The following is a 57,671-nucleotide window of genomic DNA, read 5'->3' on the forward strand; positions in this document are numbered from 1 at the left end:
CCGGTCTCGATAATGATGACGCAGAATACTATGCCGACATGATCGGTGAAGATTATCAGATAGGGATTAGCAGCGGTACAGATGAAATGTCCACCACCGGCTTTAAGACGCAGATAAAAGAGGAAAAACGGTATCGAATTCTTCCAAGCGAAATTACTCGCTTGAAGGGTTACAATCCCGAGACAAGTGAGGCGGGGGAATGTTTGTTTAGAGGTGTACAGAATAACGTCAGAATGGATCCGGTCATCGGGCTAGTCTACCCGCTGCCACGTAAACTATTTGAACCTCTCACAACGACCGTGGAAACGAAGGCGACCATCTCGGTGGAAGGTACTGAACTAAAACACATTTCTTCGGAAAAACAGCAACCTGGCCTAGATGAGGAGCGAGGTGAAGAACTTCAACAACCAAAGCCCAAAAGAGAAGAACCGCAGAAAGAGAGCAAACTTGATCGCATAAAGAAAAAAGCACGAGAGGCAAGAGAGATGGATAAGGGAGAGGGGGAAGAAATAGAAAAATCAAACACCGGATCGGTTCGTAATTCCGCATGGGATAACGGGGGACAAGCAGAAAAAGAGGTTGCTGCAGCAACTGAACCACCGGTTCAAGAAAAAGAAGGGACGGAGAAGAAGAGAGAAGCCCAAAATCCAGAAGGACCACAGGTAGCAGCAAAAACTAACCCGAAGCTAAACGAACTTGAAGAAAACTTAATCCGGAATGCACAATCAAGCCGAGCTGAAAGAAATAATCAAGGTACGGAAGCTGGGTAATGCAACAAGCAAAAGGCCGACGAGCGATCGCCGGCCTTTTTTTGTGTGCTTATTAGTCTTCCTCATTTTTTATATCATGGAAGCTTTCATTAAACATTTCATAAGCTCTACGACCGAGAGGGGAGAGGGTGTATAACTTTTGTCTTCCGGACTTGTCGTAACCCGCAAATCCCAAGCCTTCCAAGTAACAGACAGCAAAATTCAATTCGCCGCGGCGAACACCACTTTTAAGAGACAAATCTTCCTTATTCCAATCACGTTTAGCGAGAGCCTGCATAACGAGTTTCGGGCCGTTCGGTAAATTTTTAACCGCCATTTCCAGATAAGGTTTCAATGAACCCTCAATTTTAAAATCAAACATGGCCAATACGCCCCTTTATGGAAGTGATTCATTAACTAATATACTAACATATATATTGAGTAAATTACATACAGCTATCAGTCCGCAAACTAGAGAGTATACATTAAGACGGGAGAGGAAAACAACACCAATAGACAAAATATTATTTTTTCGACAGGAACGGGTAATAAAACGTTAGAAAAAGTCGATATATGTAAGAAAGAGCATTGATTCATTAACCCGTTTCAAATGGATTGAATCATCATCATGAGAAAGTCGTGAGAGAGGTAAAATATATAAATGGAACCATTATTTTGGCATCATTTTATCATTAATTTTTTGTGCTGGCCTGTATTATTAATACTTGGATTCGCGTTATATGGCTACAAAAACAAACTCGTCAACTTGATCATCGTCTCGGTGAGCATGCAAATTGTCACAAGTTTAGCAATCCAATTCGAGAACCTGGATGGATTCGGCACGTTTGCTCAATGTATCACCATGTTATTGTTAATTTGGCGGTTGAGATTCAAGAAGCAGTGGGCGGAAGCCGTACTCATAACAGCGACAATTCTTGGAATCGGGATTTTGGTGCGAAACACAGTGTACTTCTTCTGTGACCCCTCATCCCGAATTGAGGAAGATATAATCCTGGCATTAACCTTCGCTGGTTTAGCACAGCTGGTCGTTACCCTCAAGCTTCAGTTTACTTTCATTAGAAGTCCGAGGGTAAAGGCCAAGCACGGCTGGAAAACAAAACGTATCAGCGTAGGTTTTTTTACGCTGCTTTCGTTATCGGGTTACATGATGTCGTACCTTCCGGATCATGTCGCCTTCTTTCTTGTTACGGCTGCCATCATTTTCGATCTTATCTACTTGATGGCCCATTCGATAAGACTGGAATTAGAATAATAAGCTTAGTGGACAATGTTACGTATGACCATGGAGAGTTTGGAATTGCACTCTATTTTTATTTCCATATTAAGGTTGTTGTTGTTAGCGATCGCTCGTTTAATGGAACTGCGGAATTTTTGTGCGCGGATCCACGAAATCTCAACGAACTTGCCAGCCATGTTTTCATCAAAAAAGATACGGCCATTTTTTTCGTCAAAAGTGCGGGCTTGATTGAGGTTTGCATAGATGCCGCTTTGGACGCGAGAAAAACCGGCATTCTCCAACTTTTCTTCAAGGATCATGTACTCATGCAGTGATTTTCCCTCGGTAAAGACACTGTCTTGCATGTGGTAATTTACACGATTGTCTTCATCTACCTGTATATATAAAACACGATTAAGGTCGATTTCAATCAGTTCATAAGGTCTTTCGTTATTCAATGTCGTTTCAAAGTGGCCGGCAATACGCATCAGGTCGTTATAATTTGCCCGGTAAGCGTCAGCAAACTTGCGAAGTGTTTGAGGCATGGGAATCATTTGGGCACCGGATTTACGGTTTACACCAAGTTCCACATCACGGATATAGCCATGACTTAACCCACTCCTCTTGGCTGCTTCCCTCAAACTATAACCGCATGACATACGCAGAGCTTCCAGATGTTGCCCGATGTTTTGATTCATTGAGAAAAATCCCTTCTGCATTAGGTTTAGGCAGAGAATTGGCGACCCGGCTATCATAGCTCTCGCATTAGACCCGTAGTTTTGCGTCCTGCATTTTCACGCAGTTTGCCCCTGCATACAACCTCTGATTAAAATATACCATGTTTAACCTATATTGTGGGTAGAATTAGTCGAATATTACTTAACTTTAGTAAGTATAGTACATTGAGCATAGTGTGTCGAAATCATCAAATTCCCATTATGTCGAACAGTGTCTAATAGAGTCCAAAAATGGAAGAAAGATGTTGACCGAAGAGTCGGGTATATAGTACAATTTGCCTGTACTTATTATAGTACAAAAGACACACTCCACTCAAACGCAAGCTCTGATCGACCCGAATTGGAATATCAACACCGTTGAAGGGAAGAACTATTATGCAAGCATTGCCAAAAACGAATGTTACGATTACCATCCTCATTGAAGGAAACCAGGGCGACAATAATTTCTCGGCGTATATTCCTGAGCTGCGTTTGGGCGCAATGGGTGACACGGTGGAAGAAGCCAAAGCAAACGTGATTGATCTTGCCAAAATGGAGCGGGATCGGTTGCTCAAATCCGCTAAGGTAAATGTTCCGATCATTGAAAAAATCGATCTGGCTGTATAACTAAAAATCCCGTTAATGGACAGGGGAGAGGGAACAGAAATGTTGAACCTTCTCCCTTTTTTGCACGCTATCTCGCATTGAATAAATCTACTTATATAATACTTTAAAATATTCAATAGCAAAAAATTATGAGAAAATCAGGAAAGGGGATATAATCGAGTTTAGATACAGGGAGGAGGTAACAATATGCGCCATTTTTTCGACCCATCACTGCTGCCGGTAACTACTACCGATTTGGACGGGAATTTCCTTTACGCCAGAACGCATGGCCTGCATTACTATGGATATCCTGACATTATCGTAGAGCAGGGGGGAGAAGAGGCGGAATTGTTGCTTCTCGATATTCTGGATCGAATCTTCAGTCTCGAATTCAACATTAACGCTACGTGGAACTACAATGGGAGACTTTTCAGACTGGAGACAGGTGATGATGGACTTGCTCACGTAGTTTATCCGGAAGCGGATGAGGCTCGGATCGTTACTATCTTGAATCCTGATACCGGTCTGCCTGCGAAACACTTTTCAAAGGGGCTGATGGAGCTCTTCAACCATCCGGAAGCAGAGGTAAACGGTGAGATCCCTCACAGCAAAGAGATCCTGCTGTATGTCCTCGACCAAGTAAAAGCGGGAGAGTTATATGACGAGGAAGTAGTCATCACGTATGAGGGAAATGCGTACGGAATTAACTGTATGTCTGACCGTCTAGGGAAACCACTTATTGAAATATATCTGCAGCAACCGGCATGCGATCAGCCGCGAACCGAGAGACCGAAAAAGAGCCGGGCAAGTCATTTGTCTCGAGTAAAATAGTCCTTCTCTTTCCAATTGTCGTATAGTAGTATATATGTATATATATTAGTTAATTATTCTATATATAGCTATCATTCTTATTGAAGGGAGTAAGCAATGGGAGCTAAGCCGCCAAACTTCATTGAGGAGCTTGATTTCGTCCTGACGCATCCAAAGTGTAATGTCAAAGTGCTGGAAAGGTACTATAACAGTTGGCTTTACATGTTTGAGTCCGTTCCGCTCTTTGCCATTGTTGATCACATGAGGAAGGCAACGCCCAAACTATTGAACGAATGGGCAAAGGAAAACAAAACGGTTCGTTCGCTGTTAATCGAGATAGATCCGACCCGTGATGATAAAGGCGGAGCTGCCAAAAGAACCATCACCGTGCACGTAGACCTATCGAACATTACCCCGGAGATGAACGAGATCTATCGAGTCTCTTGGGAAACCGAGCTCGATGAACCGATCGTCAATGCACATTTCAAGACAAAATCGCTGCTTGTGATTGACAGGAATGATGGGAATGTGAATCTCGTTGGTATCAGCAACCTGGGTGCCAACCGCTATCATCTGTATGTGAAAAAAAGGAGGAAAACAGGATGAATGAAGCGTTAGCTGCAAACCCGATTCAAGAGTATAAAACGTCCCTGCGGCGCAGGCAGATTCATCAAGGTCTCGTAATCGGTGTGGAAAACCACTCGCCACTTGGCAAGAACATGCAATGTGCACTTATCCACTTAAACAATGGCCTAAAGGGATTGATTTATGAGGATCAATTCGATCGCCATAAATATCGGTCCCTTGTCGGCTTCATCGACCATACGATTGATTTCATGGTGCTGGATGTAACGAAACTCGGAAAAGACGCTGAGCAGGTTAAGGTCTTTGATGAAGAAAAAGGGATCGTCCTTCTATCCCGCGTCCAAGCCATCGAAGAACTGCAGGAAGAATTTTGGGAGACAGCCGACCTACAACACATCGTAACCGGCCAAGTTTCGGGTTTTGAGGACGAGCGCATATATATCCGCATCAAGGGAGTAATCTGCGTAATGCCGATTCAAGACTACGAATACGACTGGACGATGTCCGGCCGGAACCTGCTGCCGCTTGGAACAGAACTTACCGTCAAAATTACACATATCGACCGCGAAAAAAAGCAGGTCAGGGTTTCAAGAAAAGAACTACTTGAAGATCCGTGGGCACGCGTCAATGAAAAATATGGCGTAGAAAACTTTTATGCCGGCCACATTACAAGCGTCGTTCAAGATGTGGGAGTTTTTGTGAAACTGGAGCCGGGGGTTGAAACGCTTTGCTGGTTCCCGCAAAAAATGCCTCGTGATGGAATCCTTGAGGGAAAAACTTGCACCGTTCGCGTCAAACATATACACGCAAAAGCTCGTAGAATGGCTAGCAGAATAGTCGCGTTCCCGCATGAACTCTACTAAGGGAAGGACGTCGACTGATGGAGAACATGGTTTCCCCACTCATCAAGCCACAGCCAAATAACGCTGTACCGGAAAAGCCGCAATGGGATGATCCGTTTGCGTTCGTTACCCATATAAGCCCGCTTCCGAATAATGATTTTGATTTCATCGACCGGAAGATACAGAGTAACTGGATCACCGAAAGAGAAATAGAGCTGGTTAAGTTCCTCTTTGTTCATCGATGGCTTGTTCTAGCTCAAATAAAGAAACTGTTCTTTCCGGACGTACGGGAAGATACCATTCGAAGAAGAATCGATCGTATGATGAAATTCGGTCTTATCCGGCGCGTCCAGTGGACAAGTTATTCCTCACCAGGTCGGAGCAGACCGAGCATGTACGAACTGGGTGATAGTGGTGCGGATATCCTAAAGTTCCGGTTCGGCATAAACCCAGGACCAAGGGATCCTCGAAGTAAGAAAGCTGCAAGCATGCTGTATCGGATGAGGTATGTCGTCACGAATGAGCTGTACATCAAACTGCGAGAAGCATTTAACATGGTGCATTTCGAATTTCATCCCTCCCTGGTATGGAAAGAAGCACAGGTAATTCCAACAGCAAAATATGCCCTCCGAACACCAGGAGGACGGGAAATGCCGTTCTATCTTCTATGTCATCGAGAGGACGAAAAATGGGTCAAAACGATACGTTTCCAGGCTCGCTTCTTCAAAGAGTATCTCGCTAACGTAGAAAAAGAAACAACCTTAGTCGTATTCGTCTCAACAGACGAAAAAGCGCTGCTGGCTAGCAAGATCATGGAGCAAGAAGGCGTGGGCGCCGCTACCTGGTTCATTACCGATAAAGACATACTGTTCGATAACGTGCACTTGTCAAAAGGATTTTTCTTTTATAACAAAGGCGAGAAGACCTATTACGATTTAGGATAACAAAGAAGGGAGGGGTCGAAGTGTGCTGTATACGATGAAAATCGAATTGCTTACGGACGAACGGCAGCATGGGCAACTCAAACAAGTCATGATGCGTTTCAATGAAGTATGTAATCACATCAGCGAGATTGGCTTTCGGACTCGGACGCATCGCAATAAGATCAAATTATCAAAGGAATGCTACAGCCTCGTGAGGGAAACGTATAACTTGCCTTCGCAAATGGTAGTCCGAGCCATAGGCAAAGTCGTGGAAGGTTACAAATCGGGATCCAAAACTGAACTCAAATTCGGGGAAAATACATCAGTCGTCTACGACACACGGCTTCTTGCATTCAAATGGATGAACAGAGTATCGATATCGACGTTCGAGGGTCGGATAGAAGTACCGTTCCGGGTGACCGGGTATCGACAGGGAACATACGACAGACGGGTAACCGGGCAAGCTGATTTGATTTTGCAGGATAAGAAATTTTACTTGCTGCTGCTGGTTGATCTGCCCGAAGCCTCAAACATTACGTCAATGGAATTTGCAGAAGTAGCGACATAACTAATACTCGTATATTAGTAAGTATATATACGAGTATTCCTGAAAGGCAGGTGAACTCATGAAACGACTGTTCCTGGCGTACGACGATAAAGATTTTGCGGAATGGATTGAGGAAGAATTAACCGAGTATGGACGATTTGTACGCAGCATAGATGGTCTGGATTTCTTTTTCCCGCAATGGAATGCCGTTGTTTCGGCTGATGTGATCATCCTACCGGAGACAGTTATTAAGTCGCAAGAATCGTTTTTGAACCTCTACCACACAGTCAAAACGGAGTCACCGGAAACGGTGTTTCTCCTGATTTATCACCGTGAAAAGGATTCGTTCATTGAACAGTTAACTGCCGAGGGCAATGTGTGTGTCCACTACGATGAACTGGACACCGGTCTGCTAGAAGAACGGTTACGCGGGAAGAAGCCGCTAATCACTGCTTCTACTCCGGTTGTGGCAGAAACACCAGACGATGAAGTGTCTGAAGTGCCGGCAAGGAGGGTTTTGGAAGAAGTACAGGACTCCCTATCTTCTGAACCGCCAGGAATGACTACAGTAGAACGAGAAGCGCCAAGAGCGCTTGCGGAAGTTGAGCTTGCCAAATCGGAGAACATTCAGACATCGAATGAAGTAACGGGCAGCAGCAACCTGGATGAAGCGGCCGAGAAAATTGCCAAAATTGAAGTGATACCCGACTTAGCCAGTCAAGCAACCCAAACAAGACAAGTGGATCTAGCAAACCAAGTTCGAGTTGAAACCGACCCAATCGAGAAACAAAGCGAGAAGGTAATGCACGAAGATTCTTTGGTCGAGACGGGAAGCTCCTTGGCAGTTGAAATTCGGGAGAAACCAAAAATTGATGCTCCAAAATTAAAGAAACGGCGATCTCCAGAAGAGCAGAAAGCGAAACTCCAGAAAATAAAAGAAAGAATCGTTATAGAAGAAAAGATTATCACGGTTCATGTACCTATCCATGTAAGTTCAAAGCTTATCTCTGTTGTTAGTTTGTATCCCCGAGCTGGCGCTACATTTGTTACATCAAACTTCGCTCGGATGCTAGGGGAGAATAAGATACCCGTAGGTGTACTAGAGCCGGTATCCCCCAGCATGGGATCCACCTATTACGAGCTCATGCACGGAGAAAAACGTGCACCGAAAGAGTGGCGGGCTTGGGCTCAACAAATCAAACAGAACGGACATGTTTCTCCCATGTATGACTGGGTCGATCATGGTGTGACTTGGATGCCATCGACTATTGAACCGATGTCACGATGGTCAGAGAAAGATTTAATGGCGTTGCTTATGGCAGCTCGCAAACTCCCCATCGTGCTATGTGACATTTCATCCAACTATCAAGATGATCTGAACCAAATGATCCTCAGTGTGTCGGACGAGATCTGGATTGTTGCCGATGGAGACCCAATACAACTCAATCACTATTTCAAACAAGTGGATTCTTTCATGACAAAATATCCTGAGAAGCCGCTTCGTATTATCGCAAACAAATGGAACTCCTTCATTAAGGATAACGAGTGGAAAGAAGCGATGGCCCATTCGCCGACGGCTCATATTCCAGAACTAGGGCCGGAAGTAATCAAGCAACTTTGGGCAGGTAAGATGGCATGGGACGATTCGAAGCTAAAAAATGTTTTGTCCAAAAGCTTTAAGCCTTTGGCCAAAAACATCTTGCCCAAACAATTCTATGGGCTCTTAAAACAGCAGTATGGGATCGGTGCTAGACTCAGTCACATTTTCAAGCAGATGCAATCGCTGGAGGACGAAAAGAATCCGGCCAAGATGTTATAGAAAGAAAGGAGTGGAAATCATTTATGCGAAAGTGGATATCGTATCTGATAGGCGCTTTATTGATCGCCGGAAGCATATTCGGATTTTCTAAATACATGAAAAGCTATGAATTGAACATCACCATGATGACTACCATTAAGCCGATTCAAATGATTCAAGCAGGCCAATTGATTACCACGAATATGATTAAAACAGTGTCCATACCAACCGTTCAACACATGGAAAATGCTCTTACGAATCCTGAAGACATCATAGGAAAAAGAGCCATTGTTCCGATCGGTGAAGCAGAGGAAATCCTATCGTGGAAAATCGGGGAAGACAACTTATATCCAGGTCCAAAAGAGCAGTACATAGGATTCAAGGTAGATTTTGAACACGCCGTCAACAATATGGTGCGCAGGGGGGACAAAGTAAGCGCATTGGTCGAATATACGCAGCCCAAAGTATATGATGCGTACTCTGGTATGGAGCTCGATGAAACAGAGCAGGCAAGGAGAATAGCCGCCGATCCATCTGCTGATCGTTCGTTCAAAAAAGTCTTTAGTAAGGTCCTCTTAGAAAATCTGACGGTCGCATACATCAAGGACCAGGATGGAAATGAGATTATTGATGCAGGGAATGCTGCAGCAGTTAACCTCGCCATAAACCCTTTTGACCGTGACGAAAATAATCGGGAACGCTATCGCCAAAACGCTACTGGCCAACCGGCTTATATAACCTTTATCATGTCTCAAGCACAATATGAGGACTTTGCAACGGGTGCAAAAGAAGGCACCATAAGGCTCGGACTTCCTGGACAAGAAATGCTAGGAACCATTGTGAGTGAAAATTCCAGCACTGGGCCCCAAAACTCTTCCTCTCCAAGCCCAAGCCCAAGCCCGAGCCAGGCCCCCGCAGCTTCCTCGAGCCCATCTCCAACTACTGATAAAATCCAAACGGAATCCAATGGAGGCTAACATGAAAATCGTATATGCCACCACGAAGCCGCAAATCGCGGATTCTATCTCGACCGTTGTATCTCCAAAAGATGAAATCGTTTTTGCCTATACAGAAGCGGAATTGAAAAAGACGCTAAACAATACGTCCGATCTTGACCATCTCTTCGTCCATGAGGATTTCTTTGGCAGTCAGTATCCATGGGATTGGGCTCATGGCCTTCGAACTTCTACTTCAGCAAAAACAAAAATTACTGTTCTGATGTCGGACGGTTCGGACTCAATTTATCGAGAAATTCTGTACCGTTTAAGCTTGGATTTTCAGCTGTCACTGGTCCCTGGAGCGCTGACGGTAGAAGAGTTGTCTGATGAGATCAAACGAATTCTCTACCCTTCAAAATCCTCGAACCATTCGGAGGATGGTCGTGTGATCAGTTTCATGTCTGCAGCACCAAAAGATGGTTCGACGACCTTGGCCATCTCAACTGCTTTTTGTCTTGCACAAAGGGTACCCGACAAAAAGGTAATCCTGATTGACCTTAACCTCAAGAGTCCTGAAATTCGCGATCACCTGCACATTACATCAGATAAAGGCTACCCGTTAATTCAGGCCGATTGTGATTCTGGCACTCTCGAAGCTCCATCTCTGATGAAAGCTTGTCATAATGTACGAGAAGTACCTAATTTGTATGTCTTAACCGGCATTCAACGTAGGGAGTGGGCGGAGAAAATATCGCTTGAAGAGGTGACCCATCTCATTCGGGTTGCAAAGCAGGAATTTGATGTCATTTTAATAGACGTACATTCCTACCCAGACCAGGCCGCAACCCTTAAAGTCGTAAAAAATGCTGATGAACGAATCGTTGTGGTCCAGCCCCTCATAACCAGTTATCAATCGAGCTGGAACGACTGGTTTAACAGCGTATGGCAGCATTATGGTCTGGCGGAATCCGATTTCCACCTTGTCCTAAATCGCGGCTCCAAGAAATTGCTTGAAAGTTTACAGATTCAAAAGAGCATGGGCTCCAAGGTAGTGTCTCATATATCAAATGCCGAAAAAGGCGCTGGAGTCAGGGCAGTGAACTTCGGGAAGCCGATCTATATGGATCCTGAAAATGATCAATTGGAATTTAAACAAGACGTCCTTCAATTTACAGCTTGGCTTGCCCGAAGAGCAAACATTGAACTTTCCCCATTACCGGCCGACCACAAAGGAGCGCTCAAAGGGAAAACGAGAGGAATGGGTGTACTTGGGTTTTTAAGGTCAGGAGGCAAATAAATGAGTAGCAATATGATGACTCGAAAAATCCGGAAAAAGTTCAGTGTTGTGGAGCACCTTCAAAGCCATAGACAAGAGATCAAAAATGAGCAACTGAAACAGGGGTATTTGCATCGATCCTTGGATGAAGTCGTGAAGATCGTCCAGGAAGCCCTCAAAGCGCCTGACGGATCAGCTGCAGCTCAAGATGAACAAAAAGAAATTATCCATCAGGCCGGCTTGGGTAATCCACTTGCTCAAGAAAGAGTAAAAGCCCTGATTAAGCAAATCATTAACGATAAAATGCTGTATGCAAGTATTGGTCAACTGCAGGATCGGATGAGTCTATCCGACGCAGTCTTTGCGCTTACGGTAGGTGCCGGTTATATCGAAGATTTGTATAAAGGAAAAGACATTGAAGAAGTTCAAGTAAATGATACAGAAATTTATGTGATGAAAGATGGCGTGTCAGTCAAATACCCGAGAAGCTTTGATTCGACGGAACAGGTCATTCGTTTGCAGGAAAGACTTGCTCTTTATGGGAGAGCACGCATCAATGAGCAGCATCCCATCTGTCACACGCACATGTACAACAAGGCCCGGCTAACGATGACTCAAGCGCCTTATTCTGCTTTTCCGACCATAGCCATCCGGAACTTTATCTTGAAGGACCCGAGTCTTCAAAGTCTGGTCGAGAAAGGCACTCTTTCTTTGGAAATGTCCAAACTGCTGAGCTTGTTGGTGAAATACCACGCCTCCATTATTGTAGCCGGTGGGACAAAAACGGGAAAAACCACGACCCTGTATGCTTTGGCCAAGGAGATCCCTCACCTGGAGCGTATTCTTACGCTTGAAACAGAGCACGAAATGATGCTGCATGAACGGCTACCGGGAAGAAATATTGTTGCGTTTCAATCCTTACCTGAGCTCGGGATTACAATGGAAGAGGCATTTAAGCCTCTACTTCGCGAAAGCCCGGATCGGATTGTCGTGGGTGAAATACGGGGAGCCGAAGCATCGCAAGCTGTACAAGCAGCCTTGCGCGGTCACGATACGTTGTCATCGCTCCACTCCAAATACCGGAGCATGATTATTACGGACATCATGGATATGGTCAAGCAGGATGGGCGATCCCATGATGACATTATGCTTAAAAGCCGCATTGCGAGGGCATTTAACATCGTCATTTTTCAACGTTTTTTCAAAGTCAATGAATATAAGAGCAGGAGGGTGATGACCGAGATCACGGAAGTTGTCCCTCGAGAAAATGGAGAAGTTGAAATGAATCCGCTATTTGAATGGGATTGGCGGACTGAATCCTGGACTCGGACGGGGAATAAAATCAGCCCTGAACTCATGGAACATATGATGAACTGCGGAGCTGAAACAAAAGAATTTATCGAATTGGGGCTGCTATAACATGCTCCTGATTAAAGCAGCATTCATGCTAGTTTTTATCGTAGGCACCTATTTCATCATAAGTCCTGTTCTGGAGAGCTTGGCGGTCGGAGTTGTTCTCTTACGGCGAAACCGCTTCTATCAAAAACGGCGAAAAAACGGACGCGGTGTAGAGGACGAAAAGAAGGGATATAAGCATCCCCCTCTCTTTAAAAAGATGGACGAATATCTGAGCATTGCTGAAGTTCGGATATCGACAAACCATCTTTTGGGAATTTGTTTGGTCATCTTTGTCGCATTTTTCCTGCTTTGTTACCAAATCATGCCGAACGTTCCTTATGACCTTATCATTGCATTGTTATTCTCTACTGTCCCACTGCTCTGGTGCTGGTCAAAATATCAAAAAAAGACGCTTGCAATGGCTTCCGTCATGATTCCCACGGTTCAAAACTTTATTGGGTACTTTACGGAATCAGACAACCTGGAAGGGGCTATCTACAAATCAGCCCGGACGGTACCATTTGAAATTGCAAGTGAATGGAATCGGTTAATCATGGATCTCCAAACTGGCGATCGACCGGAAGCTGCTTTAATCCAATTTGCCGATCGAGTAGGGAATGACTGGGCGCAGTATTTCGTTGATATTTTGATTACACATGTCGATACCGGCGTCGATATTACCTCATCGCTATTTAAATTAATCAATGAAATGCAAAACACGATGTATAACGAGGAGAAGCGGATCACGTTGCTTACAGCATACAAGTGGGGAACCGTTATTATGGTCGCTTTATCCGCTTTTGCTGTTTACTTTAACATCAGGATGGATCCGGAAAATTATAAGTATTATTTTCACGATCCAACCGGTGTCAGAGTGGTAACGTTGTCGATTTTCGTGTTGTTTATATCGTTCGTTGCCGCAATAAATATGGGCAAAAAACGCGTATAGAAAGGGGGGATAAAGTTGGTAGTATGGTTAATACAGATCCTTTTTGCACTTGGTGTAGCGCTGGTAGTGATTCCAGTTCTCGCTTCCATCAAAATCAAAAAGCGTCTAAGGCTGCCTGCAGCACGATTCCGAAGGAAGCAAAATTTTCATGATCTCTACCAGTCTTTGATTCAAAAAGAGAACACGAAAAAAGGGAACTACAAAATAGCCCGTCAATTAAAAACGGCAGGGCATCCATATGGAATGCAGGTCTTCCATTTCAGGCTGCTGCAGATGCTGTTGCCGATTGGCATAGCGATTGTTTTGATCGGTATGTATTGCCTGAAAAGTGCAATGAATGATGGTTATACCACGAGCTTTCCGTTAATTGGTTTCATTCTTTTCGTTATTCTTTTTTATGCAGCACCCTCCCTTCTTCTTATGTTCTTTGCTCATAAAAGGAGGGAAATTCTCGCCTATGAAATTGTTCAATTTTCACACCGCTTAGTTGTTTGTATAACGGATAAGATTCCGTTGTATTACGCGATAAGGAGGGCAGGACGGACTAGCAAGGTGCTCAAGCCGTATGTGGATGAAATGCTGATCGATTGGATGGATAACCCTCGAGAAGCCATTAATCGGTTTGGGGATCATGTTGGCATCAATGAGGTTTTACCAGTAACAAACACGCTCTTAGCCAGCTGGAACGCACCTCAAGATAAGATCATTGAGCTATTCCACCAACAGATTAGGAATATTGATACGATGCGAGACTTTCATGTGAAAAAGAAGATTGAAGCTTCACCGCTTCGTGTTACCTTCGTCATTATGATCCCCTTCATCGTGGCCTGTATTTTAACCATGCTTCCGTGGTACAGAAGTTTTATCGCCATCATGCAGCAGACCTTCTAGGACTGGGGGACAAAATGGACAAGTTGATTATTACCATCGTCGTTTCCATAATTGCAATCGGAATCACGTTCTTTATATTCAACAACCCGAATGGCATTGGGGCAGGTCTGGACCATGGAGCCAATAACACTAAAGAGAAGATTATCAATGCTACATCAAACCAATAACCAAATTGAGAAAAGGGAGATAAGGACATGGACAAATTAATCGTACCGTTGATCGTTTGCATATTGTTGGTGGGGGCCTGCTTCTATATGTTTAATAGCGGGAACGGCATTAACACCGGCGTAAACAACGGATCTCTACGCGTTCATAATAAGGTGACTGATTTTGACTACAGCGGCAGCGTAGCTCCAGGTTCCGGACAAACATTGCCGACTGGAGATTAATAGAGAGGAGGAAAAGGAATGGACAAATTAATCATACCGCTCATTGTCTGCATTCTCTTGGTGGGAGGCTGCTTCTACATGTTTAACAGCGGAAGTGGCATCAACACTGGCGTAAACAACGGATCTCTGCGCGTTCACAACAAGGTGACTGATTTTGACTACAGCGGCAGCGTAGCTCCAGGTTCCGGACAAACATTGCCGACTGGAAATTAATAAATGGATAAGCTGCCCATTATCATCATTACGGCAATCATCTGCGTTGGCGTATCCGTGTGGATATTTGGGGGAGATAGTGGCCTTAGCAAAAGCCTTGGCGATGGTTATAACCATCTAAAAGATGAAGTGCGCACTTACGGGTATGCACCTGGGCCATGAGATCGAAAGGGGGAGGGGAGACCCTCCCTTATCTTCTAAGGAGGTGAAGGAGCTTGAAGCGGCTGAAGACTTGCTTTTCTAAATACTTGGGAAACGAAAAAGGAGTCATGGACCTGATCGTACTCTTAATCATTCTGCCCATATTCCTATGCATCACGCTGAGTTTAGTCGCTTATTTCAGTTTCATGATGCGTCAAGCTAAAATCGACGATGTAAAAGACCGCGCTTTACAAATGGTCCAAACACAGGGCTATTTTACTTCGGAAATCGAAGAAGATTTGAAAGATAAGCTTGCCACTCTGGGGTATCCCGAAGTGACCAAGAACGGCATAACCTATCCCTCTTTTACGGGAAGCACAAGAACCAAGGTCTTTCGTGACGATCCGGATCCGACGGTCAAGCTAGTCATTCAATACCCAGCCACTGAGCTAAACCGGATTTTCATACTGCTTGGGGGAGGGATGTCGAGTGAAGATCCAGGCTATTTCCGGTTGGAAGGGTATGGACGAAGTGAAAAATATAATTAAGCCAGGCAGGTTAGGGAATCAAGAAGGTGGTATTTCCATCATGCTCATAAGTCTGTTTGCCATGATTTTTTGTGTCGCCATTTTAGTCGTCTGTATGGATTATGTATCGCTCTACAATAAAACCAACAAATTAAAAAATGATCTCAATGCGGCCGTTCATGCTGCTACGCTATCTTATGATAAAGATCAGCTGACGGCTGGTTTCTTTAAACTTGACACGACAACCCTCGGCTATAGGGCTCAAGATATGTTCTACAAATACCTTCAATTAAACATGAATCTTGATAGTCAGAATAGGGCACTCCCTGGAAGCCGCCTACCCAATCAAGCCATTGTAAATGTGGATGAGCTTTTATATGTGGACAGCGTAGCTAACGTGGTCACGAGCCTAACCGATAAGCAAAGCAATTGCTCCTATGATTCAAACACTCATATGGTAAACTGCACCGTTTTACTGAATGGAGGATCAGACAAAGAAATATCCAGAACGATAAATCAGAAAATAATCGGCCCTTCTATTGTGGCCATCATAAATACGTACCATAAAGGACTAGGTGTCCTCTCGGATGAACCTCTTTTGATTCCAGCCGTGCAAGAAGTTGATCTTACAATAAGATAAGAAATTATTTGGTGATATGGGAAGGTTGTAATATAATAATATTAGTTAATATATTAGTATATATATTAGATTACATACAGCTATTGGGTTGAACACTATAGAGAGAGAAGGTGCTCCTACTCTTGAATATAAGGGAAGCTATAGGTCGAGCAAATAGTGATAGTTGCGAGTTCTCAATGGTAGTTGATGTTCTATTCTCCTGTCTGATGTTACGGGATCCCCTAACAGCAGCTCATTCCCATCATATGGCCGGCTTAAGCTTTCGTCTCGCTAAGCATTTCGATTGCCAGAATGCAGCCCTTTATTATGCAGGTGCTTTAACACACGATATCGGCAAATTAGGTATGCCAGACGCGGTTTTGAAAGGTAAAGGTATTCTGAGTGAAGAGGAGCGTGAACTACTTCGGCAGCACGTCACGGACGGCTATGATTTGCTTCGTTTTCATAAGATGCCACCTACGATGTTGGATATCGTCCTTTATCATCATGAACGTTTCAATGGATCGGGCTATTTATTGGGACTGTCAGGGCAGCAAATTCCACTTGCCGGACGAATAGCTGCTATAACCGACACTTACTCCGCTCTTACATCGGATCGACCGTATTCCAAGGCTGTGTCGCATGAAACGGCCATAGCCATTATGGAGAAGGATGCAGAGCAGTTTGATCCTAAAATTCTTGAGGTATTCATCCACATGTCGGACTTTAAACGGCCTAATTGAATGCACGGGCAATACCGAAGTAAACAGAAGTGAATCAATTGGAGGGAATTAAAATGAACAAACTAGCCATTGGATTGACAGCATTCGTAATTGGAGCCATGGGTGCTATGGGGCCTCTGAAGAGTGCTGCAGCTGCAAGTAATAATGCCATCATTCAGCCTAAGCTTTCCATTGAAGTTCTTGTCAATGCCCGTAAAGTACAATTCCCAGATTCGAAACCTCAAATGGTAAACAATACGGTTCTTATTCCGCTACGCTTTGTGTCGGAGAAGCTCAATGTGAAGCTTTCTTTAAGCGGCAAAGCCATCACGATGGTAAAAGGTGACAAAACCGTTAAGCTGACAATAGGAGCAAAGACGGCGAGTGTGAATGGAAAAACCATTACCCTGGGAGCATCTGCAACGGCAACCAATGGCCGGACTATGGTCCCTCTTCGTTTTATCAGCGAGGCTTTTGGAGAGACAGTTGAGTGGGACAATATTACTCAATTTGTATGGATCGGTAACAAAGAAGTTCCCAAAGTTGAGGATCTCACGACAGCAGTAGATATAAAGAAATACAAAAGTTATTACGGCGATAGGGATTATCTTCTTAATGCTTATACAGAGCAGCAAGGAAAAATCAGTCTTAATAAAGCCTTGGTCTTAAGCTCTAAAGATCTCCCATTCAAAATTGGACCAACTACATACTATCGGTTTGATTTGGCCAATAGTAAGTCCGGCGAGAAATACATTCGCGCAACTTCTACCGACCATACTGCTATTGGCCTGCAGCTTCTTTACTTAATCTCTGATAGTCCTGCAAGATTGAGAATGAGTGTCAGCGATTGGGATGAGGGGAACAAAGAAATCAGTGTCCGATACACTCCAATTACATCTAGGGCTGATCTGGATCAACTCAGTGTTTCTAATTGGAGCAACCTTAAGCCGACAGATATTGACTATTTGCATATCACAAGGGGTATTCCATTTGCTGTTCTCTTAAAACCTGAGTGGAGTGAGTAATCTTGAGAAGAACTAAGGAACCTATACTAGCAATCATTTTAATCCTGAGTCTTATAATAGGCATGCTTCCCCCATACCAAGAAACGGCTAGTGCATCGCCTGAATCCGGGAACCCAAGCATACTTCCTGCACGTGATATTGAAAACCCCAACAGCGTATTTCGGTACGCTGTTGGGTTTATGTATGTAGATATCTGGAGTAACTCTTCTGGTCAATGGTCTCCATATGCTCCCCGTCAGGAACAAGCACGAATAGAAGCTCCGTATACTTTTTCATTTCCTGGACGAACTGTAAAAAACGTGACAATAAGAAGTTTTGATAATTCAAATGACGATACCTATTATTTTAATAAATCAAGACCTGGGGACGTCGGTGGATATGAATCCTATTCTAATTATATAGGTCGTAATGGATCCCAACCAACAATAAAAGATGGAATACAAGGTAAAAATACCGACACAGTATCTTTTACAGCCCAAATGACTGGCACACTGGATTCAAATGAATATTATCAACTACCGTGTTCCAACTGTTCATCTAACGTACGTGGCTATAGATTTTATTTTCCGATTGTTTATGTGTTTGAATTAAACGGAAGTCTTGAAGTCCACCATTACACTACTGATGGTAATAACATAGATTCAAGTTTTCCTAATCAAACGAAGCCTATATTAAAAGGAGAAACCATTCCGCTCAGTCCTGCAGCAAGTAGTGACTACGAGTATGTTGGGTACAAAGAAAGTACATCCAACATTCCAAATGGCGGATCGATAATTTCAGGAAATCCACCTAGTTTTACTTATGACGGCTCTTATGACACTAAATTTTATAATCTCTACTATACTAAAAAAGCAGATGGAACGGCATATATTCGTCACGTAACTCGGGACGGCACTAGTCTTGACAATGTTTTTACTGACAAGTCACTTTCTTTATCTACGGGGAAGAATTTTAGTCCAAGCTATCCTACTGCTGATGGATATGCATATGCTGGATACGTTAAAACAACGAGTGGAACAGCTCCGAGTAATTTTTCAAACCCCAGCACTGGAAACTATACACTGACCCCATATGATGGTTCTTTTAAAACTCTCTACTTGTATTACGTCTACGATGTATCAGGTGGCCAGCTTAATGTCAGGCACATGGTTCGTAATGGCCAATCTGGCAGCTATCAATTAAAAGATGAACAATCAAGTGCCGTTTCTCCACTACCTTCCAATAAAACGGTTCAGGCTGATACCAAGTGGGGAACTGTAGTTGGGAAAAGTATTTCTTACACAAGTTATTCAGATACAGTCGAGGCCGGAAGTTCTGTAACAGCGAGCTTAACCAATTCGCAGAAAAAAGCATATGTAACGTTCTTCTACCAGACGAGCAGCCCAAGCTTTACAGCCGATTTCGATGTAACCCCTAAGATTTCCTACGGAGATCCCATTACATTTCATCCTAAAGATCCTGCCTTTGAGCAGTGTATCTATACGTCGCACTCGTATAAAATCACACAAGGTCCTTTTTCAAATAATCTGGGACCTTACTCAAGATTTACGGATACAGTCATAACCAAACCTCAGTATCCGACAATTCTAGGCGTAGGAACTTACAGCGTATATATGACAGTTACAACATCGTGCGGAACAAGCAAAGAAATCGGTCCAAAACCGCTAGAGGTAATCGGACCTTCAAAAAATAATCCCCCAATTTTTAAAATTGGATTCGTTGATCCAGAAGGGGATCCAACCAAACCGCTGTCTTCTGCTTATGAGGGACAACGCTTAAACCTTGTTGTTATTCAGGACCCTACAATACCGGTTCCAGTTGATCCAGATGGAGATTCAATTATTTTTGATGGATTTGACTTTGCCGGTAATTCTAATGTTTGGGTACAGAACATTCCTTCGCGTTATGGCGGTGAAACCATGATGTGGGAATATAGCAATTTGCTTATGGATAAACCTGGAGGCATTACGATAAATGCAGCCATGCGCGATCAATGGGGGGCAGTTGCCACCGCCAGCACCTTTATTACAATTGTACCCCCGAATCCAGTTGCCAAAATAACTGGGCCATATCAAATTAAGCAGAACCGGCCATTACCCGAGCCGTTCAGTGCTGCTAGTAGCTATAGTCCAATAAAGTACCGTACCATTGATCATTCAAGAGATGAGTGGGCCGGAGATATTCGGAACATGTACACCACGCCAGGAGATGTGGTTATCAAACTAAATGTGTATGACAGTATGGGATTGAAGTCCCTGGAACCAGCGGTTCATACACTAAAGGTATTGGAAGATATGCCTCCGGTCCCTAAGTTGGAATTTGGCACTCCTTCTCTCCGGAATATCTTCGTTCCATTCAAGAACACTTCTTATTCTCCGGATGGCGATGTCATTGTAGAAAATAAAGTATCGTACCAGTATGACTCTAACAATGATGGCGTGTACGATTACGAAACCGAAGTCCCCATTACCATGAGAGCAGATAAGACATTTGATTTCAAGGGAATGACGGTTGGTAAGTACCGTTTCAAGGTTTATGTCAAAGAGGATTACGGAAAAGAAGCTACAGGGTACTTTTTATTCGAAGTGATCAATGATTCTCCACAAGTTTCATTCGAGGTAAAGTCGGAGAGCACTCAGCCGGAACCACTTGTTCCTATACCTTTGAGTACCAAAACTTTTGCTGAAGATCGAACTAAATGGACCAATAGTAACTTTAAAGATTCAAATAAAATATCTTCTTGGGCTTATAATCCAAGCAACGGAGGCTTAGTAGCCCCCTGGGCTAGTTTCCATAGGGCAGATCTATTTATCACAGGGGATCAATATTCTACATTTAGATCACCTACTTCTGAGTTTAATTCTTTTTCGAACTATCTAAATCCTGAAATGCTCTCAGGAGGAATAGTGGCAATACCTCGATATAACAATACGGCGGGGATTTACTCGATGGGGTATGATTTCTACCGAGGATCGAACCTTATTGGAAGAAGAGATACCTATGACACTATTCTATCTGTGGATGCTAACTCCGGAATAGTGTATACACGCAATCAAAATGCTACTGCTGCTAAAGCATATTATCCGGAGTCTTTTGTTAACCCAGCTGGAGAACCGTTTGCTACTCCTACAGAGTTTTACTCTAACGGAAAACGGTATAAATTTGATTTTCCGACGGGATTGGGTAGCTCTATAGATCAAAATCTAGGAAGTATCCCTACAAAGTTCTCTGATAGTGTATACCACTATAACTACTACTCGGGAACCCAAATGAATAACCTTAAAAACACGTATACTTGGGACGGAGGAGTTAGCTCAAAAACATGGTACAACAATGACGAGTATCAAATTAACACTTTAGCTGGAGAAGGAGCCATGATGGGCGGCAGTGTCGATAAGGACATGAATTACGGTATAAACTGGCGCTATAAACAGTCATACAGTAATTCGTTCCTTTATAGAGATATGGATTCCGATGTTAGTGACGATAACGCGAGGCCGGGCGTAACAAGTAATGGAAAGGTATTAATTTCATTTGATGGTAAATGGGTCGTGTCAAATCAAGGGGTGTTTAACAGGAACTCGCCATCATATAACCCGCCTGTCACTCCGCTTGATTCTAGCAACGTTACCATAATGGCTTTAACAGACACTAATTATCTAGCTGTCTCTAACTATTACTCTGGAACTCTAAACCTCTATAAATTAAATTCGGATGGATCGCTATCAACTGTCAGAAGCTATCCCACTCCATCTAGCTTTACGATTTATATGGGTATGGATAACAATAACAATATAATTTACTACTCAGGGACACAGATATTTAAATTAAACACAAATACTCTTGAACTGAAAAAAGTCGCTGATTTGCTTGATACTCCTTATAGCATTGATCTATTGGGAACCGGAGATATTTCCGTGGCTTACAGGCAAGGTAGCCGGGATGATCAGGTCATTTATGACATGATTACAAGCTCTGATAGTAGGAGAAAAGAAGATACGTACGTCTCTTCGCAAAACCAGCTATTAGGACAAATCAAAATGAAAAACGTCGCATATAACTTTAAAATGAAGCTTAACATGGCAGCTCCATCCTACCTATTTTCAGGATTCTCGTTTCACGCTCAAGATAACAGGAATATGTACCGCGTTGAAATAAACAATGCCACGATTAACCTCGTAAGGGTAGTAGGTGGGGTTAGGCAAATCGTTCAAAGCTCTTCATACCCATTTAATCAAAATCAACAATACTCGTTTAAAATTCAGGTGCTTGATGAAAAGATAAAAGTCTATGTAAACGGAACACCAGTCATTGATATAAGTGAAAATTACTTTAAAGATGGTGTTTTTGGGCCTTTTGCAGAGATTCCTAAAACAGAATTCTTCTCAATGAGTTATACGGATTTAGCTGCATTAAGCACGACTACCGTCTTGCAGGGGATAGGTTTGGTTGATCGCGACTTGATTTACACCATAAGAAATGATGACACTGAAAATGATCCATTAATTCTGGATCGCACATCTTGGCTTTACAATCAGCTTGATCAAAAGTTCTTGGATTCAGGCGATGGGAAATCCGGAAATTCATCCTACAACGGAAAATGGTACACTTCTCCGGTGCTGAAAATTGATAAGGTAGGGTTGTATCAAATCAGTTACAAAACTGTGGATGATCCACATCCGAGCTATCGTTATCCATCTCAGACTTTTGATTCGTACCGAAAAGAATCCAATACATCAGTGCGAAATGTGATTATCCATCGACCTCCGATCGTAGATTATGATCTTGGCCTTAACGCTGATGGAACAGTGAAATGGACAGATAGGAGCCGAGATCCCGATCGGTACCTCAGTCCGACGAATTACTCTACTGAGAATACTGGAATTGATTATTACCGTACAAAGGGGATTTTGGAGAAAAAGTTTTACTATGTAAGTCCATCTGGGAAATTTGTTCGTACAAAGCTCGTCTCACCAGATGAGATTGGCGAATACACAGTCGGGTTGGCCGTAAAAGACGAGTATGAGGCTTGGAGTGAATACCTGGAGAAAACTATCACCATCGGATCCATTCCTCGGCCAGACGAGCCTCCTCATGCTGGTTTCGACTTGTCCTCGGCAGTTACCTATCGTGGTGTTCCGATAGGCATAAATTCTACGGCGTGGGATAAAGAGGATGGCGGGCGAGTCAATCTTCAACACGATTATTTCATTCGAAATTTAGACGGTGGCACGGAAACGATGGCTTCGCAGAATCGGGAATATTGGGAGAAAGCCTTCAGTACAATGGGCAGCTTCCGGATACGTCAAGTGGTCGAGGATCATCTTGGCCAGACAGACACGATTTCTAAGAATGTCCAGGTAATAAACCGAATTCCGATAGCAGATATTTACATACCTTCATCTGCTAATCAGAATTCTCCAGATAAACTAACCGTGTTTCGACCAACGTTTAAATGGAACTATGGCGATTTTGACAATGACCCTCAATCAAAATACCAGGTCAAAATTTACCGTTATGGCGGATACTTGGAGCAAGAATCGGGTATCAAAAATGGGAATTCCTTATTGTGGATTCCTGAGGCGGACTTACCGGAGCATACAAACATGTACATTGTGGTTCGTGTTTTTGATGGCTATGATTGGGGTGAGAGTAGTCCAAAGTTTTTCTATTTAGAGACGAACCGGCCACCTACAGCTGATTTTGATTATAGTCCCAAACCTGTCTATGAAGGCGACAACGTGAGCATCAGTCAACAGATCGATGATCCAGATGGGGATCAGCTGCAGGTTAATTATCAAATTGTTGGACCAGATAACGTTACCAATTCATTCCCCTATCAGCTCACGCGCCCATATTCAACAGCCGGTCCATCTCTTGTCGGAGTTAAGCCTGGCATTTATAAAGTGACTTTGTCAGTTTCGGATGGAAAGGCACCGGCAGTGATTGTGGTAAAAACGATCTCTGTATTACCATTAGGGTTGACCGGGGCAGTGTCGCATACAGAGAGATGGATTGAAAATATGAGTGGCTACAATGCATGGCTTTATGAACAACTGAGAGCAAATAAAATGACGCTTCTAAAGTATACTGAGCTCTATCACAAGCCGGATGATTTCTTTGCTGGAGAGCCATTCGTACTTTCGTCACAAACGACAACCATACTGCCAGGATCAAATGTGACAGCAGTTCAGGTATGGTCGATGGTGAAAGGAAGTGCCTATCCGACCAGTTATAGTTCTCCATGGTTTGGGAATTTGACTTACCTCGATCGCAAATTGAGCTCTACAAACAGTGGTAAAACGAGCTGGTCAGGTATAGTTAATGATCCATACAAGGACATCCTGGGTGTCTCAGATAAAGTAAGACTAGAGACGCTTCAAAATGGATACCTTGATTTCACCTTCTATGTCCAGTACAGCAATGGAACCATCAAGGAAGATAGTGTGCGAATCAATATCAAGGGCAATGTAAACGACTTGCTTCGTGTGCATCGTCTGCATTAAAACGAAAAGAATCCCCCACCAGCCGCAGAGGCCAGTGGGGGATTTGTTTTTCGTGTTTTCTTTTTAATAAGGTCAGTGGGCTTTACTCGTCATGATAATTGCTAAGCTTGTCCTGGAAACATTCCCTAAGGCGACAGGAACAAGAAAGAGCCGAGTTTCATGAATGAGAGTTGATCGCTCCAACAGAAACTAGTTATGGAAGCGGCAGCAATAACAGGCCCAAATGGAAGCATTTTGGCTTTCTTCTTGAGAAGAAAGGGGAGCATGAATAGACCAAGAACAAAAGCACCCAGGCAGATCAAGAAAAGCGAAAGAAAGGTCATTCTATAACCCAGGACTAGGCCAGTGAAGAGGAGTAGTTTAATATCACCGTCTCCTATGCTGTTCCTCCCCGTAATGCCACGGGAGATAAGTTTGATGGCGTATAACAATCCCGCTCCGAAGCCAGCTGCAATAACATAGTTCAAGTAGGGGAGAGGATGAAAAAACACTCGGACAATTGCGGCTACCAAGATTGCCGGCAGCAGAATTCTATCAGGTAAGATCAGGTGTCTGCAGTCCCATATTGTTAAGATCATTAACACTGCGCAGAAAGGAACAATTAAGATCCACTCTCTATGGGATAATGTCGTCGCTGCAGTAAAGGTAAGCACAATTGCTGAAAGTAAACTCCACGGCCAGAAGTGATGATTATAGGATTCGGAGTTTTGGCCTGAAGTGAGATAATGGGTAGTCTGGCGACTAGTCCACCATCCCAGTACTAAACCGAATACCGCAGTTCCACCAATATAAAGAATTGACATTATGATGGATCCTTTCTTGCACTGATACCTGGTATATCGACCAAATGGCTGATATCGTTTTCTTTTTTGAGCTCCCGAGATAAATAGTTCTGTTCAGTTGTTCGAATGGATGAATGATCGAGAGTGGCCGCAATCTTCTCTATAGATGCGCCATTATTGAACGCGCTGCGCGCAAAATAGTGCCGAAAATAGTGGGCCGTTGCCTTTTGCTCCTGAACAGTAACCACGTTTGCTGCTGCGAGTTTTTTTGTCACAATGGCAGACAGACTGGTGAGCGTATAGGGACGACCGTATTTGTTTGGATAGAAGGGACTCTTGTCCTGGACAGATAATGTTGTAGAAAGTCCTAGGCGGCGACGGTATTCCATTAATTCCTCTAATACAGCCGGCTGCACAACGGCATGCCGAGTTCCGAGCCGCTTTGTAATGGTCTTCACATAGTGCTGCTTCCGGATCGAATCAAAATAAAGATCACCCCATACGGGAGTAATAACCTCGTTAAGCCGGAGGCCGGTACTGGCTATTAAGAGAAGCAGGCTTTTGAATTTTGGATCTTGGTCGTAATAAAGGAGCCCCGCTTCCAGTGATGCCGGCGATATTTCTCGATCGGGGATTTGGCTCCGATCAAGTTGAACACTGGAGAGGCCCCGCTTAAGATCCCGCTCCAAGTAATTCTCCTCATAGCACCATGCAAGGAAAGAAGAAAGGATGGCCAGCTTTTTTGCTTGGGTCTTTTTCTTCGAATACTGAACTTCAAGCCATTGTTGATATGACTCCATCTGTCCTCGCTTAAGCTCCCTGATGTCTCCGATTCCATAATCCGAAAGGTAACAGAGAAATTGATGCAATTCCCTCGCATATTCCATTTTGGTTCGCTCGGAGCGTTTACGGCCGCGCCGGTGTAGAAAAAGATAAACCATGCCGATGTTCGACATCTGCGTGTAGTCATAGTTCCCTTGATGATCCTCAGAACTCGACACAAGAACACTAAGCTCATCATAGTAGGAGGGATTAACTAGGTTCTGGATGATGCTGGGAGAAAGTAAATGCGTGTCCGTTAACTGCTGAATAAGAGAAACTGTCTCGGGTCGATCCATCTCTTCGTTCAACTCACTTCCGCGAGCAAAATATGTATAAAATAAAGTCATCCTAACAATAAGTAACTACACTCGAGTCCTACTATGATTATATCTCAAATTAGGTCAATCACAAATAATGTCCAATTCGTTTTCCTATACCTGAACTTTCGTGTTTAATGAAATATAGAAGAAAAGGGTCAACCGTGATAGCATATAGAAAGCAAGGAATAAAAGGAAATACAGGCAAGATGGTTTAGACGTTTAAGGGAGGATCATGGTACAATGTTCGTATATTAGTTAATATATTAGTATGTATGATTCCGGATTGTCTAACCTAATTCTGGAGGGAAAGCGTTAAGGCAAAGCATAGCCAGCAAGAGGTGAAAGAAAGCCTTCGTGAACTTAGCTAGAAATAAAAGGAGATAATAATATGTGTTATTACGTTTATTGTAGAGGATTTAAAGGTAAACCATTTTGTTGTTTTGCTGATAATGCTGAACAGGCAGCAAAAAAAGCTGAAATGAAAGGTTATAAACCATATCGTTCACGTAATGTTAATACTGGTGAAATATCACACTATAAAAATAATTGAGAGGATGAAAATGGAGTGTTAAAAGTTGGAGATTAAGAGCGAAATGTCTGTACTAAAGTCTTCGTGACTTGGCTAATGAAACCGATAGAAGGGGTAGGTCACTATGTCCGATTATATAAAAGCGAGTGAGGCGGCAGCCGAGCTCGGGATTACCGTAACTACACTTTATAAAATAAGAAAACTTGAGGATCCGGCGAAGAAGCTGGAGCCAATCAATAGCAGTACATACAAAGGGGACGGTGGTTTCGTTTACCGTCGCGAGGATATCGAAAGAATCAAGCCCGCCTATGTGAAAAAGGATTTAACCTCATCCGAAGCGGCTGAAAGTCTCGGGCGCTCCACAACGTACATTCACAAGCTTCTTCGCGATGGGCTGCTTCCATACTACGAGGGCGTATTGCGCGGGAAGAAAACCTATTTCATTAAGCCGACCGACCTGGAACATTTTGAGGTCAGCAATCCTGATACCGGCAAATACGATATGATTTTTGACAGAAATAGCGGTGTATTCCTGTTTCAGCCCTTCCAGAAAGACGGACGGATAGCTCGGATCGTTCAAATGAAGAGAGTGAATCGGAGGAAAAAAGAAATCACGCTGCAGGTAGGGCAAGACGAATTTCTGACTTATGAGCAAGCGATTGAAGCGGGATGGACGCCGCTGCTTTCCATTAGCAATAGAAAGCCTATCACAAGCTACGGATATGCCAGTTTCAATTTCCCTCTACCAAGCACATTAGACTCTATGATCTACAGCATTATCGAGGAACTGTTCAAGCAAGTGGGGCCGGCTAACATTCGCATATCGGCCGGGGATCGAGTTGTAGTCGAGGTTAAAAAATCCGTGCTTGTCGGTATCCTGCCGACAACCCACCCGGATATGATCGATAAGATGAAACTGTTCCTTGAACAAGGCGAAATCGTACCGAAATACGACGGAACATTGATTGATACGGGACTTTCCCCGATCACGGTATATCTACCGGAAGAGAAGAAAGCTGAACTGATTCGCCGCGCAACTGCAGAAAACATGACGTTACAGAAATGGATCGAAAGGCGCATTGAGTAGCTTTAATAAAGGGACGTACTTCTTCAATGCGAAAAGTCCAAAGTAGTAAGCGCAGTATAAGCTCAATAGAGACTAGGAGGGGGAAGCGGTTTGAAAATACTCATCGTATATCTGGCATTGGTAAACCTGATCGGCTTTGTAATGATGGCCATTGATAAATCCCAAGCAAGAAACGGCGGCCGCCGTGTACCGGAAAAGAGGTTATTTGTCTTCGCCGCGCTGGGCGGTGCACTTGGCTCTTGGATCGGTATGCGGGCCTACCGCCATAAGACCAAGCATATGACGTTTGTGGTTGGCATGCCAGCCTTGTTGGTTCTGAACGCCGCGTGCGTTTATTACCTAGCGAAGTTAATAACGGAGTGATTTTATTCAAGATAAAGACCTATGAAAGGGCCATAAATAATGCGAATGCCTGACACAATCATTTTTCTCATTTTGGCCGGCGCGAATCGCTTATACCGGAGGCGTGTGCCGACAAACTGAGGGGGGGCATCACTACTGGCTTATGGCACATCATGAGCTGAAGCTCAGTCAATTGGAGGGATAAGGATGAAATTCCGGGTGGATGGGAAGGTGTACGACTTTGATTTGCTGGATGAATCGGTTCAAGATCGGCTGATGAAAGAATGGCATAAAACGGCTGCCGTCGAATGCCTTTGTCAAGGAGAACGACACATTCCCAACCCGCTCTTGTATGTAAAGCAAGTCAATGACGGACTCTTTTTTGCAAACTATCCAAGCAATGTGAAGCAAAATATACGGCACGATTTCAAGTGTCGCTATAACCGTCAAGGATACCGATCGCTCCTGGAAGGGCAGGGGATACACGTCGATGATGACGAGATCAAGGTCAATCTTAATGTAGACCCGCCCAAAACGTCTCCCGCGACTGGTAATAAACCGGAACGGCCGGCATCCGCAAAATTTACGGATCCGCAGCAGCGCAAGAAAATCGTAAAGTCTGAACGAAAGGTACACCTAACCGCTTTGTTCTTCACGATGCTGCAGGAGTACAAAGTCACCGAGTATCGGCCGGGCGGTAAAAGAAATATCGCAAGTCGGCTTTATAAAATCGCTCAAATCATCCGAGTGAATGACATGCCTTTGCGCGACATTTTGTATGTTGCCGACAACAAAGGGAAATGGCCGAGCCGGGACAAGCATCAGCTAATCATCGGGTGGGGACGTCGCAGCAGTCCGGCCATACCGCACCCGACTAACCCTAAATTCGTTCGTCTGCCACTGTATTCGATTGATGATCCGTACCGCCTTGTGACCGAACTAACCATGCTCAAAAGTATCTATGAACAATGCACTTCTACCGTTCCGGATGTGGACGGCGGCTACTATCTGCTGTTCCGTGGCCCGGCACGCGAGGGCGATAAGAATATTTGGGACAGACAACTTTGCTTCATCCCGGCTGAAGAGAAGAAAACGCGTATTCCAGTCGATTCATCAGAGGAAGCAAGGGTGATACAGCACCTAGCCGAAAGGAAACGGCATTTTGAACGCCCGTTGATTGGCAATGTGACCGAATTATTCCTTGATCGGGAAACAGATATAGTGCTGCACGACACCGAGCCCAAAACGATCGTGACCATCACCAGCAAATGGAGAGGCAGCGCCGGGGCGCGGCAGGAGAAGCGCGAAGGATATACGACAAAGGGATACGACTATGTAGAATGGGACGGGATTAGCCCGCTTCCTTTCTAAATCAGGGGGAACCTCACAATGATTCATACACTCTTTACGGGAGCCGGCGGGGAAGTCTACTATTCATCCTTAAACGTCGTCGTTATGGCACTTCTCCTCCTAGTTTCCATCCGGCTACTGATTAGCAGGCAGAAGCGGGCATATCTGACGCTTTCGTTGTGCATGGGGATTATGCTCGTTGGGCACCTTGCGCTCTTGGGCGCGGGATTGTCGGGCGCCGGCGCGGGAAGGGGGCTTACGGTACTCCACAATTTACTCAATTCCGGAGCGTTCATTCTCGGGAACCTAGGCATTTTTCAGCTGTTCGGTGAGACGACAAAGCGTGTGGTGAGGACCGTATACGGATTGCTTGCCGGAGCTTTTCTTCTTTCCATCATCCCGCTTGCGAGTGATGTATATAGCCTTATCCTGGTCGGTTTCGCTTTTGTGGCCGTCAAGCCGATCATGGAAGAAAGCCGGATGTATCAAATCGGATTGGCGTTCTACGGGATCGCGACAATGGCGCACCTCATCAATGATCTTACTGGAAGCGGGACCGCGCTGCATGTTCTCGATAATCTGTTCCGTATCGCCTACTATGCGGTGCTGTTTATCATCCTCTTTGATAAGGTTTTGTCACTTATGGAAGCAAGCTATAACAAATCCACCCGTGACGCCTTAACGGGACTATTCAACCGCTTTTACTTCTACACGACAGTCTCCTTTCTGGTGAGCGAAGAGAAGTCGATTTCGGTGATTTTCTTCGATCTCGACAACTTCAAAAAGCTCAACGATACCCGCGGCCATGCGGAAGGCGACAAAGCCCTAAAAGCCGTCGCGTCGATTCTGAGAGAAGAATCGGAAGAGGTTGGCGTGTCTGGACGATATGGCGGCGAAGAAATGGTGATGGTGGTCGAGGATCCGGAGGTGAATATGGGGGAATTTGCAGAGAAGATACGGGAACGCATCGAGGCCGAAACGACTGTCACTGCCAGTATTGGGTTTGCCAGCAGGAGTGAAGGCGAATCGGCGGACGAGCTCATCAAAAACGCAGACAAGGCGATGTACGTTGCAAAGAAAACAGGCAAGAATCGCGTGGTCTCATTCGCTGAAATGACTGAGATGCAGCGTGAGATAGTGTGATAAGGAAGGGCGATTCGGCATGAAACGTGGACTTTGCTTCGGCAATAAACACGAAAAACAGGACCATAATGTTTACATCAAATGAAAGTAAACTGCTAATGATTAGCCGCCGCGGAATAGGCGGTTTTTTTCTTGTTAACTATGTTAACCGGGTTAACATATGGATATGACTAGGATATAATGTTAACCAAGATATCTAAATTTGGCGAGGAGAGTGGAGAACGTGGCACAAAAGAGTTTCAATCATATCAGCGATGAATTGAGAGATAAGATCAATAGCTACATTTCTGCTTCGGGACTAAATGATAAGGAATGGATCGACCGTGCCGTCGAGGTATGGGAACTACACGCGCTGAAAAATGAAATACCTGATTTCCGGATGGAGATTGAGGAAGTCGAAGGATTGACCAACCGGATCCGGAACGTCCTCGTGAATCTCGCACAACGGACCGCGTTTGAAAAGATTGAATCGAAGCGCCAGTCCGAAGAAGTGCTGGAGGAAAAGCGGCTCATCATAGAACAATTAAATGCCGATTTGCTCGATGCTGAAAGAACGAAGAAGTCCGCTCAAGAAGAAGCTGACCGCCAGCGATTACTCCGCGAGGAGGCAGAAAAATACGCCAATCAGGTCGATCAGTCCAGCGAGAGTAATCGCGCCCTGGCTGAGTCGTATAAAGAGAAGAATGCATCGCTGACGGATCTCGTCGCGCAGTATAAGAATGGTTACGAAGAAAGCCAATCACTCCGCGCCGAGCTTGCCGAATCTCGGCGCCTAATTGAAGGAATGGAGAAGGAACTTACTGGGGAAAGAGAGCGCCACAGGAGCGAGATGGAGCGGGCAATCGAGCGCCGTGACGTGGAGCATGAGAGGGAACTGCTCCGCATCCGTACCGAGCACCAAACGCAGCTGCAGGCAACCGTAAAGGAATCGACCGCCGAAATACGAGGCTTATACGATCGTATGGAGCATATAAGGGCAGATTATGAGCAACGACTGTCGGTGGTAGTTCAGGAGCGGGATGGCCTGCGTAGTGAAATGGATCGAGTAAGAAAAGGTGAGCATGAATAAAGGAGCTTTATAAGCGCCTTTACCTTTACGAAGCAACTAGAATTTAACTAAAGATGCCCTTCTAATCGGAATGATCTGAAGGATCATTCTTATAACGCAGGGAGCCTTCTCAATAGAGGCTCCTTTTTGTGTCCTGTTTAAAATGGGCGAGCCCCATGATTTTTCCATTGCATCACGAACGTACATTCGGTGTATAATAGCAATTGAAATGGGAACGCACATTCGCGCTTCTGTAGTGCCATCTTATGTAGGTAGTGGGGGATCCAGCATGAAGCAAAAAGTCATAATGCTAGTGGATGCACAAAGCTTTTACGCTTCCGTGGAGAAAGCTGCTCATCCAGAGTATGAAGGTCGCCCTCTGGTCGTCGCTGGTGATCCGAGTAAGCGATCCGGAATCATACTTGCAGCGTGTCCCCTTGCCAAGAAGATGGGAGTGACCACCGCCGAAACGATAGGGGATGCACTTGGAAAGTGCCCCGAGCTAGTCACGATCCGTCCAAGGATGACCACCTACATTCAAGTATCCCTGATGATGACGGATATCTTTGAGGCATTTACCGATCTCGTCGAGCCCTTTAGTATTGATGAGCAATTTCTGGATGTGACCGGTTCCCTAAAATACTTTGGAACGGAAGAACGGATTGCGCGACTGATACAGGACAAGATTTTATTGCACACTGGCGTCTGGACGCGAGTCGGGATAGGGGCTAACAAGATTCGCGCTAAGATGGCGACTGACATGTTTGCCAAAAAGAACGAGAGCGGAATATTTACTCTCTCGGAGGACAATATGGCAGAATGCTTGTGGCCGCAACCGGTTGAGAATATGTTTGGAGTCGGTTCAAGAATGAGGGCTCACTTTGCTCGGATGAACATCCATACCATCGGAGATCTGGCCCATACGCCTCTTCCGGAGCTGAAGACGCGTATGCGTAGGCGCTTTGGGAGGAACAGTGATATTCAAGCCGAGGTATTCTGGCAAACTGCAAATGGAATCGATCCAAGTCCGGTTCGACCAACCACCCACGATGCTCAAGCAGCGGTAGGTCACGGAATGACCCTACCACGTGACTACGGCAAGCCGGAAGATATCAATGTCGTGCTAATGGAGCTCAGCGAGGAGGTCTGCCGGCGCAGTCGCTCCAAGGGATATATGGGCCGGGTGGTATCAGTTGGAGCTCGAGGAGCGGATTTTGACTTCCCGACAGGCTTTTCAAGGCAAACAACCCTATGGGACAGCACCAATATCTCCAGCGAGGTTTATGAGGCAGCTAAGGCTCTTTTCCATCAGTACTGGGATGGATTGCCGATTCGGCAGCTCTCCGTGACATTGGGAGGACTCACAGGCGATGAGGAGTATCAGCTATCCCTATTTGGTGACCGGGAACAGAAACGGCAGCTGGCGAGGACAACAGACTGGATCAAGGACCGCTATGGAAGCACGGCCATTTTACGAGCCTCATCGTTGCTACAGGCCGGCCAGGCCATAGAGCGAAGCGTGAAAATAGGAGGGCATTCCAAGTGAGCAAGAAGCTGAACGGCAATGGCAGATGGGAAGGCAGCCGTATGATGCTGCCAGAGCACCGGGAGCTTTTCCTGGAGCGGAAGCGTAAACAGGTTGAGCAGATAAGAGGGGGTTCGGCGCCACAGATTACGCCGGCACAGTCACCGACTCGTGAAGAATTGGGCTGGATACGAGAGTACACACTACTCCCTATGCTTCTCACCTTGATGGAGCGGAATTGTCAAGAACTAGAGCGGACCCAGTTATCCATGAGAACCATCTACATTAAGGTCACACATAAGATGATGGATTTGGTTTCCCAAGACCTTTTTGAAGTGAAGCGATCGCTCAAGAATAGCAATATCAAGATATATCCCGATGAGCAAGTTGACACTCAGGGTGCCCATTACCGTTTTATCTGCCGCGGCTATGAGGATCGATTCGTTCTGATGCGGGATATAGTGCGGTCGGATATGAGCGTGCGCTTGACCAATTATATGAAGAAGGCTCTTCAAATCTAATGAGAGCGCCCAGGCTATCTATCCAGCCTGGATTTTTTTCGATCATGCGCTGATGGCTTGCCTATAAGGAGGGTAAACACTTCACAGGAAGAGGCCTAGCTTTATGTAGGCTTCCGACATAATAAAGGATTCTACACATACCTGTTGAAATTAGTCTACAACAAATCTCACGACCCAGGGATCAAATACATATTCCATATTCCAAATCCGAACTGTGTTGGAGATTTGGCAATGCTCTAGAAAAAGTAATGGAGGAGCCATGAACCTTTTCACTCATTACGTACATCGAGAAAATCACTGCACTAACATCCTCATGAATTTACTCGCGATGAACAACGCGGTCCTGCTTCGGCCCTTCCTAGAGAGGCTGCTAATAGAGGCAGAGGCGTTTGATTATAACGGGGTGTCTTTTACGCTGTTCGCCGAGCACCCGCCGGCTGAAGTGAAGCCATATGAATTTATAATTGGTATAGCGCCATTTAACCGGAAATTTTCGAAAGAGGAGGCTGCACCAAATCCGGGATCTATCCCAGACGCCTGGATCACGGGTGAAAACTTCTCACTACTCTTGGAGTTCAAGGTCAGTGGCACGCTGAACGATGCACAGTTCACGTCTCATCGTCGCAAGTTATCTCCAGCAGCTAGAGTTGTCGAAGTTACCTGGAGACAGGTCGGTGAGGCTCTGCGAAATCTGCAAGCTGGAGCGGAAACCGCATGGTTGATTAGCCAGTTTTGTGAGGTAATCGAAGATTTAGAATCGCCGCGGCCGTCCTCGGGGATGCCACGACAGATCATTAGTGGGCGCCGAGCGCAGACAAACGAGCCTTTCTTCGTCATTACAGGTAACAAACAGCTTGGCGCATACACTGTGGATGTGGTGCGGCCGGAAGGGGCAGCAAAACGATTGCTCACGAATGGAACCGGCATTCAAGCAAATCGCCGCTGGATTCAGCAGTTCATTCAGTCGAGTGAGAACCCGGGGATTTATCTGGCCGAAGGGGAAGTTGTGATTGATTGCTGCGTCGATCCGGACCGGAAAAAGCCGGCTTGGAATAGCTGGAGATTAGGCTCATTTTAGACCGCTAAAGGTAGCTTTATATGGACAAGCCTTAGAAAGAATAGCAATGAGGGGTGGCTCGGATACAACAAAACTGTCATCCATCTTCCTATAGAAAGGGAAGGATGTTACGGAAGGATATCGTGAAGCAAATAATAGTATGCCCCAGCCTTTTTCCAATCAAAGGTGTGGTCTCGACCCAGCGCAATCGGATCCCCGTACTTTCCTGTATGGTAAACGAGTGTTGCACCTGCGCGAAGTGTATGCCCGTGAGAGACGTTGAAGTCCGCCGTGTCCAAGGAATATTTGTGCTGGACATAGTGAAGGTGATCGGTGATTAGCAAGAAGCGACCGATATTGCAGTGACCGGTATCGATGTATGCTTCGAGGTTTTTTAGATCCGCCACCGCATCATAACGGTTGTTCGGCTCACGGTGGTTCTCTTTTTTGAAGTGTTTCAACTCTATGCAACATTTTACTGTCTTTTTGGAATCAATGACATTTTTAATTTGAATCACGATATCAATGAGAGCCTTCTTTGTATTGCTCTTGGCCAAGAGCGATGAGTAGGTAAACGGAACTTCCATGTCCACCACAAAGAGTTCTTCGGAATAGACACACATCAATTCTCCCAAAGTTTTTAATATGCTGCCAAGTTGCAACTGAACGGATCGTTCGCTTGTGATCTTTAACCGGCCGGAAGCCATCTGGCTCATGAAAATGTCGATCGCCTGGTCAGTAATCAAACGAAGTCGCTCTACCGGCGTTGCTTTAAAGGCCGAAGCATCCTTCAGATGTGTTCCAGTCAAATTCATAGTCTAATCCCTTCCTCAAAATTCCAAGTGTTTTTGAATTAAATTATATCAGATTGAACTGCTAAAAATTGATATCATACTTGTTCTTGTGAATTCCCATAACGGTAAAATAAGCCCCATTTGGGGCTTATTCACATGCAATGCCGTCGTTATCCCGGTCGAGTTTCGTGCTGTATCCTGGCTCTCCTTTGTATAGAGGGGCTTTGCCAGCAGCGCGAACGGCTGCACAGTTTTTGTAATTTACTGAACTGGATAATGGTTTGATTGTGGGTGCAGGAGAAGTTTTAGGTTTTGGACTAGCTGTAACTTTGGGTGCGGAAGAAGAGGTTCTCTTAGGAACCGGAATGATGAATAGGATTCGAGTGCCGTCTTTGATATCCGTCAGCTTATTACCAATCCAGGATCCTGCACCGCGGTTGTCAGAAGGTTTTATGTATGCGATGTGAGCGCCTTTTCCCCCTTCTTTGCACATCGCCATTGGCCACTCATCTCGATCGTAGCCTTTTTTCGTCGGAATGTTTGCTAAGGAAAGATCGCGGTTTAATGCCGCTCCATCTCGGTCAATCGTGCAAATCGCCGATTTTCCTGCAGCAATGGCTTTTTGTATGTGTGCAGCTGTTTCAGGGTATTTTTCGCTTGGAAAGGTAATCGTAAGATCATACTTGGCAACTTCCTTCGCGTTTACAGGCAAAACGATACCTGAAAACAATAGAGCCAGCGATAAAATCATAATAAGTATTCTTCTCATAGGCAATTCACTCCATCGGTCTACGCTTTGGTTAATCTATGCTATGGTTTGCTGATAATGCTCCCAAGCAATTTCATTACGTCTTTGAACGTTTCCTTCGCGCGTGTCGCCTCCAGATTGCTTGTAACCGGTATGATCAGCGTCTTCGATGAAGAATTGCTTAGCCCATTTAGCAAAGGACTCTGGGTCTGGCTGAAACGGAATTGCAAGCGAAGCGACATAGACAAGGGTAGCCTTATTCTTTTTGTGGAAAACCTTCTTACGTAACTTGTGATCCATTTCCATGTGTCGGAAAACTTCTTCAAGGAAAGCAGCAGCATCATTAGCTCTTGCAATCGTTTCTGGAGAAAACTTGTTCTGATAAAGGAGCTCGTTAATGGTCTCTTCTTTAAGGTTCGTTTTGTTGCCTGTCTCCATTAATGCAAGAGCACCAAGTAGTGGCTCCATATGAAGGGAACGTTTAATATGTTCCTCTTTGAAACCGATCTTTGCAAAGTCCATTTTTAGCATGTTGTTGATGCTTGATTGCAGGATTGCGGACATATGCGGACGTTTGAGCTCGGAGGTGGTATGAGCTTCATAGTTATTCCAGCGGTAGAACATTTCATTTTTCAACTCGTCATCCATATCGTAAAGATGAACTTGGAACGCATATCCGAGAATTCTGTTCTGAAAGATTTTCGGGAGATCCTTGAAATAGCAGTCCGAGAGATCAATAAGGATCCGTTCATCTTGTTGCTGGCCAAAGATGTAGGTGCCTTCTTTTAAAGCATACATATTTTTAATAAAATCTCGCTGTGAGTTTAAGCGATTTCCGCCATCAATTACGTTACGATAGAGGGTCTTATTTAGGTTCTTCTTCTGAGCCTTTATCGGGCCCAGTTCAATGTTCATTAAGATGGAGGCAATACCTTCCGAGCGCTTTCGATCATCCCAAGCATCGGTCCCACGCTGCACGGGATCATCAAACTTAAAGATAGATGGACGCTCTACAAATTTAGCCAAGGTCCAGTCTTCTCGTGAAAAATCAATTCCAAACAGCCAGCCGGCTTCATCTAGATCAAAATTTTCTTTTTCGGTTTCCAAAACAAGTTCTTGACAGGTCATGACTCGCAGCTGGTATTTTTCACGAGTAATCATAGGTTAGCCACTCCGTTCAATTAAGATCTATTAGCCTTCCGGTTACGTTTTATATTCTTATAATATACCAGGAGTTGGAAGGCTCAAAATTTTTTTGAGAAAATTTTGATCTGAGAGATAATTGAATAACTTTATAGAAATAGAAAGGGTAGCTCAATTTGCGCTGTTTCAAATTAGCCGATTCCAACCTAAAACCAGGCAGGAATTTCTAGGAGTATAGTGGAAATTTAGTGAAAAAGAATGTCATGCGGGGGGTACCATGGAGATTGCGAGACTCTTTGATCAGGAATTAAATATAGTAAATGAATGGTTTCAACTTACATCTGATGGGTTTTTAAGGAATGACATTATTAAAAAATTAGAAACAAAATACCGTATACATTCCCATAAAAAAGCGTTCACATGTCTTTGTTGCAGTCAGCCTGTGAGTCTTGTCCTTCGTGAGGATTCCCCTCACTTTAGACATCAAGGGGAACGATGTCCAAGTGCAGAAAACTATATAACCCATACCCGGCTTATAGATAATCATGAAAATGGTCAGATTCATCGTGCAGGCCGTGCCATTCTAAAAACTTACCTAGAAGGTCAGTTAAAGATTCGTGGAGTTACAGTACAAGAAGGTTATATGTATCGTTCACAGCTGCGCATTGTTCCGGATTTTATTCTTTCTTTCCCGGATGGTTCCATATGGTCGGTAGACTACGTAACCGGAAAACGTGAAGATGAATCTTACAAAAACTATATCTCAAAACGAACCAAAATATATAGGTCGGCTGGATTTAAGCCTCATTATTTCATTGATTTTTCCTGGATAGCCGATATTCCAGAACGGTCCATCGTCGCTCTTTATTTAGCGGAAATGCAAATGAAAAGCCATTCAAAGGTGGATACTCATTGGAGTGAATTCGTTCAGGAATTCATTGATGTATTTGGCGCGTCATTTGTACTACAAGAATTATTTGGGGTACAACAAAAGAACTTTGACGATCCCGTTTTAGAGTTTGTTGAAGGTAAGGTATACAGTCTAACTTATGTGGATCCCGGGTCGGGAAAAGCTTGGATACACCGAATTATACCCGCTAATCAGAAATTTGGTTATCTGATTCATCGTTCACAAATTCCTCTTGAAAAGGCTGCTTCTCTGAACAACGAATTGAATGAGTTTCAGTGGTGGGCCGATGATGAAACTGAAGATATGAGAAAGGCCCTGGAGCGGCTTACAAACGCTTTTGAAATGCAATCATCACAAATGCTTAACGTAGAATGGAACGAGGTTGCATTAGAAAAAGAGGATCTTTCAAGTGAGATTGCTTTGGACTTTACGTTGGAGGATGAGCACAATCTAGAAAAGCAGACAGTTCCATTCATGGAACTGAAATCTGGCACAATAGAAAATAGAATCAGCTCGATGATGTCCACTACTGATGCTTGGCAGATTTACGATTTTCTCTCTTTAAACAAAGGGAGGATTCCTTCTATAGAACGCAAGGCGATTCGGTTGCGAGCTTTTAACATTATTGGTTTAATAGAAAATCCAAACCAGATATCCGCTGAATTAAGAAAAGCTCTGATTGAAATAGCCACGATCTCTAATTGAAAAAGCCAATAGCCTTGTATAATCTAAAACCAAGAGGTAAAAAGAGCAGGGAGGATATGAATTTGAAACGACGGGAACTCACCCATCCGATACATTTCCATACGGCCATTCTCGACCAGGTACCCGTATTAGTTTTTATGGGCTTGGAGCTCATTGGTACAGGGCGCATACAGTCATTTGAGACCCACGCAAGCGAAGACCTTGAGTTGCAAGCCGACATCGTGACAATTAAGGGAGAGCACTATATCCGTGAACAATGTCGATTTGAATTTTTAACGAAAAAAGCGTCGACAGCCGGTTAAGAGGGACCGTATGCGGCAGAGCACCGCTGCGGGTTCTTTTCTTAGCCGTTGGAGGACGTCCTGTAGCGCTTCCGGACGATGGTAGCTGCGGCCGCAAGCTCTTGCTGCTGCCAGGCCGAGGAGGTTCCTCTGCGACGACGTAGATACTTTCTGGGCTCGCGGGCGGCTGCAGGCGTTGAACGCTGAACAAGACAGACCTGGCCAACGAGTACCGACAGCGGACGAGAAGGCGGCCGGTGACCAAAACAGCGGGAAGCCGAGGAGAGACAGGTGGCGGCCCTGCGTCTCGACGTCGAGCGGCTGGAGAAGGAGCGCTCTGCAGCTGCTGCAGCCCAGGCCGACGCGATGCGCCAGATCCGCGAGCTGCAAGAAGATATCCGCAGGCTGCAGTAATCAAAAGGCGTGGACGAAAAGCCGAAGAAATAAGAGAAGACCGGACGCCGGTAAGCCGGGGGGCGGCCAGCGTTACCGGTCTTCTTCTGCTTTACAGAATAACGACTAACCCTTATTTGATGTGCTGCAGCTTGGCCACGTCGCGAGTATTTTAACTATAAGTTGATCTCCAAAATAAATAAGCGGTTCCGGGCGGCTACAGGAACGATATATAAGGTCGATCCGTACACGCGGGAAATCATACTCGATAGCAACGGTGAGCGAATTAAGATTCGATTTGATTACATAACGAACCATCAAATGAAGTGACGGACGCATTGCGCCGTCGCTTTTTTATATGCATATAAGCACTATTCTTCGTTTTGATACTTAAAAGTATCATTCTAAGGATCTTGGGCGAAACTATTGATTTTCCTATTGTATGCTACCTCAAAAAACTGGGCATTTATGGTACTATGATTGTAAACTCTCGAATTTGGTGTTACTAGAAACGCAGGAAATCTAATTGAAATGAGGTGCGGAATTTGTATCCATATAGGACATACCAGGATCGGCGGCTTCCTTTAGAAAGGGCAGAAATTGGTTGCTTTAATACCGGCGTTTATGTATTGTCCGACGACTTTAGCAGGGTCCTCGGGACTCCCTGGTTAACGGTGATACAGGACGATTATAGTGGGTATGTGCTGGGGATGCATCTTTCAATCGAGGAGCCCAATCTTCGCACTATGTCAGCTGCATTTCACAACATGATCGAGAAAAAGGATTGGATTAAAAGATACGAAAAAATTTCGTGCGAATGGTTAGCGTTCGGTTTACCTGACACGATAATCTGCCCGAAGAAATACGACATAACTCCAATTTGCAATGCGCTTAACATCCAGCTCGATCAGAATATAACTCGCAGAATGAATCGTTGGGCTAAGACATTGCAGGATAATATCTTCTGCCGATTGCCGGGGAACATCCACCTAACAAAGAACGATCGGCGATTTAATCCAGAGAAAAAAGCCTCGTTGCTTATGCGCGATCTTGAAGAGTTGATTGTCATGTACATTGTCGCTGTTCATCACCGTATTTGGAATTCCAACTCCCTTGGCGTACCGACGGAAATATTTAATGAGGGAATAAAGCGTCGTCCGCTCCGTGAGCCGGGCGATCCCGTATGGCGTGAAAAGTTGAATCTCATTGCTAATCACAGCGGTCCGAAAAACGGAAGAGTACGGAGAAGTACCGACAATCTTTGAAACTGAAATTAACCCAACTAGCAAGTTAATCGAAAAGGAGGGAACGAGTTATGGGGTTTACGTGGGTGCGCGTTTCGAATGACTATGTGATGAATCAAGGGGATATCGTCTTTAGGTTACAACACAATGTCAAGGATTTAGGCTGGACCGATTTCTCCATGGACAAAGTAACGGAAAAATCATTTTCATTGCAGGTGCGTAAAGAGAAAAGCGTGAAGTTCGTTAATCTTGGCTACGTATTCAAGATCGGTTCGCCCGAATACGAGGATTCGGATAGCGTTGACCGCCACCTGTGGAACAACATGCAGCACATTGTTAATCGTTCGAATGAAATATTGGATTGCTTATTTGCTTTGACCGGCACGACCCTGATGGATTCGCCTTGGGGCGAAGTGGAGGATATGGATATCTATTTAACCGGCCATATCTTCGACGTACACACGCCATCTCATGGTGGTCTTATGATCAGCAAGGAATACGCCAAATTGTTTCTGAGCCCTGCAGCTCGGCGTTTTGGGAGCACTTTTGAGAATTACCTTTGTTATGAAGAAGACTGTGAGTGGTTCATTCCAGCATATGAGTTGCGTACCTTTTGGCCGTTGATGATTAAGAAAACGGACAAGGACATAAAAAGAAATCCTGAAGCCTACATACTGCAACAAATAGAAGCCTCGTTCCCGGATTACTTAGCCGCATTAAGTATGAAGAAAGCATAAAGATAGGGCGCGCTAACCGGAAAAATAGTAGCTCAGGACGGGAGGTCTGTGACTCATGGCATATGGCCGTAGACGAAGGGAATCACATGAGAAGGATATGGGGTCTTATGTTAAGTTTGCTTGGAACGATGCTATGGAAATTGCCTCCTTCATTGATGAAGAAATTGGCGCTTTGAAAGCCCGCAAATTGTATGAGTCGATCACAGAGGAAAGTCTTCTTAAATTCGAGAAATCGAACCAAGATGGAATAGCGGATTTTATCCAACGGAGTATATCACAACGGCCCGTGTATCTCCGGAAATTCCTGAAAAATGTGAAGCCAGAAAACGTTGAGTTTACTAAAGTCGGTTTCTTAGTCTTGGCGTTGATCGGATGTTTGCGTGCAAAAGATGTTATCGAATTGAGAGATAGATTCCGGTATGTGCTGGCGCCTGGGTCGGGCAATCGAATGACGACAGCTGGGCTATATGCTTTTGCTGGAGAGATAAGTAATATTTTCGAATACACGTTTCCTGATGAACCTTTCACTGCACAGGGGATATATATGTTCGACGATGACGAGGATGACGACGATGCTGAGCAGTAACCAAAAGTCCTCAAAAGACACAAATACAAGAACACATGTTCTTGTATTTGTGTTATAATCCATTTACCGATACCGTTTGACTTTCGGCCGCGGGCCAAACGGTTCATAAATGGAACCCAGGAGGGCGAGTTTTCAAATGGTAAACGAGCTGCAGTTGTTAGTTTTATTTGAGGAGGACACGGTGGAGAAGAATTTCACCGCGTATATACCGGCGATCCGTCTTGGCGCCCGCGGCGATACGCTTGATGAAGCCCGAGAAAACGCAATGGACTTGGCCGCAATGGTGATCGAGCAGGCGAAGGCTGCCGGGCGATCATTACCCAAGGGACGAGCGATCGTAGAGTCCATCACGGTAGCTACCACATAATGAAATTTTCCCGCCCCTGGGCGGTTTTTTTCGTTTATTTGGTGGTTTGTCCGTTAATAATGGAATATAGGAGGGGGGGCTTTACATGGACAATGAAGAGAGAATTGTCGCCGAGATAAACGATGGAAACGTAAAATGGTCTGTCCAGTTATTACATGACATTCTAGGCGCGAGAAACTGGTATAGAGATCAGATGAACCCGGAAGATTGGAAGGAACTATGCACGCTCTTACAAGATAAATTGCTCACCGTGCGAGTGGTGAGACTACCTATCGATGCGGAAATTCCGGACCGTTACGATCCTGATTATGTAGCTACCATGAGTAAACTATCCCATGGCCGGAGCACAGCGTCCAACCAGCTGCTCGATCTTTTATGGATAACTTACAAGTGGCTAGAGCGTAACCATAGAACGGTTAAGCATAATCGAATAAATACAGCCAATTTCTATTTGCCCGACAATGATATTTATGTCCGAGTAGGGTCCGGCGATCCCACTCAAATATTAGTCGATATGCTTACGCCTGGAGCATCTTACTATCATGTTCCAATGTCAGACAATGGTTTTGTCTACATCATTGAGACAACCGATGCTTACAACTCTTCGTACTACGAACATCGCAAAAAACAAAGGGATGAAGCGTTACAACAAGCCGTAGAAAAAATAAATTTTAATTTTCTAAAGTTTTAAGCGAATCCCCGCCGATGGCGGTTTTTCTTTTTTCTAAGGGAGAATTTGTGATAAGCCGATATATTTATAAGTATTAACATGATAGCTAAAACCAAGTGGTAAAAAGCAGCAGGGAGGATATGAATTTGAAACGACGGGAACTCACCCATCCGATACATTTCCATACGGCCATTCTCGACCAACAAACACCCCTCTTTATAATAAGGAGGGGTGTTTGGATAATTAAATGCTGTAATCAATTATAGTTCTATTAGTTTCTTCTATTTGAGATTTAGAAGGCCTTATAGAATCAATTACATCTTCAAAACCATTCTTATAGTTTTTGATCTTACCTAAAAAAATAGTTTGATATTTTTTAATTTCTTTTTCGCCATCAACTCTTGCGTCATAATCGTCATCACCTTCACTATTGACTGTCTTCTGGAGGACTGGGCCATAACCTAAATCGGTTATCTCAGTCCCATTTATAGCCTGTGTTACTTCATATTCTCCATTGGTAAAATAGACGTCCCAATAGGTGCTGTCTAAAACTAATGTTTCAATATCACTTCCCTTTAGACGTGTATAACCTACATGAAGTAAATAATTTTTGGTTTTGTCCCAAAAAGAACTTGTTGTATTCATGTTTTTTTCACTAGTGATTAATGTATATAGATTAGCTTCCGAAATAGCATTATCAAACGTTAAAGTTTTTATTAAAATCTTCTTACTAGAATCTTCATATTTGATATTTATAGGTTGGTCGCTTCCTCTGCCTCTAAAATAATCGCCAGAGTATCCTGATACGAACTCGTTATTTTTAAATATTCCTTTCTGATATTCGTTGTCTATTTCTCCATCCGCATAAAAATATCCTTCCTTGTCAAGAGATGTTGGATATGTGTATATTGATAGAAATGAGCCTTTACCGTTAAATTGATCATTCATCCATTCTCCATTATAAGTGTAATATGTAAAATCATTTTTTTTACTTATCATCTTTCCAATTCCAGATCGTTTCCCGAACTTCCAATCGCCAGCGTATGATTTTCCACCAGGCCATGTGGCGCTTCCTTTACCATAAGGCAACCCATTTTTGACTTCTCCGTAATATGAACCCCCGTTGGAGATTTTAATACTTACTTTAGAAGCCATTTTAGTCGCAGCACTTATACTCGAAGTCAAAAAAACAGTTGATATCGCTACAACAGCAATTACTGCGGGGAGTAGTTTTATCTTCATCATGATTCTCCTCCATAAAATTGATAATTGATTTATATATCGGGATATTATGTCACATACTTAAGGTTTATCGAACTTAATTAAGCCTCTGCCAACCACATAGGAAAGCGGGGGCTTATTTTATGCAAGGGGGGATACCGGCGCACGCCCGAAGAGCATTTTTGATTATATCGGGCAGGGTCACGGCCATCTGCTTTTGCCTTGAGCCAGGCTGGCGAGAGCCAGTTGTAGATGATCTGTTGATGTGATGCAGCTTGGCCACGTCGCGAGTCTGCTTGTAGTACCAGTAGCCGAAGGTCTTCCGGAGCGAGTGGTTCCCGACGCTCTCGATCGCCGGCGAAGTCGGCTGCCTTGTTCAACTGCCTTTGGACTGGGTCGACGAAAGAGTTTTTCCATCAGAGGATGAGGGATCGTAATCTAAGGGATTTAAAGGTGTATACCAATAGCCATCGACCGACTGCATTACACTGATTCTTTAGGACAAAACCCAGCGCAGCAAGTCGCGTTCCTGATTATTCGCGGCCGTCGCGGTCGCCGGTGCCGCCGTTCGATCGTGGCCGGGTGTATCCGGATCGCCGATCGAGCACCAGAGCCGGCCGGAAGCGCGGAGCAGCTGCAGCTCGTTCTCACATGCGATGTTCGCGGCCGCCTTCAGAGCTTGGCCAGATGGGGGGATTAGTGTCAATTTTAAGGGGAGATTAGAGTGTCATTATAATACACTTCTTTTTTTGTTTAAACGCTTTTATATATTAACGCGTTAATACATTAGTACAAAATACGGATTTTGTGCAGTACGACACAGCGTTAAAGTGTTAAAGCGAGCTTAGTCCAGTAACGCCGGCATGAGCTCGCGCTTCTTCCGAGCGCGTGTTCGTGCATACCGGCATTGCGCTGCTGTCGCCGTCGATGATTCCGCCAAGAACGCCTGTATCGACGATCTGCGCCGCGCCGAATCCACGATTCGAGTTCCCGTCCTACATGGCGGCGTACACGTCCCGGGTAGCGAACGCTCCCGGCGTCGCCAAGGCGAACGAGGAGCTGTACTCCCAGCCGGCGTCCGGCCGGGGTAATGACGGTCGCCACCGCGGCGGCTGCGCGGATCGCTTCAGCTCCATTCCGGAAAGCTCGAACCGGTGAAAACGGGGACACTATGGCAAGCGCCCGAGCGATGTTTCCGCATTTCGGGCACGTCCAGCGGATCGTCTGCGGCTTCTTCTTTCCTCCGCTACCCTCGCCTTCCCCTTCCCCCTCTTCGCCCCCGGAAGGAGTCTCCTTGAATGCTCGTTCGTATTGTAGATCGTAATCATGTTTCTGATCAAGAATATCATCTGAATCACATTTTTGATATTTTAACTTTCTATCGGAATCGATATATTCGACTGGAAAATTTCAGGCTCCAAGTTTATTCAGCCTATCCAGGAAAATCGCAATTAAACATCATTATTGAGACAGCAGAACGTATTGAAGCCCCATTACTACTCCTTATAAAATTATTCCATATATCAAATAACTGAACCGGCTTATACATAGCTCAATGTTAAGGGGGAAGCTAAGGTCAAAATTTGAAGTCTTACTCAATCAAAAAAGGGAAAAAATATCAAAGTTTTAATTGTGTAGACAAATTTAATATGGTATTTTTTAATATATATTCGCTTTACCATATCTAAATAGAACACAAAATGAGTTGGAGGGATATATCTGATCTCGATTATGCCGCTGAAAGAGTTCTTAAAATTAGATGCTGACGAACAGGTGGAAAAGCTTATCCGGTGGAAGACGAATTATACGTTGAAAGATATCCGAGATGCTTGGGAATTAAAACACTCCTTTCAGTATTACACGATGCTTAGGAAGCTTGGGATCTATGATCGTGCGGTGAGGAAATCTAATAAATTCCATCCAGATCAACTTGTAGGTAAGAATTCCGTACCTGAAGTGGCGACCCCGGAACTCGAGATCAAAGAACAAAATCCTCCAACTGAATTTAGCTATCAACTCCATGTCTCCCTTACTGGACCAGAAGTAGCCGATAAACTTGATCGACTGGCCATGTTTCTACGGGGAGAGCAGAAACAAGTTAATCTGAAACTCTCTGTGGATGTGACAGGAGAATAATTCAACCTTATAAGGAGGGGATCTTTTGGACAGTAGGAGCATCCCTGTGGCTACTTTCGATGAAATAGATATGACGAAATACAAGGTTCCCATGTTCATCTTGTATGACCTATACACTGAGGAATTCCCTGGGAAGTTCGTTGCACGACTGTTTGATGCAGCAACCCCTACCCCATTCATTATGTTGACGGAGGAGCTTGGCACCATACGCACATACCTGGAGGATCGAGGACGTGTGTGCTTGGGCCGCGACAGTTTGGATCCAATCGAAATTTTGGAGGTTTGGATATAAATGAGATTATATTACCACCTCTCTTGGCAACAGCACGGCTTTCATGTTTTTCTAAGCCATGAGCAATGCGAGAAATTCGACAATCTTGCCCGGTTACTGCCATCGCGCTTCACGGTGAATCCGCGAAAGAATACCGCATCATTAATAAGCGAATGGCCCGCAAATCGTGGGTTATTCTTTGATCAGCTTGCGTCATAAAAATAAAAAACCCGCCATGTAGGAGGGTATCGGTATTCAAGAGGTCATTATTTCGGCCAAATCCTTTGCGTTTGCCCGTGCTTCTTCAAGCGTATCGCCGCTGGCGCCAAGACGGATCGCCGGCACACAGCGTTTCCAAATAATTAATATTGGAAACAACGCATCCGCCCCCTTTTCATACAACACAATATTCAAATGGTGTTCATTCGCCTAAAGCCAAGAGCTTCTCCAATCCTGCAGCAGTTATCATGTATTTGCCCCGAGCATTCCGTTCAGACAAACCTGCTTCAACTAATTTCAAGCAAGCAGGCGACATCGCAGCACTACCCCGATTATCCGCCCATTCATGTCCTTTCTCAGGGAAAGCATAACGGGCAATGTTTGTAGGGCTTACAAATTCTGTCCTCCGGTCACGTAGGACCTTTAAAGCCAGCACTTGCTTTTCGTTCACATCGAATGCCTCCTATAAATGGAATGAACTGATTGCTTAATCGATAATGTCATCGTGCACACCTGGTATTCAATTGTTTCTCCGGAAGCCGCTCTCTGTTCGTGGAGCTGCTTTGCAAGTCTGCGAGCCTTCCGGATTCGATACCGATATTGCCCTTCTCTAATGTGTCCGTTTAAAAATTCAAATCCGAGAGTGATTTCATAGAGTCCTATAAGATGCTCCATTCAATACACCGCCACATTCATTGAATTTCTTCGCCTCGGTAGGCGAGATCCGGTTGCTCCCCGTCCCCGGTTGAGAGAACATCATCTCCGCAATCGTGCTGGCCGGACCTGTTGTATTCTTTCGTCCAAACTTCGCAGCGTGGACACCACATTGTTATGACCTGCATTCCATTAGCCTCCTAAAGTATGTAGTTATTCACGTAAATTGAATCTTGCTTTGGTCCCTGACATTTGAGGAATCATTATTTCCTCTTTAATCGCTGGTACGAATTTTTCTCCGTCCCAAATTTCGAAGGAAATAATACAACTTGAAGAATACTCTTCCGGGCCTGTATCAATCATGAATCCGCCATCCCTAGCAGGAAAAATGTAACCAATCAATCCCTCTTTATTACTCATTTCTAATACACTCTCCTATTCATAGAGTTACAGGGGACTGTTATTTATCTACCTGTGAGCGCACACCTTAAATTTTACGCCATTGATTTGTGCCTTGACGGTCTTTCCCAACGAATTCAATTCCTAAGTCGGCACTTTGCTCAAAAGCCCATCTTCCGAAGAGTGATGGTGTATTAGGAAATGCGTCGCGTATACGAAAGACAGCGCCAGAATCGAGATTGCGAATGTATTCCTTTACCATAACCCACTTCTGCTTGTAGTTGTGTTCGGGAAAAAGCAGATTACGACCATACGCAGTAACTGATGGGAATCCTGCTGCTTTCGACCGACTTTCAATGTCCGCAAATTCTACGTCTGAAAGTTTTATACGAAGTTCCATAAAGCTAATGTCCTCCTTAAATTGCAGGTAAAGGGGAGTACGCCCACTACAGGCATTTTACATTATGAAATTTAGAATGTCAAAACTTTACATTGTACCGAGGGAACTTAATCCCGTTCCCAGTCTAATACTTTATTTTTCAGTCTAATGTTTTATTTTCCTTTAACAACAAAAAGCCGGAGGAATACCCCCGGCTTACCCAGTCACAGCTTCCAACACTGGAAGGCGCATCATTCCGGACTTATAAAATCCGCGATGCTTAACTCTGCATTGGACGAGTGGTTCAACAAACACGAACTGCTTATTCTCACCCACGATAGAACGCCCCAGGCGCGGCCAAACAGCTTTCCGGTGTTCGGCAGTTATCCCAAGCTCCATTGTGCCCAGCGGCTTAATACGGCCATCCTGCGGCGTGCCAATGAGCCATTTATGATCGTCTTTGCCATACCCGGTAATCACGATATTATCGGCGTAGTCGTAATTGATGACCTTTTGCCATGCCCACGACCGGATCCCCTTCCCTCCTGGCTCACAGGGGCGGGAACGGGTCTGGTAAGGGCTATCCCATCTTTTTAAGACGATGCCCTCCAAGCCGGCAGCCTTGATGAGCTCAAAAAACTGGACGGCGCTGCCGTTCATCACCCGCATGCGGCAATAATACTCAGTCTCCGTGAGCTCCTGTTCCAGCAGCTCCAAACGACGCTCTAACGGCAATCCGGTGACATTCTCACCGCGATAGTACAGGATATCGAAGGCGCAGAATTGGATCCGGTGCCTTGCCTTGTGGGATTGAAAGCGGGCCATCATCGCCTCAAAATCTGGATGCCCTTTCTCATCCGTGACAATGAGCTCCCCGTCCAAAATGGTTCCTTTACTGATGGGCGGGTTATGAAGTTCTGGGAAGCGGCTTGTGACGTCGGTATTTTTCGTATAAAGCTTCAGCGTATCCATATTGGAGACGAGCAAGCGAATCCCGTCCAGTTTCAGACTGGCAAAGTAGTCAGGATCGTCGAACGGTTTATTATCGACAGCAGTTTGTAAAAGTATAGGAGGGTAAAACATATTCATCACCACTTTTAATGGTAACACTGCAAATAAGGAAGCGGTAATGGGAGTTGCTGGAGCGGGTTTTTAGCGATTGCGCCGATCGGGTAAAAGAAACAAAGGGGGACTGGTTATGTGCGGAAGATTCACGTTGACGGATGATTTAAAAGAAATCATGGAGACCTTTCATGTCGACCGAAACGAATACGATGGCTACACCAAGCGATATAATATCCCGCCGACAACCGAGATACCCGCGGTGATCACAACGGACGACGAGCGGGTCCTGCGCGGCTTTAAATGGGGGCTCATACCGTTCTGGTCAAAGGACGGTAAAAGCTCTTATTCGATGATTAATGCCCGGGCCGAGACCATCCAGCAGAAGCCTGCTTATCGTAGCCTGCTTGGCCGTAAAAGAATTATGATTCCATGCTCGGGCTATCTCGAGTGGAAAAAGATCGGGTCAGAGAAGCAGCCGTACCTCTTTCAGCTGGCGTCTGGCTCTCCGTTTGGGTTGGCCGGGCTTTATGATACCTGGCGAAGCCCGGATGATGAAATCGTGTGGAGCTGTACGATAATCACGACTGAACCGAATGAACTGGCGGGGAAAATACATGACCGAATGCCAACAATCCTAGATGAAAAGGGGATGGATATGTGGCTTGATCCGGGAACGACGGATAAGGATATTCTTACCTCCCTGCTTGTGCCGTATCCTGCAGACGAGATGAAATCGTTCCCCGTCTCAAAGGCCGTGAATTACGTGAAGAATCAAGGCGAGGATTTGATCAAAGAGGTCGTATTGAATAGTAAATGAAATATTGCCCCTTGACCCGGGGCTTATGCTTTCCTTACCTTTCCATAGGTTTTTTTGGCCCAATAACCCCCCCCTCTTTTTTACAGAGGGGGTCCTACTATTTCATAATAGGACCTGTGTTTTTCGCCCATTGCATGAGTTCTTCTACGGTGTAATACCCGTAGTTGTACTGATTTTGGCTTTGAGGGTTAAGCCAGAATTTAACTTCTTTTTTGTCATCATCTTTCCAGCGTGGAGAGAGAGCAAAATAGCTTTTACCCGCTGCCTGCAAGACCTCGTGAATACCAGTTTCTCTGGCCGTTTTCTGAAGAAGGGCGTGATCCAGATCTTCAGCTTCTATGCTCTGGAGAATCTCCTCTGGCATTAATGAAATTATCGTGAATACCAGGCCAGGATTAGAAAAAGGCCCCAAGCTCTTGCCAAGACCAACAGCAACATCGCCTTTTTTCATATGGGCATAAAGTTTCTCGAGGTGGGCGATCTCCTCTCCCATGGCAACAATGCCAAAGCTACTTTCATCCCAGGCGCAAACCATTTGCCCCTCTTTATGGGGTTGAAGTTCCCTTGAAGCAATTGCTTGGTCGCCGATCGTCGGTTTGTGAAAAACCCAGCTATCCATAATAAGCATGCCAATGGGCAATTCCTTTCTCTTGTTCTCAGGATTGGGGATGCTGGGTTTGCTGAAATAGAGATAATCAGCGTTGCGAATTCTTCGTTTTTCAATGCCAAAGATGTTATCTTTATCTTTGACACCGAGCCTTGAGATAATGCCGGCAATGCCGAATTGGTGTTCGGCTGTAAAGTCGGCACCAAGGTTGATTCCAACAATTTCTTCCTCAAGGGAAATCCAATCACCGTTGTAAGAACGACGCATAGTTGCACTCCTTTTTATGTAATCTGGAACTCAAGCATATCACAAGAAAATGAGCCTTCTCCAATGCTTAATTGCATCTTTCACTGCAGCTACTTCCCTCTCCAAGAGGGTGCTCTACCTTTTGAGCTATACTGTCTTATGGTCCGCAGGCGGGACTTGAACCCTGATCTTTCTCATTACTCAAGGCAAGCGGTGACTTTCTTTCTGCAGACGAGATGAAATCGTTCCCTGTCTCAAAAGCCGTGAATTGAAGAATCAAGGCGAGGATTTGATCAAAGAGTCGTAGTGAATAGTAAATGAAATATAGCCCCTTGACCGGGGGCTCACGGTATCCATGCTGCCTGCTTATGAACGGTCCCCCCTGGATGGGGGGATTATTTTATGGCCGGTACCTGGATGCTGATACTCTCCATCGTTGCCGTGTTATCGCTTGGAATTCCCTTGCCATCCTTCAGGCGGGATTCAATTTCCATCAAGAGCAGGTCTTGTGCATTTTCGCGGACTTCTTCTACGGAATCGCCATGTACGCCCAAGCGCACAGCCGGGATGTACCCGATAAAGTCACCCTGAGCTTTGTCCTCCTCGATCAATAATTGAAAATTAAGACTGGTCTGTTCCATGATTATTCCTCCCAAGATAATAAAATGGTCATGATATCGACTGCACAGGCAGCCTAGTCGGAAAACCGAAGCGGGATCGGCCTGCAGCAGCCGATCAATCGCCTCCGTTCCCCTCAAGGAGTCCGTACTTAGCTTACAGATTTCAGCAAGCGGTCGGATAAGTCACCGCACGTCCTGAAGTCGCAGACACGGCGAAAATCGCCTGTCCATACGTTCAGTACATACAGTGAATCGTGCATACCCGATTTTTTGCCTTCGATCTGCTTCATTCCGTCGAGCCATTCACGCTGGAAGCTCCTGACCTCCTCGATGTTATTGAGGGGAAACAGGTGAGTACCGCAGTCGTAAACGTACCAGGCGTACACGCCGGCGCCGTCACAACGCCGCAGCGTGTTCTTGTCGTTAATCTCGAAATCCTGACGGAATTTCTCCTTCCGGATGATGCTCGAGACAATGCTGCTCATTTGGACAATGAGGGCATCGACGGCTTTCGGAGCTGACGGTTCTTTGAAAATAGACATATGGATTACCTCCTGAAATTTAATCTTTATAGGCGATCACCATCGATCAGAAGAAGGGAATTTGGTCCTCTTTGATGAAGGCGCTAAGCGAATGGGCAATGCCGTCCTTGCTTTTCATGGTGTGGCCGAGCTCTTGTTCCATCTGCTTCAGATACGCCCAATCTTCCGGGAAGAGCTGCGATGTGCGGCTCATTTCGGAGGACGTATTAAAGATGCAGAATTTGCAGGAGCAGCGGCTAACCCATTCATAACAAGGGTGAAGATCGATACCGTAATCCGAGCATAGCTGCCTGACTTCGGTTTTGAGCATAGCCTTGATCGGCTTCAACCAATGCACAAGTCGGTTTTTCCGGCCTGTTGCATGGGCAGAATGAAGCTTGAACACAGGCTTTTCAGCGCGCTCCTTTGATTCTTCGGAACGCTCGCCGGTCAGGAGCAGGATTTTGATGTTATCGAACTGGCGCACCCATTTCGCGTACACATCCCGCTTTAAATACGAAGTGCAGAACCTGCAGGTGGAAGAAGGGAACATCCCGCGCTCGCGGATCCTCTCTTCCAGGCTCAAATCATCCCACAAGACAATAAGAGGAAGATCGAGCTTCTTGCTCATGTACTCCAGATAGCCGTCCGTCTGTGGCCAATCGAACAATTGCCGTTTGGTCTGGTCGTTCGGGTTTCCGTCAACGCGCATGTGAACCAGCTTGATCTTTTCCTTCGGGATTTTGTACCCGTGGAGAGTCACAAGCGCTGTGGCCACGCTGTCAGCTCCGCCGGAGACGTTCACGTGGAATTCATCATACTCGTGGAGCGGGAGCATTTCTAACGGCAGCTGCGGGAGTACAAATGCTTCTGCACCGCGTTTCAAATTCATCACGTTAGCCAGCATAGGCGCCCTCCAATCCCCTAAACAAGGAGAAGAGGTCGTCACCGATGGCGGCCTGCTTCGGATGGAGCGTAAAAGCGCCTTCCGGTGTAAACAGAAGCCCGCCGAGGCCGCTTTCAAAGTTGAACATCATGTTCACCTTGTCGTACCTCAACGGCTCACCTTTCCGCTGTATAGCCTCTGCGAGAGCCTTTCGGTTTTCGGGCAGTGCGGCGTCCTCTGCACAAAAAAATGTGACCTGGTGGGATCGCGCAGTTACCCAACCCCGCGGATTGCTTTTGCGGTTTGGCTTGACCTCTGTTCCCCATGACCCATCAACAATGACGTAATGGCCTTGGTAGCAGCAGGACTTCACGTGAATGCTCCAACAGTCTTTTTGCAGGTAATAATGGACAATAACCTTGTACCCGTTAGAAGACGACATTCAATTTCCTCCTTGTTTTTGGGCAAAAAAAAGCCATGAAAACGCAAAAAAACACCTAATCGGTGTCTTACGTCTCCATGGCAAAATAAGCCCAAATATGAATGTTGCCGATAAACGGCATACCCCTTCTTCGTCGAAAAAGTAGCGACAGAAGAAAACTTTTTGAATCGATAATACCTTCATATTATCTCAGTCTACAAATTTCGTCAATCCAAAAAATGGGGAGCGCAGGGCCAATAACCCCGCGTCCCCCGTCTGATTAGATCTCGAACATATACTGACCTGATTCCGACAAGCACTCCGCCGATAGAGCGAATGGGAATCACTGGATACCGCTACTCCAGGTTCGCCGTAAGTTTGTCCGAAGAAAGAATCACAAGGACGTCTGCAACCATCAATGCAATTTGCGCACCTTTGACCGCCCAACCTACGCCAAAAGCGAAGCCTGCAATCGTAGCCCCCAATTTGGCGACCGTAATAGCCCAACCCCAGAAACTATTAGGCAAGACGGCCTCGACCAGTTTTAGCCACAGTCCGGCGTGGGTAATTCCGTCAGCTACAGCAATGATGCTCGATGCCGTAACGGTTCCCTGCATGATCACAGCGATTGTTGCCGCGACCGAGGACTCGCCCAACACAATTTGCGCCACATTTCTGGCCGCTCCCAAAGAAACGGTTCCAACACTAATACCAACAAGCCCAAGCAGGCCGGTTACTATCGTCAAAATGACACGGGTGGTCTTGTCCTGGCTAAGATCGGACAACTCCTGCTGCGAAAGCTCAAAGTCATTGCTTGCTTGAGAGGGAAGCGGCGCGGGTGTCGAAAAGAAGGATCGCGCAAGCTCCTCATAAGCGCTAAATAAGCTGTAGTTTGGACCAACCAAGGCCCAAGCCTGGTTGCCGTCCACTGGATTGGATATGTGATCGTACATCACAGGTGTTCCGCGATATACAATGAGGCTAAGCCCGCCCGACCGCAGTGTGATCGCACCGGTCCCCGGTTTGTAAGCGCGGTCACCTTGGTAGATGAACGTTGTCGTATCAAAGCCGATTGGATCTGGCGCTGGATCGACGAATAATGGGATTTTGAGGTCACCTTGGCTTTGCATGACAAAGCCATCGATCGGATTAATCAATTCCCCATAACGTGATATCGTGAATAGTTGCTCGAGGCCGCTTGAGTGATTTATCTCTAACTGAAGGTTGCTTCCGTTTCGCGCAAGCCAAAGCTTGGCACCATTTACAACAGCTTGATTTTGGATGGAAAAGAATTGGAATGGAGAGATGAACTCTATAAGTTGGGTATGGTCAACAGCTGCGTAGAGCTCGCTGACAACGTTCGTATCGTCTTTGCCGATCACAAAGTCGTTATTCGCACAGCAGTGAAGGGTTCCATCGATTGAGGTCATGTCAAAGCGCTGGTTCGCATTTCCAGGTCCTGAGGCGACCTGATCCGCTAGAATCATGATCGCGCCAGGCGTCGGTTGCGCGGCCGCCAACTGCAAAACCTTGCCGCTGCCCCTGTTAACCAGCATTCCGTCCGAGGTAATCCCCCATTGCTGATTGTCGTCATTCGCAGCGCTCATCAGTGCCCAGCTAACGCTATCATTGGGGCCAGCCGTCATGAAGCGTCCGGTCCAGCAATTCCTGACATATACGAAATCGGAAGGATAAAACATTTCGAACTTCTGCGTGGCATCGATGTCGTCAGGGTTTGCAAAGGCTAATGAGCTGTTATTCAAGGCCAAGACCTTCGATCCCTGTGTCGCGTTTACGATCTGATCCTTGGCAGTAAAGGCCCATTGCTGGCCTGGCACCGTGGTGTCCTGAGGAGCGAAACGCACCGAGCCATCATCGTCTGCCTGCAATGCGAGCTGCGTCGATTGATTGACCAACAGGATGAATTTACTGTCTACGGCGACTGCAACGCATTTGAATAATTGTGTCCCCCGGCGATGAGGTAACATCGGTTGCCCAACTACCTTGGTACCGGTTGGCGCAAAGCCTAATACCGGCCCACCTGCGCCTTTGTTCCGGAGGAAGAAATAGCTTAGGTAATCCTCGCTTGGCGTTTGGTCCGCACTCTCAATGATAAACTGCTCGTACGGGCCTGCAGTAAACTGGCCATTTACTTTCCCCCCGCCAGAATCCGAGGCATGCGTTACACCGCTGCCGTCCATTCGTAAAAAAACTCCGGGAAATGCGACAGATTCTAAAGCGGTGCTGCCATTCGGTTGCTGTGTCAGACGAAATTTTTCGTATGGACCCGCGGTGTACTGGCAGTTGACGACCCCGCCACCCGGACCTGACGGCTTCGTCACACCGGATCCATCTAGACGCAAGAAAACATTCGTGAAGGCTGTTGACCCAATAGTGATGGAACCGTCGGGTTGTGTGACTACATCGTGGGTCTCCCATGGACCTGCGCCGAACTGGCAATTAACCACTCCGCCGCCTGGCCCAAGAGGTTGGTTCATTCCAGTACCATCAATCCGAAGATAGACATTAGGAAAATTCGCGGAACGAAATTGTTTTCTACTCATTTTTCCACCTCCCAGTAAATTTACCATAATAAGTAAACCTTACTTCTTAAATACGGCTATGTCAATAAATATATTTCCTAATGAAACCCCAATATTTAACCATGTTAACTACTGTGAATTAGATGTCATTGTGGAACTTCTTTAACCAATTCAAGTTGTTTTTAGAAGATAAGTTAGCACGCTAAACGGGGAACGACAATAAAGAGCAAGGGACGCATATGCGCCCCTTGCTCTCAATGTCTTAGTGAACGTTTATGATAATTCACCGCGGCGAAAGCGGACAGACTTGTTTGGCATCCGGTTCCTCCAGAATGGGGCGGTATGCATCTAAAATCGTCTTCGCTTCTTCTTTCGCACCAAGCTTTATTGACTCATCCAAGGCGTGCGCTAGTTCCATTTGCATCTGGCCTATTTTCGTTAGCCTTTGAGCTTCCAACAACTCCAGCACATTGGGAAAGATGTCCTCCGACGTCACAGCCTCCGGATCCCGTCCCACCCGCTTCAACCACAACCCTTGACCATTGGTCATCAACACGCTGTTATCCATTAGTTCGTACTTACGCATTTTATCGTCTCCGTTCACAATTTAATATGAATAACTTCCTATTGCTCGTCGACCAAATCATCGTTGCTGTCATCGTCTACCTCTTCGCTATCTTCATCCATCACCGCGTCAGCGGGATCGGCGGCAACGGGAGCTTCCCCAGCAGCCGGAACGGGTAGCACATCCTCAGCGTATGTTGGCCGGGAATTACCTGTCCTGGCATTGAAGTTAAGAACATGCACGATAACGGAATTGGTGGCGAAAAGCTCGTTCATGACAGTCGTAATCTGGAAGGCGGCCATCTCGTTAGCGATCATCCGCTGAGGTTGATACGGCTCAATGCCGCAGCTGTGAGAAGGCGGGATGGCATCCTTCGCATCGATTGGGTAAACCCCATCGAGCGACGGTAGGATAACCCTTCCCCCCTGCTTCACACCCACAACGACCTGACCAGAATAGCCACTGTCCTGGTGCTCCAAGGTCTCTTCCTCCGACCACTCTTCCTGCGACTTCTGTCCACCCTCCGGCAGATAGACTCCTTCGATGCCGGCGTCGATGTAAATCACATCATCCGTCTTCTCAAAGAAATC

At 45.3% G+C, this 57,671-nt stretch carries 62 protein-coding genes, 2 pseudogenes and 1 riboswitch (2 of these 65 cut by a window edge); of the genes and pseudogenes, 41 read left to right on the forward strand and 23 right to left on the reverse strand.

The window, feature by feature from the left end:
- Positions 1-770 carry the 3' end of a type IV secretory system conjugative DNA transfer family protein gene (locus tag ACLBWT_RS18390; protein WP_447664583.1) on the forward strand. 1,702 nt of this gene lie to the left of the window's left edge, so only the last 770 of its 2,472 coding nucleotides appear in the window; its start codon lies off the left edge, out of view; its stop codon occupies positions 768-770.
- A gap of 52 nt (positions 771-822) precedes the next feature.
- Here the strand turns inward: ACLBWT_RS18390 and ACLBWT_RS18395 are convergent, their stop codons facing one another.
- Complete coding sequence (locus ACLBWT_RS18395; protein WP_447664584.1) at positions 823-1,131, reverse strand: hypothetical protein; 309 nt, start codon at positions 1,129-1,131, stop codon at positions 823-825.
- Positions 1,132-1,410: 279 nt separating this feature from the next.
- Between ACLBWT_RS18395 and ACLBWT_RS18400 the strand changes: the two genes are divergently transcribed.
- Positions 1,411-2,022: a hypothetical protein gene (locus ACLBWT_RS18400; RefSeq protein ID WP_447664585.1), complete on the forward strand. Its 612-nt coding sequence runs from the start codon at positions 1,411-1,413 to the stop codon at positions 2,020-2,022.
- A gap of 5 nt (positions 2,023-2,027) precedes the next feature.
- Here the strand turns inward: ACLBWT_RS18400 and ACLBWT_RS18405 are convergent, their stop codons facing one another.
- Positions 2,028-2,684 carry a helix-turn-helix domain-containing protein gene (locus ACLBWT_RS18405; protein WP_447664586.1) on the reverse strand — a complete coding sequence of 219 codons (657 nt, stop codon included), beginning with the start codon at positions 2,682-2,684 and terminating at the stop codon, positions 2,028-2,030.
- Positions 2,685-2,721: 37 nt separating this feature from the next.
- A riboswitch (cyclic di-GMP riboswitch) is annotated at positions 2,722-2,804 on the reverse strand.
- A gap of 294 nt (positions 2,805-3,098) precedes the next feature.
- On the opposite strand from ACLBWT_RS18405, the gene ACLBWT_RS18410 reads away from it, so the two are divergent.
- The 19 genes from ACLBWT_RS18410 (at position 3,099) to ACLBWT_RS18500 (ending at position 24,407) form a co-directional block, all read left to right on the forward strand.
- On the forward strand, positions 3,099-3,329 hold the full coding sequence (locus tag ACLBWT_RS18410) for a hypothetical protein (protein ID WP_447664587.1): 231 nt from the start codon (positions 3,099-3,101) through the stop codon (positions 3,327-3,329).
- 186 nt (positions 3,330-3,515) lie between these two features.
- Positions 3,516-4,139: a hypothetical protein gene (locus ACLBWT_RS18415; RefSeq protein ID WP_447664588.1), complete on the forward strand. Its 624-nt coding sequence runs from the start codon at positions 3,516-3,518 to the stop codon at positions 4,137-4,139.
- 96 nt (positions 4,140-4,235) lie between these two features.
- The gene (locus ACLBWT_RS18420) at positions 4,236-4,724 is read left to right on the forward strand and encodes a hypothetical protein (protein WP_447664589.1); all 489 of its coding nucleotides are present in this window, start codon (positions 4,236-4,238) and stop codon (positions 4,722-4,724) included.
- Positions 4,721-5,566, forward strand: a complete 846-nt coding sequence (locus ACLBWT_RS18425) for a 30S ribosomal protein S1 (RefSeq protein ID WP_447664590.1) — start codon at positions 4,721-4,723, stop codon at positions 5,564-5,566. Before ACLBWT_RS18420 ends, ACLBWT_RS18425 begins: the two co-directional genes overlap by 4 nt.
- Before the next feature lie 17 nt (positions 5,567-5,583).
- Entirely contained in the window at positions 5,584-6,489 is a 906-nt protein-coding gene (locus tag ACLBWT_RS18430) for a replication-relaxation family protein (RefSeq protein ID WP_447664591.1), read from the forward strand.
- Positions 6,490-6,511: 22 nt separating this feature from the next.
- The gene (locus ACLBWT_RS18435; protein ID WP_447664592.1) at positions 6,512-7,036 is read left to right on the forward strand and encodes a hypothetical protein; all 525 of its coding nucleotides are present in this window, start codon (positions 6,512-6,514) and stop codon (positions 7,034-7,036) included.
- 58 nt (positions 7,037-7,094) lie between these two features.
- Positions 7,095-8,834 (forward strand): hypothetical protein, encoded by a 1,740-nt coding sequence (locus ACLBWT_RS18440; RefSeq protein WP_447664593.1) that lies wholly within the window; start codon positions 7,095-7,097, stop codon positions 8,832-8,834.
- 23 nt (positions 8,835-8,857) lie between these two features.
- Complete coding sequence (locus ACLBWT_RS18445; protein ID WP_447664594.1) at positions 8,858-9,790, forward strand: hypothetical protein; 933 nt, start codon at positions 8,858-8,860, stop codon at positions 9,788-9,790.
- A 1-nt stretch (position 9,791) separates the two neighbouring features.
- Positions 9,792-11,048 carry an AAA family ATPase gene (locus tag ACLBWT_RS18450; protein ID WP_447664595.1) on the forward strand — a complete coding sequence of 419 codons (1,257 nt, stop codon included), beginning with the start codon at positions 9,792-9,794 and terminating at the stop codon, positions 11,046-11,048.
- On the forward strand, positions 11,049-12,446 hold the full coding sequence (locus tag ACLBWT_RS18455; RefSeq protein WP_447664596.1) for an ATPase, T2SS/T4P/T4SS family: 1,398 nt from the start codon (positions 11,049-11,051) through the stop codon (positions 12,444-12,446).
- A gap of 1 nt (position 12,447) precedes the next feature.
- Positions 12,448-13,374 carry a type II secretion system F family protein gene (locus ACLBWT_RS18460; protein WP_447664597.1) on the forward strand — a complete coding sequence of 309 codons (927 nt, stop codon included), beginning with the start codon at positions 12,448-12,450 and terminating at the stop codon, positions 13,372-13,374.
- 15 nt (positions 13,375-13,389) lie between these two features.
- Positions 13,390-14,265 carry a hypothetical protein gene (locus ACLBWT_RS18465; RefSeq protein ID WP_447664598.1) on the forward strand — a complete coding sequence of 292 codons (876 nt, stop codon included), beginning with the start codon at positions 13,390-13,392 and terminating at the stop codon, positions 14,263-14,265.
- A gap of 194 nt (positions 14,266-14,459) precedes the next feature.
- Positions 14,460-14,654: a hypothetical protein gene (locus ACLBWT_RS18470; RefSeq protein ID WP_447664599.1), complete on the forward strand. Its 195-nt coding sequence runs from the start codon at positions 14,460-14,462 to the stop codon at positions 14,652-14,654.
- Between the two features lie 18 nt (positions 14,655-14,672).
- Positions 14,673-14,867 carry a hypothetical protein gene (locus ACLBWT_RS18475; protein WP_447664600.1) on the forward strand — a complete coding sequence of 65 codons (195 nt, stop codon included), beginning with the start codon at positions 14,673-14,675 and terminating at the stop codon, positions 14,865-14,867.
- A 215-nt stretch (positions 14,868-15,082) separates the two neighbouring features.
- The gene (locus ACLBWT_RS18480) at positions 15,083-15,556 is read left to right on the forward strand and encodes a hypothetical protein (protein WP_447664601.1); all 474 of its coding nucleotides are present in this window, start codon (positions 15,083-15,085) and stop codon (positions 15,554-15,556) included.
- On the forward strand, positions 15,498-16,175 hold the full coding sequence (locus tag ACLBWT_RS18485) for a hypothetical protein (RefSeq protein ID WP_447664602.1): 678 nt from the start codon (positions 15,498-15,500) through the stop codon (positions 16,173-16,175). Before ACLBWT_RS18480 ends, ACLBWT_RS18485 begins: the two co-directional genes overlap by 59 nt.
- Before the next feature lie 122 nt (positions 16,176-16,297).
- Positions 16,298-16,897, forward strand: coding sequence for an HD-GYP domain-containing protein (locus tag ACLBWT_RS18490; RefSeq protein WP_447664603.1), 600 nt, complete (start codon positions 16,298-16,300; stop codon positions 16,895-16,897).
- A 53-nt stretch (positions 16,898-16,950) separates the two neighbouring features.
- Entirely contained in the window at positions 16,951-17,901 is a 951-nt protein-coding gene (locus ACLBWT_RS18495; protein ID WP_447664604.1) for a copper amine oxidase N-terminal domain-containing protein, read from the forward strand.
- A 2-nt stretch (positions 17,902-17,903) separates the two neighbouring features.
- Entirely contained in the window at positions 17,904-24,407 is a 6,504-nt protein-coding gene (locus ACLBWT_RS18500; RefSeq protein WP_447664605.1) for a hypothetical protein, read from the forward strand.
- 125 nt (positions 24,408-24,532) lie between these two features.
- Here the strand turns inward: ACLBWT_RS18500 and ACLBWT_RS18505 are convergent, their stop codons facing one another.
- A complete protein-coding gene (locus ACLBWT_RS18505; protein WP_447664606.1) occupies positions 24,533-25,210 on the reverse strand; it encodes a prepilin peptidase in 678 nt (225 codons plus the stop codon).
- Entirely contained in the window at positions 25,210-26,319 is a 1,110-nt protein-coding gene (locus ACLBWT_RS18510; protein WP_447664607.1) for a tyrosine-type recombinase/integrase, read from the reverse strand. The genes ACLBWT_RS18505 and ACLBWT_RS18510 overlap by 1 nt, the downstream gene beginning before the upstream one ends.
- Before the next feature lie 400 nt (positions 26,320-26,719).
- Here ACLBWT_RS18510 and ACLBWT_RS18515 point away from each other — a divergent pair, with 400 nt between their 5' ends.
- The 9 genes from ACLBWT_RS18515 (at position 26,720) to ACLBWT_RS18555 (ending at position 34,954) form a co-directional block, all read left to right on the forward strand.
- The gene (locus tag ACLBWT_RS18515) at positions 26,720-26,881 is read left to right on the forward strand and encodes a hypothetical protein (RefSeq protein WP_447664608.1); all 162 of its coding nucleotides are present in this window, start codon (positions 26,720-26,722) and stop codon (positions 26,879-26,881) included.
- A gap of 103 nt (positions 26,882-26,984) precedes the next feature.
- Entirely contained in the window at positions 26,985-27,947 is a 963-nt protein-coding gene (locus ACLBWT_RS18520) for a helix-turn-helix domain-containing protein (protein WP_447664609.1), read from the forward strand.
- Positions 27,948-28,037: 90 nt separating this feature from the next.
- The gene (locus ACLBWT_RS18525) at positions 28,038-28,310 is read left to right on the forward strand and encodes a DUF1294 domain-containing protein (protein WP_447664610.1); all 273 of its coding nucleotides are present in this window, start codon (positions 28,038-28,040) and stop codon (positions 28,308-28,310) included.
- Between the two features lie 186 nt (positions 28,311-28,496).
- Entirely contained in the window at positions 28,497-29,660 is a 1,164-nt protein-coding gene (locus ACLBWT_RS18530; protein WP_447664611.1) for a DUF1173 family protein, read from the forward strand.
- 18 nt (positions 29,661-29,678) lie between these two features.
- Complete coding sequence (locus tag ACLBWT_RS18535; RefSeq protein WP_447664612.1) at positions 29,679-30,782, forward strand: GGDEF domain-containing protein; 1,104 nt, start codon at positions 29,679-29,681, stop codon at positions 30,780-30,782.
- A gap of 223 nt (positions 30,783-31,005) precedes the next feature.
- Positions 31,006-31,851, forward strand: a complete 846-nt coding sequence (locus ACLBWT_RS18540; RefSeq protein ID WP_447664613.1) for a hypothetical protein — start codon at positions 31,006-31,008, stop codon at positions 31,849-31,851.
- Between the two features lie 268 nt (positions 31,852-32,119).
- Positions 32,120-33,376, forward strand: a complete 1,257-nt coding sequence (locus ACLBWT_RS18545; RefSeq protein ID WP_447664614.1) for a DNA polymerase IV — start codon at positions 32,120-32,122, stop codon at positions 33,374-33,376.
- Positions 33,373-33,876, forward strand: coding sequence for a hypothetical protein (locus tag ACLBWT_RS18550; protein ID WP_447664615.1), 504 nt, complete (start codon positions 33,373-33,375; stop codon positions 33,874-33,876). Before ACLBWT_RS18545 ends, ACLBWT_RS18550 begins: the two co-directional genes overlap by 4 nt.
- A 259-nt stretch (positions 33,877-34,135) precedes the next feature.
- Positions 34,136-34,954 (forward strand): hypothetical protein, encoded by an 819-nt coding sequence (locus tag ACLBWT_RS18555; protein ID WP_447664616.1) that lies wholly within the window; start codon positions 34,136-34,138, stop codon positions 34,952-34,954.
- A 107-nt stretch (positions 34,955-35,061) separates the two neighbouring features.
- Here the strand turns inward: ACLBWT_RS18555 and ACLBWT_RS18560 are convergent, their stop codons facing one another.
- The 4 genes and pseudogenes from ACLBWT_RS18560 to ACLBWT_RS18575 form a co-directional block, all read right to left on the reverse strand.
- A complete protein-coding gene (locus ACLBWT_RS18560; RefSeq protein WP_447664617.1) occupies positions 35,062-35,748 on the reverse strand; it encodes a hypothetical protein in 687 nt (228 codons plus the stop codon).
- A gap of 127 nt (positions 35,749-35,875) precedes the next feature.
- Positions 35,876-36,106, reverse strand: a complete 231-nt coding sequence (locus ACLBWT_RS18565; RefSeq protein ID WP_447664664.1) for an excalibur calcium-binding domain-containing protein — start codon at positions 36,104-36,106, stop codon at positions 35,876-35,878.
- A pseudogene (locus ACLBWT_RS18570) lies at positions 36,089-36,496 on the reverse strand (NucA/NucB deoxyribonuclease domain-containing protein); the annotation flags it as partial. The gene ACLBWT_RS18565 and the pseudogene ACLBWT_RS18570, both read right to left, overlap by 18 nt.
- A 36-nt stretch (positions 36,497-36,532) precedes the next feature.
- Positions 36,533-37,636, reverse strand: coding sequence for a hypothetical protein (locus ACLBWT_RS18575; protein WP_447664618.1), 1,104 nt, complete (start codon positions 37,634-37,636; stop codon positions 36,533-36,535).
- A gap of 259 nt (positions 37,637-37,895) precedes the next feature.
- Here ACLBWT_RS18575 and ACLBWT_RS18580 point away from each other — a divergent pair, with 259 nt between their 5' ends.
- The 8 genes from ACLBWT_RS18580 (at position 37,896) to ACLBWT_RS18615 (ending at position 43,532) form a co-directional block, all read left to right on the forward strand.
- Positions 37,896-39,233 carry a hypothetical protein gene (locus ACLBWT_RS18580; RefSeq protein WP_447664619.1) on the forward strand — a complete coding sequence of 446 codons (1,338 nt, stop codon included), beginning with the start codon at positions 37,896-37,898 and terminating at the stop codon, positions 39,231-39,233.
- Positions 39,234-39,295: 62 nt separating this feature from the next.
- On the forward strand, positions 39,296-39,535 hold the full coding sequence (locus ACLBWT_RS18585) for a hypothetical protein (protein ID WP_447664620.1): 240 nt from the start codon (positions 39,296-39,298) through the stop codon (positions 39,533-39,535).
- A gap of 270 nt (positions 39,536-39,805) precedes the next feature.
- The gene (locus ACLBWT_RS18590; protein ID WP_447664621.1) at positions 39,806-39,928 is read left to right on the forward strand and encodes a hypothetical protein; all 123 of its coding nucleotides are present in this window, start codon (positions 39,806-39,808) and stop codon (positions 39,926-39,928) included.
- A 725-nt stretch (positions 39,929-40,653) separates the two neighbouring features.
- Positions 40,654-41,172: a hypothetical protein gene (locus tag ACLBWT_RS18595; RefSeq protein WP_447664622.1), complete on the forward strand. Its 519-nt coding sequence runs from the start codon at positions 40,654-40,656 to the stop codon at positions 41,170-41,172.
- 50 nt (positions 41,173-41,222) lie between these two features.
- The gene (locus ACLBWT_RS18600; RefSeq protein ID WP_447664623.1) at positions 41,223-41,888 is read left to right on the forward strand and encodes a DUF7007 domain-containing protein; all 666 of its coding nucleotides are present in this window, start codon (positions 41,223-41,225) and stop codon (positions 41,886-41,888) included.
- Between the two features lie 55 nt (positions 41,889-41,943).
- Entirely contained in the window at positions 41,944-42,474 is a 531-nt protein-coding gene (locus tag ACLBWT_RS18605; RefSeq protein ID WP_447664624.1) for a hypothetical protein, read from the forward strand.
- Between the two features lie 136 nt (positions 42,475-42,610).
- A complete protein-coding gene (locus ACLBWT_RS18610) occupies positions 42,611-42,841 on the forward strand; it encodes a type II toxin-antitoxin system HicB family antitoxin (RefSeq protein ID WP_447664625.1) in 231 nt (76 codons plus the stop codon).
- An 85-nt stretch (positions 42,842-42,926) separates the two neighbouring features.
- A complete protein-coding gene (locus tag ACLBWT_RS18615) occupies positions 42,927-43,532 on the forward strand; it encodes a hypothetical protein (protein WP_447664626.1) in 606 nt (201 codons plus the stop codon).
- Between the two features lie 222 nt (positions 43,533-43,754).
- Here ACLBWT_RS18615 and ACLBWT_RS18620 read toward each other — a convergent pair whose 3' ends face one another.
- Together ACLBWT_RS18620 and ACLBWT_RS18625 are read right to left on the reverse strand one after the other, a co-directional pair.
- Positions 43,755-44,756 carry a hypothetical protein gene (locus ACLBWT_RS18620; RefSeq protein ID WP_447664627.1) on the reverse strand — a complete coding sequence of 334 codons (1,002 nt, stop codon included), beginning with the start codon at positions 44,754-44,756 and terminating at the stop codon, positions 43,755-43,757.
- Between the two features lie 223 nt (positions 44,757-44,979).
- Positions 44,980-45,118 (reverse strand): annotated as a pseudogene (locus ACLBWT_RS18625) (tyrosine-type recombinase/integrase); the annotation flags it as partial.
- 508 nt (positions 45,119-45,626) lie between these two features.
- On the opposite strand from ACLBWT_RS18625, the gene ACLBWT_RS18630 reads away from it, so the two are divergent.
- Both ACLBWT_RS18630 and ACLBWT_RS18635 read left to right on the forward strand, forming a co-directional pair.
- On the forward strand, positions 45,627-45,890 hold the full coding sequence (locus ACLBWT_RS18630) for a hypothetical protein (protein ID WP_447664628.1): 264 nt from the start codon (positions 45,627-45,629) through the stop codon (positions 45,888-45,890).
- Between the two features lie 573 nt (positions 45,891-46,463).
- Positions 46,464-46,868, forward strand: a complete 405-nt coding sequence (locus tag ACLBWT_RS18635) for a hypothetical protein (protein ID WP_447664629.1) — start codon at positions 46,464-46,466, stop codon at positions 46,866-46,868.
- Positions 46,869-47,394: 526 nt separating this feature from the next.
- Here the strand turns inward: ACLBWT_RS18635 and ACLBWT_RS18640 are convergent.
- The 5 genes from ACLBWT_RS18640 to ACLBWT_RS18660 all read right to left on the reverse strand — a co-directional run bounded on the left by ACLBWT_RS18640 (position 47,395) and on the right by ACLBWT_RS18660 (position 49,873).
- Positions 47,395-47,553 carry a hypothetical protein gene (locus tag ACLBWT_RS18640; RefSeq protein ID WP_447664630.1) on the reverse strand — a complete coding sequence of 53 codons (159 nt, stop codon included), beginning with the start codon at positions 47,551-47,553 and terminating at the stop codon, positions 47,395-47,397.
- Between the two features lie 7 nt (positions 47,554-47,560).
- Entirely contained in the window at positions 47,561-47,809 is a 249-nt protein-coding gene (locus ACLBWT_RS18645) for a hypothetical protein (protein WP_447664631.1), read from the reverse strand.
- A gap of 416 nt (positions 47,810-48,225) precedes the next feature.
- Positions 48,226-48,432 carry a hypothetical protein gene (locus ACLBWT_RS18650; RefSeq protein ID WP_447664632.1) on the reverse strand — a complete coding sequence of 69 codons (207 nt, stop codon included), beginning with the start codon at positions 48,430-48,432 and terminating at the stop codon, positions 48,226-48,228.
- A gap of 67 nt (positions 48,433-48,499) precedes the next feature.
- Positions 48,500-48,811 carry a hypothetical protein gene (locus ACLBWT_RS18655; protein WP_447664633.1) on the reverse strand — a complete coding sequence of 104 codons (312 nt, stop codon included), beginning with the start codon at positions 48,809-48,811 and terminating at the stop codon, positions 48,500-48,502.
- A gap of 195 nt (positions 48,812-49,006) precedes the next feature.
- Positions 49,007-49,873 carry an ATP-dependent DNA ligase gene (locus ACLBWT_RS18660; protein ID WP_447664634.1) on the reverse strand — a complete coding sequence of 289 codons (867 nt, stop codon included), beginning with the start codon at positions 49,871-49,873 and terminating at the stop codon, positions 49,007-49,009.
- Positions 49,874-49,988: 115 nt separating this feature from the next.
- Between ACLBWT_RS18660 and ACLBWT_RS18665 the strand changes: the two genes are divergently transcribed.
- On the forward strand, positions 49,989-50,672 hold the full coding sequence (locus ACLBWT_RS18665) for an SOS response-associated peptidase (protein ID WP_447664635.1): 684 nt from the start codon (positions 49,989-49,991) through the stop codon (positions 50,670-50,672).
- 97 nt (positions 50,673-50,769) lie between these two features.
- Here ACLBWT_RS18665 and ACLBWT_RS18670 read toward each other — a convergent pair whose 3' ends face one another.
- The 8 genes from ACLBWT_RS18670 to ACLBWT_RS18705 all read right to left on the reverse strand — a co-directional run.
- On the reverse strand, positions 50,770-51,546 hold the full coding sequence (locus ACLBWT_RS18670; RefSeq protein WP_447664636.1) for a hypothetical protein: 777 nt from the start codon (positions 51,544-51,546) through the stop codon (positions 50,770-50,772).
- A gap of 374 nt (positions 51,547-51,920) precedes the next feature.
- Positions 51,921-52,166, reverse strand: coding sequence for a type II toxin-antitoxin system HicB family antitoxin (locus ACLBWT_RS18675; RefSeq protein ID WP_447664637.1), 246 nt, complete (start codon positions 52,164-52,166; stop codon positions 51,921-51,923).
- A 128-nt stretch (positions 52,167-52,294) separates the two neighbouring features.
- Entirely contained in the window at positions 52,295-52,687 is a 393-nt protein-coding gene (locus ACLBWT_RS18680; protein WP_447664638.1) for a hypothetical protein, read from the reverse strand.
- A gap of 46 nt (positions 52,688-52,733) precedes the next feature.
- The gene (locus ACLBWT_RS18685; RefSeq protein WP_447664639.1) at positions 52,734-53,573 is read right to left on the reverse strand and encodes a phosphoadenosine phosphosulfate reductase domain-containing protein; all 840 of its coding nucleotides are present in this window, start codon (positions 53,571-53,573) and stop codon (positions 52,734-52,736) included.
- Entirely contained in the window at positions 53,563-53,994 is a 432-nt protein-coding gene (locus tag ACLBWT_RS18690; RefSeq protein WP_447664640.1) for a hypothetical protein, read from the reverse strand. The genes ACLBWT_RS18685 and ACLBWT_RS18690 overlap by 11 nt, the downstream gene beginning before the upstream one ends.
- 335 nt (positions 53,995-54,329) lie before the next feature.
- Entirely contained in the window at positions 54,330-56,537 is a 2,208-nt protein-coding gene (locus tag ACLBWT_RS18695) for a hypothetical protein (protein ID WP_447664641.1), read from the reverse strand.
- Positions 56,538-56,799: 262 nt separating this feature from the next.
- A complete protein-coding gene (locus ACLBWT_RS18700; RefSeq protein ID WP_447664642.1) occupies positions 56,800-57,102 on the reverse strand; it encodes a hypothetical protein in 303 nt (100 codons plus the stop codon).
- A gap of 38 nt (positions 57,103-57,140) precedes the next feature.
- On the reverse strand, positions 57,141-57,671 hold the 3' portion of the coding sequence (locus tag ACLBWT_RS18705) for a ThiF family adenylyltransferase (RefSeq protein WP_447664643.1). It continues 450 nt past the right edge of the window; 531 of the gene's 981 nt are visible here — the last part of the coding sequence; its start codon lies beyond the right edge, outside the window; its stop codon occupies positions 57,141-57,143.

This window comes from Paenibacillus sp. D51F (genome assembly GCF_053345695.1).

Coding starts and splice junctions, on each gene's coding strand:
- ACLBWT_RS18395 (WP_447664584.1), bottom strand. CDS start 1,131: ATGTTTGATTTTAAAATTGAGGGTTCATTGAAACCTTATCTGGAAATG.
- ACLBWT_RS18400 (WP_447664585.1), top strand. CDS start 1,411: ATGGAACCATTATTTTGGCATCATTTTATCATTAATTTTTTGTGCTGG.
- ACLBWT_RS18405 (WP_447664586.1), bottom strand. CDS start 2,684: ATGAATCAAAACATCGGGCAACATCTGGAAGCTCTGCGTATGTCATGC.
- ACLBWT_RS18410 (WP_447664587.1), top strand. CDS start 3,099: ATGCAAGCATTGCCAAAAACGAATGTTACGATTACCATCCTCATTGAA.
- ACLBWT_RS18415 (WP_447664588.1), top strand. CDS start 3,516: ATGCGCCATTTTTTCGACCCATCACTGCTGCCGGTAACTACTACCGAT.
- ACLBWT_RS18420 (WP_447664589.1), top strand. CDS start 4,236: ATGGGAGCTAAGCCGCCAAACTTCATTGAGGAGCTTGATTTCGTCCTG.
- ACLBWT_RS18425 (WP_447664590.1), top strand. CDS start 4,721: ATGAATGAAGCGTTAGCTGCAAACCCGATTCAAGAGTATAAAACGTCC.
- ACLBWT_RS18430 (WP_447664591.1), top strand. CDS start 5,584: ATGGAGAACATGGTTTCCCCACTCATCAAGCCACAGCCAAATAACGCT.
- ACLBWT_RS18440 (WP_447664593.1), top strand. CDS start 7,095: ATGAAACGACTGTTCCTGGCGTACGACGATAAAGATTTTGCGGAATGG.
- ACLBWT_RS18445 (WP_447664594.1), top strand. CDS start 8,858: ATGCGAAAGTGGATATCGTATCTGATAGGCGCTTTATTGATCGCCGGA.
- ACLBWT_RS18450 (WP_447664595.1), top strand. CDS start 9,792: ATGAAAATCGTATATGCCACCACGAAGCCGCAAATCGCGGATTCTATC.
- ACLBWT_RS18455 (WP_447664596.1), top strand. CDS start 11,049: ATGAGTAGCAATATGATGACTCGAAAAATCCGGAAAAAGTTCAGTGTT.
- ACLBWT_RS18460 (WP_447664597.1), top strand. CDS start 12,448: ATGCTCCTGATTAAAGCAGCATTCATGCTAGTTTTTATCGTAGGCACC.
- ACLBWT_RS18470 (WP_447664599.1), top strand. CDS start 14,460: ATGGACAAATTAATCGTACCGTTGATCGTTTGCATATTGTTGGTGGGG.
- ACLBWT_RS18475 (WP_447664600.1), top strand. CDS start 14,673: ATGGACAAATTAATCATACCGCTCATTGTCTGCATTCTCTTGGTGGGA.
- ACLBWT_RS18495 (WP_447664604.1), top strand. CDS start 16,951: ATGAACAAACTAGCCATTGGATTGACAGCATTCGTAATTGGAGCCATG.
- ACLBWT_RS18505 (WP_447664606.1), bottom strand. CDS start 25,210: ATGTCAATTCTTTATATTGGTGGAACTGCGGTATTCGGTTTAGTACTG.
- ACLBWT_RS18515 (WP_447664608.1), top strand. CDS start 26,720: ATGTGTTATTACGTTTATTGTAGAGGATTTAAAGGTAAACCATTTTGT.
- ACLBWT_RS18520 (WP_447664609.1), top strand. CDS start 26,985: ATGTCCGATTATATAAAAGCGAGTGAGGCGGCAGCCGAGCTCGGGATT.
- ACLBWT_RS18530 (WP_447664611.1), top strand. CDS start 28,497: ATGAAATTCCGGGTGGATGGGAAGGTGTACGACTTTGATTTGCTGGAT.
- ACLBWT_RS18535 (WP_447664612.1), top strand. CDS start 29,679: ATGATTCATACACTCTTTACGGGAGCCGGCGGGGAAGTCTACTATTCA.
- ACLBWT_RS18545 (WP_447664614.1), top strand. CDS start 32,120: ATGAAGCAAAAAGTCATAATGCTAGTGGATGCACAAAGCTTTTACGCT.
- ACLBWT_RS18555 (WP_447664616.1), top strand. CDS start 34,136: ATGAACCTTTTCACTCATTACGTACATCGAGAAAATCACTGCACTAAC.
- ACLBWT_RS18560 (WP_447664617.1), bottom strand. CDS start 35,748: ATGAATTTGACTGGAACACATCTGAAGGATGCTTCGGCCTTTAAAGCA.
- ACLBWT_RS18575 (WP_447664618.1), bottom strand. CDS start 37,636: ATGATTACTCGTGAAAAATACCAGCTGCGAGTCATGACCTGTCAAGAA.
- ACLBWT_RS18580 (WP_447664619.1), top strand. CDS start 37,896: ATGGAGATTGCGAGACTCTTTGATCAGGAATTAAATATAGTAAATGAA.
- ACLBWT_RS18595 (WP_447664622.1), top strand. CDS start 40,654: ATGTCAGCTGCATTTCACAACATGATCGAGAAAAAGGATTGGATTAAA.
- ACLBWT_RS18600 (WP_447664623.1), top strand. CDS start 41,223: ATGGGGTTTACGTGGGTGCGCGTTTCGAATGACTATGTGATGAATCAA.
- ACLBWT_RS18605 (WP_447664624.1), top strand. CDS start 41,944: ATGGCATATGGCCGTAGACGAAGGGAATCACATGAGAAGGATATGGGG.
- ACLBWT_RS18610 (WP_447664625.1), top strand. CDS start 42,611: ATGGTAAACGAGCTGCAGTTGTTAGTTTTATTTGAGGAGGACACGGTG.
- ACLBWT_RS18615 (WP_447664626.1), top strand. CDS start 42,927: ATGGACAATGAAGAGAGAATTGTCGCCGAGATAAACGATGGAAACGTA.
- ACLBWT_RS18620 (WP_447664627.1), bottom strand. CDS start 44,756: ATGATGAAGATAAAACTACTCCCCGCAGTAATTGCTGTTGTAGCGATA.
- ACLBWT_RS18635 (WP_447664629.1), top strand. CDS start 46,464: ATGCCGCTGAAAGAGTTCTTAAAATTAGATGCTGACGAACAGGTGGAA.
- ACLBWT_RS18650 (WP_447664632.1), bottom strand. CDS start 48,432: ATGAGTAATAAAGAGGGATTGATTGGTTACATTTTTCCTGCTAGGGAT.
- ACLBWT_RS18655 (WP_447664633.1), bottom strand. CDS start 48,811: ATGGAACTTCGTATAAAACTTTCAGACGTAGAATTTGCGGACATTGAA.
- ACLBWT_RS18660 (WP_447664634.1), bottom strand. CDS start 49,873: ATGTTTTACCCTCCTATACTTTTACAAACTGCTGTCGATAATAAACCG.
- ACLBWT_RS18665 (WP_447664635.1), top strand. CDS start 49,989: ATGTGCGGAAGATTCACGTTGACGGATGATTTAAAAGAAATCATGGAG.
- ACLBWT_RS18670 (WP_447664636.1), bottom strand. CDS start 51,546: ATGCGTCGTTCTTACAACGGTGATTGGATTTCCCTTGAGGAAGAAATT.
- ACLBWT_RS18675 (WP_447664637.1), bottom strand. CDS start 52,166: ATGGAACAGACCAGTCTTAATTTTCAATTATTGATCGAGGAGGACAAA.
- ACLBWT_RS18680 (WP_447664638.1), bottom strand. CDS start 52,687: ATGTCTATTTTCAAAGAACCGTCAGCTCCGAAAGCCGTCGATGCCCTC.
- ACLBWT_RS18685 (WP_447664639.1), bottom strand. CDS start 53,573: ATGCTGGCTAACGTGATGAATTTGAAACGCGGTGCAGAAGCATTTGTA.
- ACLBWT_RS18690 (WP_447664640.1), bottom strand. CDS start 53,994: ATGTCGTCTTCTAACGGGTACAAGGTTATTGTCCATTATTACCTGCAA.
- ACLBWT_RS18695 (WP_447664641.1), bottom strand. CDS start 56,537: ATGAGTAGAAAACAATTTCGTTCCGCGAATTTTCCTAATGTCTATCTT.
- ACLBWT_RS18700 (WP_447664642.1), bottom strand. CDS start 57,102: ATGCGTAAGTACGAACTAATGGATAACAGCGTGTTGATGACCAATGGT.